The sequence below is a fragment of the Pseudomonas sp. JC1203 genome (assembly GCF_056175065.1).
Genome location: NZ_JBWCAM010000003.1, coordinates 226,022 through 280,879, shown reverse-complemented (window position 1 = coordinate 280,879; position 54,858 = coordinate 226,022). Strand labels below are relative to the sequence as shown.

At 66.3% G+C, this 54,858-nt stretch carries 54 protein-coding genes (1 of these 54 running past the window's edge); 24 read left to right on the top strand and 30 right to left on the bottom strand.

The window, feature by feature from the left end:
- The 14 genes from AC0SZ7_RS06665 to AC0SZ7_RS06600 all read right to left on the bottom strand — a co-directional run.
- Positions 1-876, bottom strand: the 5' portion of a protein-coding gene (locus AC0SZ7_RS06665) for a spermidine synthase (protein WP_475503636.1). It extends 1,623 nt beyond the left edge of the window; only the first 876 of its 2,499 coding nucleotides appear in the window; the start codon lies at positions 874-876; the stop codon falls past the left edge of the window.
- Positions 877-942: 66 nt separating this feature from the next.
- Positions 943-2,532, bottom strand: coding sequence for an arylsulfatase (locus tag AC0SZ7_RS06660; protein ID WP_475503635.1), 1,590 nt, complete (start codon positions 2,530-2,532; stop codon positions 943-945).
- 54 nt (positions 2,533-2,586) lie between these two features.
- Positions 2,587-3,591 carry an HAD family hydrolase gene (locus AC0SZ7_RS06655; protein WP_475503634.1) on the bottom strand — a complete coding sequence of 335 codons (1,005 nt, stop codon included), beginning with the start codon at positions 3,589-3,591 and terminating at the stop codon, positions 2,587-2,589.
- Positions 3,588-4,625 (bottom strand): hypothetical protein, encoded by a 1,038-nt coding sequence (locus AC0SZ7_RS06650; protein WP_475503633.1) that lies wholly within the window; start codon positions 4,623-4,625, stop codon positions 3,588-3,590. The genes AC0SZ7_RS06655 and AC0SZ7_RS06650 overlap by 4 nt, the downstream gene beginning before the upstream one ends.
- Positions 4,622-6,193 carry a VWA domain-containing protein gene (locus AC0SZ7_RS06645; protein ID WP_475503632.1) on the bottom strand — a complete coding sequence of 524 codons (1,572 nt, stop codon included), beginning with the start codon at positions 6,191-6,193 and terminating at the stop codon, positions 4,622-4,624. Before AC0SZ7_RS06645 ends, AC0SZ7_RS06650 begins: the two co-directional genes overlap by 4 nt.
- Positions 6,178-7,170: a vWA domain-containing protein gene (locus tag AC0SZ7_RS06640; protein WP_475503631.1), complete on the bottom strand. Its 993-nt coding sequence runs from the start codon at positions 7,168-7,170 to the stop codon at positions 6,178-6,180. The genes AC0SZ7_RS06645 and AC0SZ7_RS06640 overlap by 16 nt, the downstream gene beginning before the upstream one ends.
- On the bottom strand, positions 7,157-7,615 hold the full coding sequence (locus AC0SZ7_RS06635) for a DUF4381 domain-containing protein (RefSeq protein ID WP_475503630.1): 459 nt from the start codon (positions 7,613-7,615) through the stop codon (positions 7,157-7,159). Before AC0SZ7_RS06635 ends, AC0SZ7_RS06640 begins: the two co-directional genes overlap by 14 nt.
- Positions 7,616-8,373: 758 nt before the next feature.
- Positions 8,374-9,312 carry a DUF58 domain-containing protein gene (locus AC0SZ7_RS06630; RefSeq protein WP_475503629.1) on the bottom strand — a complete coding sequence of 313 codons (939 nt, stop codon included), beginning with the start codon at positions 9,310-9,312 and terminating at the stop codon, positions 8,374-8,376.
- A gap of 10 nt (positions 9,313-9,322) precedes the next feature.
- Positions 9,323-10,291, bottom strand: a complete 969-nt coding sequence (locus AC0SZ7_RS06625; RefSeq protein ID WP_475503628.1) for an AAA family ATPase — start codon at positions 10,289-10,291, stop codon at positions 9,323-9,325.
- 4 nt (positions 10,292-10,295) lie between these two features.
- The gene (locus AC0SZ7_RS06620) at positions 10,296-10,832 is read right to left on the bottom strand and encodes a hypothetical protein (RefSeq protein WP_475503627.1); all 537 of its coding nucleotides are present in this window, start codon (positions 10,830-10,832) and stop codon (positions 10,296-10,298) included.
- Entirely contained in the window at positions 10,829-11,590 is a 762-nt protein-coding gene (locus AC0SZ7_RS06615) for a DUF2092 domain-containing protein (RefSeq protein WP_475503626.1), read from the bottom strand. The genes AC0SZ7_RS06620 and AC0SZ7_RS06615 overlap by 4 nt, the downstream gene beginning before the upstream one ends.
- 13 nt (positions 11,591-11,603) lie before the next feature.
- Positions 11,604-12,500 (bottom strand): transporter, encoded by an 897-nt coding sequence (locus AC0SZ7_RS06610; RefSeq protein ID WP_475503625.1) that lies wholly within the window; start codon positions 12,498-12,500, stop codon positions 11,604-11,606.
- A 40-nt stretch (positions 12,501-12,540) separates the two neighbouring features.
- Positions 12,541-13,332 (bottom strand): hypothetical protein, encoded by a 792-nt coding sequence (locus tag AC0SZ7_RS06605; protein WP_475503624.1) that lies wholly within the window; start codon positions 13,330-13,332, stop codon positions 12,541-12,543.
- Between the two features lie 280 nt (positions 13,333-13,612).
- Positions 13,613-15,355 carry a cytochrome c biogenesis protein DipZ gene (locus tag AC0SZ7_RS06600; protein ID WP_475503623.1) on the bottom strand — a complete coding sequence of 581 codons (1,743 nt, stop codon included), beginning with the start codon at positions 15,353-15,355 and terminating at the stop codon, positions 13,613-13,615.
- A 166-nt stretch (positions 15,356-15,521) separates the two neighbouring features.
- On the opposite strand from AC0SZ7_RS06600, the gene AC0SZ7_RS06595 reads away from it, so the two are divergent.
- Positions 15,522-16,181: a M24 family metallopeptidase gene (locus tag AC0SZ7_RS06595; protein WP_475503622.1), complete on the top strand. Its 660-nt coding sequence runs from the start codon at positions 15,522-15,524 to the stop codon at positions 16,179-16,181.
- Between the two features lie 72 nt (positions 16,182-16,253).
- The gene (locus AC0SZ7_RS06590; RefSeq protein ID WP_475503621.1) at positions 16,254-16,682 is read left to right on the top strand and encodes a TOBE domain-containing protein; all 429 of its coding nucleotides are present in this window, start codon (positions 16,254-16,256) and stop codon (positions 16,680-16,682) included.
- On the opposite strand, the gene AC0SZ7_RS06585 is transcribed toward AC0SZ7_RS06590, so the two are convergent.
- Entirely contained in the window at positions 16,683-17,600 is a 918-nt protein-coding gene (locus AC0SZ7_RS06585; protein WP_475503620.1) for a bestrophin family protein, read from the bottom strand. It lies immediately after the preceding gene.
- A 131-nt stretch (positions 17,601-17,731) separates the two neighbouring features.
- Here AC0SZ7_RS06585 and AC0SZ7_RS06580 point away from each other — a divergent pair, with 131 nt between their 5' ends.
- From AC0SZ7_RS06580 to AC0SZ7_RS06545, 8 genes are all read left to right on the top strand, one after another.
- Positions 17,732-17,998 carry a hypothetical protein gene (locus tag AC0SZ7_RS06580; RefSeq protein ID WP_475503619.1) on the top strand — a complete coding sequence of 89 codons (267 nt, stop codon included), beginning with the start codon at positions 17,732-17,734 and terminating at the stop codon, positions 17,996-17,998.
- 435 nt (positions 17,999-18,433) lie between these two features.
- Entirely contained in the window at positions 18,434-19,681 is a 1,248-nt protein-coding gene (locus tag AC0SZ7_RS06575) for a SpoIIE family protein phosphatase (RefSeq protein WP_475503618.1), read from the top strand.
- Positions 19,674-20,240: a SiaB family protein kinase gene (locus tag AC0SZ7_RS06570; RefSeq protein ID WP_416424832.1), complete on the top strand. Its 567-nt coding sequence runs from the start codon at positions 19,674-19,676 to the stop codon at positions 20,238-20,240. The genes AC0SZ7_RS06575 and AC0SZ7_RS06570 overlap by 8 nt, the downstream gene beginning before the upstream one ends.
- A gap of 17 nt (positions 20,241-20,257) precedes the next feature.
- Positions 20,258-20,644: a DUF1987 domain-containing protein gene (locus tag AC0SZ7_RS06565; protein WP_475503617.1), complete on the top strand. Its 387-nt coding sequence runs from the start codon at positions 20,258-20,260 to the stop codon at positions 20,642-20,644.
- Positions 20,645-20,658: 14 nt separating this feature from the next.
- Positions 20,659-21,384, top strand: coding sequence for a GGDEF domain-containing protein (locus AC0SZ7_RS06560; protein ID WP_475503616.1), 726 nt, complete (start codon positions 20,659-20,661; stop codon positions 21,382-21,384).
- Between the two features lie 135 nt (positions 21,385-21,519).
- Positions 21,520-21,942, top strand: a complete 423-nt coding sequence (locus tag AC0SZ7_RS06555; RefSeq protein ID WP_475503615.1) for a PA0061/PA0062 family lipoprotein — start codon at positions 21,520-21,522, stop codon at positions 21,940-21,942.
- 286 nt (positions 21,943-22,228) lie between these two features.
- Positions 22,229-23,326, top strand: coding sequence for a carboxynorspermidine decarboxylase (locus AC0SZ7_RS06550; protein WP_475503614.1), 1,098 nt, complete (start codon positions 22,229-22,231; stop codon positions 23,324-23,326).
- 28 nt (positions 23,327-23,354) lie between these two features.
- The gene (locus AC0SZ7_RS06545) at positions 23,355-24,599 is read left to right on the top strand and encodes a saccharopine dehydrogenase family protein (protein ID WP_475503613.1); all 1,245 of its coding nucleotides are present in this window, start codon (positions 23,355-23,357) and stop codon (positions 24,597-24,599) included.
- A gap of 66 nt (positions 24,600-24,665) precedes the next feature.
- Here the strand turns inward: AC0SZ7_RS06545 and AC0SZ7_RS06540 are convergent, their stop codons facing one another.
- The 4 genes from AC0SZ7_RS06540 to AC0SZ7_RS06525 are packed head-to-tail and all read right to left on the bottom strand — an operon-like array spanning position 24,666 to position 30,489.
- The gene (locus AC0SZ7_RS06540) at positions 24,666-25,703 is read right to left on the bottom strand and encodes an HlyD family secretion protein (RefSeq protein ID WP_475503612.1); all 1,038 of its coding nucleotides are present in this window, start codon (positions 25,701-25,703) and stop codon (positions 24,666-24,668) included.
- The gene (locus AC0SZ7_RS06535) at positions 25,703-27,769 is read right to left on the bottom strand and encodes a TolC family protein (RefSeq protein ID WP_475503611.1); all 2,067 of its coding nucleotides are present in this window, start codon (positions 27,767-27,769) and stop codon (positions 25,703-25,705) included. The genes AC0SZ7_RS06540 and AC0SZ7_RS06535 overlap by 1 nt, the downstream gene beginning before the upstream one ends.
- Before the next feature lie 15 nt (positions 27,770-27,784).
- A complete protein-coding gene (locus tag AC0SZ7_RS06530; protein ID WP_475503610.1) occupies positions 27,785-29,113 on the bottom strand; it encodes a glycosyltransferase family 2 protein in 1,329 nt (442 codons plus the stop codon).
- Entirely contained in the window at positions 29,113-30,489 is a 1,377-nt protein-coding gene (locus AC0SZ7_RS06525; protein WP_475503609.1) for a TackOD1 domain-containing metal-binding protein, read from the bottom strand. The genes AC0SZ7_RS06530 and AC0SZ7_RS06525 overlap by 1 nt, the downstream gene beginning before the upstream one ends.
- A 238-nt stretch (positions 30,490-30,727) precedes the next feature.
- On the opposite strand from AC0SZ7_RS06525, the gene AC0SZ7_RS06520 reads away from it, so the two are divergent.
- From AC0SZ7_RS06520 to fabV, 3 genes are all read left to right on the top strand, one after another.
- The gene (locus AC0SZ7_RS06520) at positions 30,728-31,819 is read left to right on the top strand and encodes a phytoene/squalene synthase family protein (protein ID WP_475503608.1); all 1,092 of its coding nucleotides are present in this window, start codon (positions 30,728-30,730) and stop codon (positions 31,817-31,819) included.
- Complete coding sequence (locus AC0SZ7_RS06515) at positions 31,816-32,565, top strand: phosphorylase family protein (RefSeq protein ID WP_475503607.1); 750 nt, start codon at positions 31,816-31,818, stop codon at positions 32,563-32,565. The genes AC0SZ7_RS06520 and AC0SZ7_RS06515 overlap by 4 nt, the downstream gene beginning before the upstream one ends.
- A 152-nt stretch (positions 32,566-32,717) precedes the next feature.
- Entirely contained in the window at positions 32,718-33,914 is a 1,197-nt protein-coding gene (fabV, locus tag AC0SZ7_RS06510) for an enoyl-ACP reductase FabV (RefSeq protein ID WP_475503606.1), read from the top strand.
- 61 nt (positions 33,915-33,975) lie between these two features.
- Here fabV and AC0SZ7_RS06505 read toward each other — a convergent pair whose 3' ends face one another.
- The 4 genes from AC0SZ7_RS06505 to AC0SZ7_RS06490 all read right to left on the bottom strand — a co-directional run bounded on the left by AC0SZ7_RS06505 (position 33,976) and on the right by AC0SZ7_RS06490 (position 38,763).
- The gene (locus AC0SZ7_RS06505) at positions 33,976-35,595 is read right to left on the bottom strand and encodes an ArnT family glycosyltransferase (RefSeq protein ID WP_475503605.1); all 1,620 of its coding nucleotides are present in this window, start codon (positions 35,593-35,595) and stop codon (positions 33,976-33,978) included.
- Positions 35,596-35,705: 110 nt separating this feature from the next.
- Entirely contained in the window at positions 35,706-36,290 is a 585-nt protein-coding gene (locus AC0SZ7_RS06500; RefSeq protein WP_475503604.1) for a plasmid pRiA4b ORF-3 family protein, read from the bottom strand.
- 64 nt (positions 36,291-36,354) lie between these two features.
- On the bottom strand, positions 36,355-37,728 hold the full coding sequence (locus AC0SZ7_RS06495) for a DHA2 family efflux MFS transporter permease subunit (RefSeq protein ID WP_475503603.1): 1,374 nt from the start codon (positions 37,726-37,728) through the stop codon (positions 36,355-36,357).
- A 225-nt stretch (positions 37,729-37,953) separates the two neighbouring features.
- Entirely contained in the window at positions 37,954-38,763 is an 810-nt protein-coding gene (locus tag AC0SZ7_RS06490) for a gamma-glutamyl-gamma-aminobutyrate hydrolase family protein (protein WP_475503602.1), read from the bottom strand.
- 960 nt (positions 38,764-39,723) lie between these two features.
- On the opposite strand from AC0SZ7_RS06490, the gene AC0SZ7_RS06485 reads away from it, so the two are divergent.
- From AC0SZ7_RS06485 to AC0SZ7_RS06470, 4 genes are all read left to right on the top strand, one after another.
- The gene (locus tag AC0SZ7_RS06485) at positions 39,724-40,941 is read left to right on the top strand and encodes a sugar transporter (protein ID WP_475503601.1); all 1,218 of its coding nucleotides are present in this window, start codon (positions 39,724-39,726) and stop codon (positions 40,939-40,941) included.
- 69 nt (positions 40,942-41,010) lie between these two features.
- Positions 41,011-41,379 carry an SMI1/KNR4 family protein gene (locus AC0SZ7_RS06480; RefSeq protein ID WP_475503600.1) on the top strand — a complete coding sequence of 123 codons (369 nt, stop codon included), beginning with the start codon at positions 41,011-41,013 and terminating at the stop codon, positions 41,377-41,379.
- A 92-nt stretch (positions 41,380-41,471) separates the two neighbouring features.
- Complete coding sequence (locus tag AC0SZ7_RS06475) at positions 41,472-41,864, top strand: tautomerase family protein (protein ID WP_475503599.1); 393 nt, start codon at positions 41,472-41,474, stop codon at positions 41,862-41,864.
- 27 nt (positions 41,865-41,891) lie between these two features.
- Positions 41,892-43,184 carry an MFS transporter gene (locus tag AC0SZ7_RS06470; protein WP_475503598.1) on the top strand — a complete coding sequence of 431 codons (1,293 nt, stop codon included), beginning with the start codon at positions 41,892-41,894 and terminating at the stop codon, positions 43,182-43,184.
- Positions 43,185-43,274: 90 nt separating this feature from the next.
- Here the strand turns inward: AC0SZ7_RS06470 and AC0SZ7_RS06465 are convergent, their stop codons facing one another.
- Both AC0SZ7_RS06465 and AC0SZ7_RS06460 read right to left on the bottom strand, forming a co-directional pair.
- On the bottom strand, positions 43,275-44,252 hold the full coding sequence (locus tag AC0SZ7_RS06465) for a zinc-binding dehydrogenase (RefSeq protein WP_475503597.1): 978 nt from the start codon (positions 44,250-44,252) through the stop codon (positions 43,275-43,277).
- Positions 44,221-44,892 (bottom strand): TetR/AcrR family transcriptional regulator, encoded by a 672-nt coding sequence (locus tag AC0SZ7_RS06460; protein WP_475503596.1) that lies wholly within the window; start codon positions 44,890-44,892, stop codon positions 44,221-44,223. Before AC0SZ7_RS06460 ends, AC0SZ7_RS06465 begins: the two co-directional genes overlap by 32 nt.
- A gap of 174 nt (positions 44,893-45,066) precedes the next feature.
- Here AC0SZ7_RS06460 and AC0SZ7_RS06455 point away from each other — a divergent pair, with 174 nt between their 5' ends.
- The 3 genes from AC0SZ7_RS06455 (at position 45,067) to AC0SZ7_RS06445 (ending at position 46,903) form a co-directional block, all read left to right on the top strand.
- A complete protein-coding gene (locus AC0SZ7_RS06455; protein WP_475503595.1) occupies positions 45,067-45,567 on the top strand; it encodes a signal peptidase II in 501 nt (166 codons plus the stop codon).
- 36 nt (positions 45,568-45,603) lie between these two features.
- Positions 45,604-45,882 (top strand): chorismate mutase, encoded by a 279-nt coding sequence (locus AC0SZ7_RS06450; RefSeq protein WP_475503594.1) that lies wholly within the window; start codon positions 45,604-45,606, stop codon positions 45,880-45,882.
- A 235-nt stretch (positions 45,883-46,117) separates the two neighbouring features.
- On the top strand, positions 46,118-46,903 hold the full coding sequence (locus AC0SZ7_RS06445; RefSeq protein WP_475503593.1) for a sulfite exporter TauE/SafE family protein: 786 nt from the start codon (positions 46,118-46,120) through the stop codon (positions 46,901-46,903).
- Positions 46,904-46,933: 30 nt separating this feature from the next.
- On the opposite strand, the gene AC0SZ7_RS06440 is transcribed toward AC0SZ7_RS06445, so the two are convergent.
- Positions 46,934-47,509, bottom strand: a complete 576-nt coding sequence (locus AC0SZ7_RS06440; protein WP_475503592.1) for a nuclear transport factor 2 family protein — start codon at positions 47,507-47,509, stop codon at positions 46,934-46,936.
- A 111-nt stretch (positions 47,510-47,620) separates the two neighbouring features.
- Here AC0SZ7_RS06440 and AC0SZ7_RS06435 point away from each other — a divergent pair, with 111 nt between their 5' ends.
- Positions 47,621-48,502, top strand: coding sequence for a LysR substrate-binding domain-containing protein (locus AC0SZ7_RS06435; protein WP_475503591.1), 882 nt, complete (start codon positions 47,621-47,623; stop codon positions 48,500-48,502).
- On the opposite strand, the gene AC0SZ7_RS06430 is transcribed toward AC0SZ7_RS06435, so the two are convergent.
- Positions 48,493-49,218, bottom strand: coding sequence for an MBL fold metallo-hydrolase (locus tag AC0SZ7_RS06430; protein ID WP_475503590.1), 726 nt, complete (start codon positions 49,216-49,218; stop codon positions 48,493-48,495). The genes AC0SZ7_RS06435 and AC0SZ7_RS06430 overlap by 10 nt on opposite strands.
- A gap of 72 nt (positions 49,219-49,290) precedes the next feature.
- On the opposite strand from AC0SZ7_RS06430, the gene AC0SZ7_RS06425 reads away from it, so the two are divergent.
- Positions 49,291-50,181, top strand: a complete 891-nt coding sequence (locus tag AC0SZ7_RS06425) for a bestrophin family protein (protein ID WP_475503589.1) — start codon at positions 49,291-49,293, stop codon at positions 50,179-50,181.
- Between the two features lie 18 nt (positions 50,182-50,199).
- Here AC0SZ7_RS06425 and AC0SZ7_RS06420 read toward each other — a convergent pair whose 3' ends face one another.
- The 3 genes from AC0SZ7_RS06420 to AC0SZ7_RS06410 form a co-directional block, all read right to left on the bottom strand.
- The gene (locus tag AC0SZ7_RS06420) at positions 50,200-50,976 is read right to left on the bottom strand and encodes a transporter substrate-binding domain-containing protein (RefSeq protein WP_475503588.1); all 777 of its coding nucleotides are present in this window, start codon (positions 50,974-50,976) and stop codon (positions 50,200-50,202) included.
- A gap of 52 nt (positions 50,977-51,028) precedes the next feature.
- Positions 51,029-52,393, bottom strand: a complete 1,365-nt coding sequence (locus AC0SZ7_RS06415) for a carbohydrate porin (RefSeq protein ID WP_475503587.1) — start codon at positions 52,391-52,393, stop codon at positions 51,029-51,031.
- Between the two features lie 73 nt (positions 52,394-52,466).
- Positions 52,467-53,249 (bottom strand): nuclear transport factor 2 family protein, encoded by a 783-nt coding sequence (locus AC0SZ7_RS06410; protein ID WP_475503586.1) that lies wholly within the window; start codon positions 53,247-53,249, stop codon positions 52,467-52,469.
- Between the two features lie 229 nt (positions 53,250-53,478).
- Between AC0SZ7_RS06410 and AC0SZ7_RS06405 the strand changes: the two genes are divergently transcribed.
- Both AC0SZ7_RS06405 and folE2 read left to right on the top strand, forming a co-directional pair.
- Entirely contained in the window at positions 53,479-53,694 is a 216-nt protein-coding gene (locus tag AC0SZ7_RS06405; RefSeq protein ID WP_475503585.1) for a hypothetical protein, read from the top strand.
- A gap of 120 nt (positions 53,695-53,814) precedes the next feature.
- Entirely contained in the window at positions 53,815-54,717 is a 903-nt protein-coding gene (folE2, locus tag AC0SZ7_RS06400; RefSeq protein ID WP_475503584.1) for a GTP cyclohydrolase FolE2, read from the top strand.
- Positions 54,718-54,858: the final 141 nt, after the last annotated feature.

The following is a 54,858-nucleotide window of genomic DNA, read 5'->3' as shown; positions in this document are numbered from 1 at the left end:
GGGGTCGCGCACGCGGGCGGCGCGGCGGGCCAGCAGGGCGCTGCCCAGCGCCAGGCCCACCAGGTAGGTGCTCAGCACCACGGCGAAGGCGAAGGTGCGGGTGCTCATGAACGGCACGATGGCCTGGGTCCAGATCACCTCGTAGCCCAGCGCCACGCCGCCCGCCAACGCGTACAGCACCAGCGGCAGGCGCACACCGGCGGCCGCAGCCTTCACCGGCGCGGCGGCTGGCAAGCTGCGCAGCAGGCCCAGGGCGCCCAGCGCCGCCAGCAGGTTGAGGGCGGCGGCCACGGCGGCACTGCCGCGCAGGCCCAGCGCCGGGATCAGCACGAAGGCGCTGGCCAGGGTGCCGACAATGGCCCCGCAGGTGTTGCTGGCGTACAGCCGCGCGCCGTGGCTGGCGGCCTGTTCGGCGGCCGGCGCCAGGGCGCGGATCAGCACCGGCAGGGTGCCGCCCATCAACGTCGCGGGCAGCATCACCAGCGCGAAGGGCAACACCCAGGCCAGCAACCCGACCTTGGCCTGCCACGCCACGAACCAGCCGGCGGCTGGCGGCAGCAGCCACGTGGTGGCGACGCCCAGCAGCGCCACCAGTGCTTCCAGCAGCGCATACAGCAGCACCGGCCGGGACACCCGGTCGGCGTGGCGGCCGAAGGCATGACTGCCCAGGCCCAGCCCGGCGAAAAACGCACTGATGCCGGTGGTGATGGCGTAGACCTCCACGCCCACCACCAGCGATAACTGTTTGACCCACAGCACCTGGTAAATCAATGCGGCGGCGCCCGACAGCAGCAGCGCCAGGCTGGCGCACACCACGCGGTTCAGCGGCACCACGGCCACGGGGGCATGGGCAAGGGACGATGTTTTCAAAGGCATGGCTCTTGTCCGGGGCAAACCCATCGGCGCCGGGCGGGGGGGGCCGCGCGCCCCCCCCGCCGCCGATCACTGCTTGGATTGCGCTTTCATTTTCTCTTCGATCTTGGCGTCCACCTGCTTGCGCACCTGGTCGATGCTGAAGCTGGCCGGGTGTTGGCTAGGGGGGTAGTCAACGAACGTCTGCAGGAACATCGACGCTTTCATGGTGGCGATAGCCGTCAGGTAAACGTTCTTCGCCAGCCAGTCGTTGTACTGGTCGGACACCACGTCCGCGCGCTCATAGGGGTCCATGCGCAGGTTGAAGATCTTCGGCACCCGCAGGCACACGAAGGGGTCTTGCCAGACGTCGAAGCCACCGGGTTTGCGCTGTTCGCAGAACACCGCCTTCCAGTCGCCGAACCGCATGGCCACCAGGTCGCCGTCGTCGTTGAAGTAATAGAACTCGTCGCGCGCGCCCTTGGGTTGCTGGCCTTCCAGGTAGGGCAGCTGGTTGTAGCCGTCCAGGTGCACCTTGAAGCTTTTGCCGCCGGTGCTGGGCGACCAGCCCTTGAGCAGCTTGTTCTTCACGTCGCCATCGCCGGCGGCCGCCAGCAGCGTGGGGAACCAGTCCATGCCCGAGAACATTTCGTTGGACACCGTGGCCGGCTTGATCTTGCCCGGCCAGCGGATCATCGCCGGCACCCGGAACGCACCCTCCCAGTTGGAGTCCTTCTCGCTGCGGAACGGCGTGGTGGCGGCGTCCGGCCAGGAGAACTGGTTGGGGCCGTTGTCGGTGGTGTAGACGACAATGGTGTTGTCGGCGATTTTCAGCTCGTCCAAGGTCTGCAGCAGCTTGCCCACGTCGCCGTCGTGCTCCAGCATGCCGTCGGCGTACTCGTTGCCGGGCATGCCGCTCTGGCCTTTCATGGAGTCGCGCACGTGGGTGAACACGTGCATGCGCGTGGTGTTCATCCACACGAAGAACGGCTTGTCGGCCTGCACCTGTTTCTTGATGAACTCCTGGGCGCCGGCGGTGGTTTCGTCGTCGATGGTTTCCATGCGCTTGACGTTCAGCGCGCCGGTGTCCTCGATCTTGCCGTCGGCATAGGCGTGGATCACCCCGCGCGGGCTGAAGTTCTTCACGTAGGGGTCGTTGGGGTCCTTGGGCCAGTAGGGGCGCTCGGGTTCTTCCTCGGCGTTGAGGTGGTACAGGTTGCCGAAGAACTCGTCGAAACCGTGCTTGGTGGGCAGGTATTCGTCCTTGTCGCCCAGGTGGTTCTTGCCGAACTGGCCAGTGGCGTAGCCCAGCGATTTCAGGGCCTGGGCGATGGTGATGTCGCGGTCCTGCAGGCCCACCGGCGCCCCCGGCGCGCCGACCTTGGACAGGCCGGTGCGCAGCGGCGTCTGCCCGGTAATGAAACTGGAGCGCCCGGCGGTGCAGCTGTTTTCGGCGTAGTAGTCGGTGAACAGCATGCCTTCGTGGGCGATGCGGTCGATGTTTGGCGTGGTGTAGCCCACCACGCCCTGGCCGTAGGCGCTGATGTTGGTCTGGCCGATGTCGTCACCGAAGATCACCAGTATGTTGGGCTTGTCGGCCGCCCCGGCCCCATTGGCCAAGCCGAACATTGACGCCGCCACGAGGGCGAGTTGGGGTAACCATGTGCGCATGCGAGTCATCTGACTTGCCTCCCTGTTGCGATGGTGCCGCTCGATGGCGACGTTGTGTGTGCATCACTGCTGATTCGTCGTGGGGTGCTCGAAGGGGTAGATGCGGTTCCAGTCGGCGGCCATGTCCACCACCGTCCACTGCTGCCGCGTGGCTTCATCCAGGGCCTTGTCGAGGCGCCCAACGCTGGACTGGCGGTCGTAGGCCCATTCGCGCGCAGCGTCGGTGTGGTGCACTAGGCCCATGAAGCGCTTGCCGGGGCCGGCGGCGGTCCACTGCAGCATCTGCAGGTCGCCGTCGGAGTTGCCGAATGCCAGCAGCGGGCGCCGACCGATGGTGCTGGCGATGCTTTCCGGTTTGCCGGGGCCGTCGTCGTTGTGCGCCAGTTTCGGCGTGCGCAGAATCGACGGCGGCGGGCCGGGTTGCCAGGCCGTGACGAAGGTGGTGCCGATCACCTGTTCGGGCGGGATGCCGTAGACCTGCTCGGCGAAGGCGCGCATGAAGGTCACCTCGCCGCCGGAGACGATGTAGGTCTTGAAGTCTTCGCGGCGCAGGTAGTCGAGCAGCTCCAGCATGGGCTGGTAGATCATCTCGGTGTAGGGCTTGCCGGTGCGCGGGTGGCGGGCGCTGGCCAGCCAGGCGCGGGCGTTGGCCATGAAGGTTTCGTCGCTGATGCCCGTGTGGGTGGCGCCGACTATTTTCAGCAGGCCGTCCATGCCGGCGGCGCCCAGGGCCTTGTGGTCGTTTTCCAGCACCGCCTTGAACGGCTGCGTGGTTTTCCATGTAGGGTGTTGCGGCGCCAGGCGCTTGACCTCGTCGAAGGCGAAGAGAATCTGGAAATAGGCTGGCTGCTCACTCCACAGGGTGCCGTCGTTGTCGAACACGGCAATGCGCGCGGCGGGGGCCACGTAGTCGGGTGAGCCCTGGGCGGTGACGGCCTCGACGAACTGTTCGATAGCGGCCTTGGCCGGGCCTTCGCGCCACGACGGCAGTGGGTCGGCGGCCAGCACGGTGAGCGAACAAAGCAGGCCCAGCAGGCCGGCCAGCGGGCGGGTGAGGGTGTGGCTCATGGGCAGTCCTTGTCGAGGCGGGGGTTGAGGGGCCGCAATTGGCGGGGTGCGAGGAAACGGCGCACGGCGTGGTAGCCGCGCAGCAGGCATTGGCGGTAATGCGCCAGGTGGGGCCATGCGCCATAGGCGAATGCTGCCAGCAGCACGCAAGCGCCAAGTACCCCAGGCCAGTACCGCGCCAGGTGCAGGCGTTGGAAGCTGCGGTCAAGGGCGAACACCGGTGTCACGGTGGCTGCAGGTTGCGCGGTGAAGGCCACCGCGGGCAGGCGGGCGACCGCCGCTTGCTGGCTGGCGGCATCCCACCAGTGCAGTTCGATGGCCGGCAGTTGCAGCGCCCCAGCCTGGTCGATGCGGTAGCGGGCGCTGTCGATGCGCTGGCCGCCGCGCAGGTGGCCATGGCCGTCGTCCAGCGGCAGTACCTGCGGCGTGATCAAGTAACGGTTGAGGCCTGGCACCTCGGCCAGTGCCGGCGTTGGCAGCGACAGGCTCAAGGCGCCGTCGGCCTGCAGCACCAGGGTGCGGGTCACGCTGTCGCCCACCCTGGGCGGGGTGTGGCTGTAACGCAGTTGCTGGCTGAAACTCAGCGCCTGGGCCACCAGCAACGGTTGGCCGGGCACGGCGCCGACGGGCAGGTGAATGTCCAGCTGCAGCGGCGGGCTGCGGGCGCTCAGCGGTGCAGCGGACTGGCCGGGTGTGGCCCGCACGGTCAGCGCCGGGATGCTCAGGCGCTGCGCCACCTGCGGGGTGATGCGCCAGGTGTAGCGCATGCCGTACAGGGTTTGGTCGCCCTCTTTCAACGTCAGGTGTTGGGCCTGGTCGTCGGGCGGCAGCACCAGCGCACCGGGCAAGTCCAGGGTCGGCAGCTGCGGCGCGCGGGTGAACCAGGTGTCGGTGAGCACGTCCAGTTGCAGTTCCACGGTTTGGCCCACCACTGCGCTGTCGGCCGGCAGCAGTTGCGCGCGGGCTTCCAGCCGTGGCGCGGCGTCGGCCAGGGGCGCCAGCAGGGTGAGGGCCAGCCAGCACAGGGCCTTCATGGCGCGCTGGCCTGGTCTTGCAGGCTGAACTTCTGTTGCAGGAAGCGCGCCGGCGAGGTGGTCAGGTTCTCCAGCCACTGGGCGTCGGAGGCGGCCTGCTGGGTGCGCACGGCCTGGCCTTTGCCCTGGTCGTGGCGGTTGTCGAACTGCACGGCGTCGGGCTTGACCTCCGGGGCGTTCTGCTGGGCTGAATCGGTGTCTTTTTGCAGCGCCAGGGCCAAGGCCAGGTTGGCCTCGGCCTGGGGGAAGCCGGGGCGCAGTTTAAGCGCCTGCTGGTAGGCGGCGATGGCCGCGCCGAAGCGGTAGCGGCGGGTGTGGATGTTGCCCAGGTAGAACCACGCCTCGGCGGTGTTCAGCCGCGCGAAGCTGGCCAGGGCCAGGTCGTAGTCCACCGCGCGGTAGGCGGCGATGCCTTTCCAGTACGGGTCGCTGAAGTGTCCGGCGGCGGCCGGGTAATGGCCGTGGTCGAAGGCCCAGCGGCCCTGCTGGTCGGGCGTCATGAAGGCGTCGGCGAGGCTGCCGGCATGGGCATTGAGTGGCGCCAGGCCCAGCGCCAGCAGCAGGCCGGCCAGCCAGTTCAGGCTCCAGCCCTTGCGCACGGCCAGGAAGGCCAGCACCAGCAGCGGCCAGCACAGCCAGTAGCCGGCGTCTTTCCAGTACAGCGGTTGGCCGGGGGCGTTTGCAGCCTCGAAGTGCTGGCGCGCGTGGCCTTCGATCCAGGCCAGGTTGCTGTCATCCAGGGCCAGGCTGCCCAATGGTGCGTCCAGGGCCTTGGCCAGCCGTTCAAGGCCCGGCTTGTCGAAGGCGCCCAGTTGCGGCCGGCCGTTGGCATCGGTGCGCGGCTGGCCATCGGCGCCGCGGATGATGCCGCCGTCGGTGCTGCCCACGGCCAGTATCAGCACTTGTAGCGGCGTGCCGCCCAGGGCCTTGGGCAAGGCGTCGAGCTGGCTGCTGTCGGCACCATCGGTGATCAGCACCAGGGTGGCGGGGCTGTGTTCGGCCTCGGTCAGCTGGCGCGCCTGGGCCAGCAGCGTCAGCACGTTCTTGCCGGGGCGGGCGATCAGTTCGGTGCCCAGCGCCTGTATGAAGGTGTTCAGCAGCGCCGGGTCGTCGGTGGGCGGCAGCACCAGGTGGGCGCTGCCGGCATAGGCCAGCAACCCGGTGCGCGCGCCGGGGCGGCGTTGAATCAGGTTGACCATCTGCTGCTTGGCGGCTTCCAGGCGGCTGGGGGCAATGTCGCTGGCGTCCATGGACGGCGATAGGTCGAAGGCCAGCAGCAACACCGCGCGGTTGTCGACGAACCCCGGGCGGTCCTGCTCCCAGGTCGGCCCGGCCATGGCCACGGCGCCCAGCACCAGCAGGGCGGCGGCCAGGTGCACGGGGCGCAGGCGCTGGCGGTCGTGGCCGTTGACCACCAGGTGTGGCAGCAGGTGCACGGCGATGTTGCCGCGCAGCTGGCGTTGCAGGTCGTGCTGGTGGCGCCATACCAGCGGCAGGGCCAGGCCTGGCGCCGTCAGCAATAGCCAGGCCGGACGCAGCAGGTGCAGGGCGCTCAGGTCGAGGTCCATGGCGCACCTCCGCTGAAGCGGCTGCGCAGCAGCGCGGCGGCCTGGTACAGGGCCAACAGCAGCAGGGCGGCACCCAGCGGCCATTGGAACAGCTGGCGCTTGGGCTGGTGGCTGAAGGTGTCGACCTGGTGTGGGGTGATCGCGTCCAGAGTGGCGTAGACCTGGGCCAGGGCATCGCGGTCGGTGGCCTGGAAGAAGCGCCCGCCAGTGGTGCTGCTGATCTGCTGCAGGGCTTGCAGGTCGACCTTGGCTTCGCCCTCGGCGTCGGGGTCGCCGATGCCGATAGTATGGATGACCACGCCTTGGGCCGCAGCCATCTGCGCCGCATGGGCGGGCGGGATGGCGCTGCTGGTGTCGTTGCCATCGGTGAGCAGGATCAGCACTTTTTGCGGCTCATGGGCCTGTTGCAGCAGCTTGAGGGCCAGGCCGATGGCATCGCCGATGGCGGTGTTGGGCCCGGCCATGCCGATGCCGGTCTGTTCCAGCAGCAGCGCCAGGCTGGCGTGGTCCAGGGTCAGTGGCGCCTGGGGGTAGGCGGCGCTGCCAAACACGATCAGGCCCAGGCGGTCGTCCTGGCGCTTTTCGATGAAGCCTTGCACCACCTGTTTGACGGCGCTGAGGCGGTCGTTGGGCGTGCCGTCGGCGCCCTTGAAGTCGCGGGTTTGCATGGACTGCGAGAGGTCGATGGCCAGCATCAGGTCCCGCACGGGCTGGTGATGCACCAGCGGCTTTTCAACTTGCACCGGGCGCGCCACCGCCAGCACCAGCAGCGCCCACACCAGCAGGTTCAGGCCCAGCTGCCAGCGGTTGGCGCGGCTGCCGGGGGCGCCGGGGCGCTGGCCGATGGCGCGGCTCATGGCGGCAAAGAACGGCACGCGCACGGCGCTGCGGGCCTCGTGGTAGGCGGGCAGGTAGCGGTAGCCCAGCCACACGGCGGGCAGCAGCAACAACAGCCAGGGGGCATCAAGCTGCCACATGGTGGGCCACCCAGGTGCGACTGTGGTGAAGCAGTTGTTCAAGGGTTATGACGCTGGGCAGCGGGCCGTAGGCGAGTTGCGCCAGTTGCTGGCTGAAGTCGGCAGGCAGCGGTTGCGGGCTGTGGGCCTGGAGAAAATCCTGCCAGGCCTGGCCGTGCAGGGCGGCCACGGCGGGGTTGCCGGGCATGGACAGCGCCACGCGCTTGAGCAGTGCGGGCAGCTCGCGCAGCGCCTCGCCGGGTGGCAGTTGCGCCAGGCGGCGCAGGGCCTGGCGGCGGTAGCGGTTCTGCTGGTAGCGCCATAGGCGCAGGGCGGCCCAGCTGAGCAGGCCGATAAAGATTAATACGCCCAGCACGGCCCAGCCCCAGGTGTGCGGGGTGTAGGGGATGGGCGGCGGCAATGGGATTTCGGCGAGTTGGTCGGGGCTCGGGGCGGCAAGCGCCACCCCAGGAAACGCCACCACCGCCACAAGCCCCCCACCACCAACCCGTAGCAGCTGCCGCCAGGCGGCGTCCGGGCGCGGCGCGGTGTGTGTGGAGATGCGCGGGGCCTGTGACGCGGCCTTGCGGCCGCTGCTACAGGAGGTGTTTGCGGGGTTGCGTAGCAGCTGCCGCCAGGCGGCGTCCGGGCGCGGCGCGGTGTGTCTGGAAGTGCGCGGGGCCGGTGACGCGGCCTTGCGGCCGCTGCTACGGGGGGTGTTTGCGGGCTTGCGTAGCAGCTGCCGCCAGGCTGCGTCCGGGCGCGGCGCGGTGTGTGTGGAAGTGCGCGGGGCCGGTGACGCGGCCTTGCGGCCGCTGCTACAGGAGGTGTTTGCGGGCTTGCGTAGCAGCTGCCGCCAGGCTGCGTCCGGGCGCGGCGCGGTGTGCCTGGAAGTGCGCGGGGCCGGTGACGCGGCCTTGCGGCCGCTGCTACGGGGGGTGTTTGCGGGGTTGCGTAGCAGCTGCCGCCAGGCTGCGTCCGGCCACGGCGCGGTGTGTGTGGAAGCGCGCGGGGCCGGTGACGCGGCCTTGCGGCCGCTGCTACGGGGGGCGTTTGTGGGGTTGCATAGCAGCTGCCGCCAGGCGGCGTCTGGGCGCGGCGCGGTGTGTGTGGAAGTGCGCGGGGCCTGTGACGCGGCCTTGCGGCCGCTGCTACAGGAGGTGTTTGCGGGGTTGCGTAGCAGCTGCCGCCAGGCGGCGTCCGGGCGCGGCGCGTGTGCTGAGCTCATGGCCGCTGCCGTCCCAGCTCTGCGCGCAGCTGTTCCAGCGCCGGCAAGGCGGTGCTGAACATCAGCAGCGGTACCTGGCTGCGGCGCAGCAGTTGGGCGACGTGTTGCAGGCGGCCGCTGAGGAAGTCGCCCAAGGGCTTGCGGATGTGCTGGCGCTCTACCGCCAGCTCGACCTGCAGTTGCCCTTGGGTGACCAGCAGCCGGCCTTTGCTGGGCAGGTTCAGCGCGAGCGGGTCGTAGACCTGCAGCGCCAGCACGTCGTTGTGGGCGCTGAGCTGGCGCAGCAACGCCAGGGTGCGGGGGCCGGCGCCGGCGAAGTCGCTGATCAGGCAAACAAGGTGGTCATGGCCGGCCAGCGCCACGCAGCGTTGCAGCACGGCGTCCAGCTGTTCGCCGTCGCCATCGGGCTGGCTGGCGGACAAGGCCTGGTTGTGGGCTACCACCCGCGCACACAGGGCCTGCACCCGTGCCCGGCTGCGCAGCGGCACGACGCTGTCGATGCGCTGGTCGTTGAACACCAGGCCGCCGACCCGGTCGCCGCTGGTGAAAGCCACCCAGGCGGCCAACGCCGCCAGCTCCGCCGCCAGCGCCGATTTGAAGCTGCGCTGCGAGCCGAAGAACATCGACATGCGCTGGTCCACCACGATCAGCGCCGGGCGGTCGCGCTCTTCGGTGAAGCTGCGCACCACGGCCTTGCCGGTGCGCAGCGAGGCACGCCAGTCCAGGTGGCGGAGGTCGTCGCCAGGTTGGTAGCGGCGCAGCTCGTCGAAATCCAGCCCGCGGCCGCGCAGGCGCGAGCCGTGGTTGCCGGCCAACAGACTGTTGCGCGGCTGGCGGGCGAGAAAGCTCAGGCCACGGGCCGCCGGCTCAAGGTTCATCAACTGCGAAAGCGACACATAGACCAGGCCGTCGGCGGCCTGCACTGGGGCTTGCATGGCGCGCTCCTCAGGCCGGGATGGCCACCTTGTCCAGCAGCCGCTCCAGCACCGCGTCGGCGCCAATGCCGTCGGCCACCGCGTCGTAGCTCAGTTGCAGGCGGTGACGCAGCACCGGCCGCAGCACGGCGCGCACGTTGTCCGGGGTGACGAAGGCCTGGCCCTGCAGCCAGGCGTCGGCACGCGCGCAGCGGTCCAGGCCGATGCCGCCGCGCGGGCTGGCGCCGACGCTGATCCAGCGTGCCAGGTCGGCGTCGTAGCCGTCGGGGTGGCGGGTGGCGTTGATCAGGTCGATGACGTAGCGGTCGATGGCCGGTGCCACGGCGATGGCGGCCACCTGCTGGCGGGCAGCGAAAATCGCCTGCTGGCCCAGCTTGAACGGCGTGGCTGCCTCGCTGGCCTGCTCCTCGCCGCGCAGCAGCCGCAGCACCTGGCCTTCGTCCTCGGGGCTTGGGTAGTCGAGCAGTACCTTCATCAGGAACCGGTCCATCTGCGCCTCGGGCAGCGGGTAGGTGCCCTCCTGCTCGATCGGGTTTTGCGTGGCGATGACCATGAACAACGCCGGCAGTGGGTGGCTCTTGCCAGCCACGGTGATTTGCCGCTCCTCCATGGCTTCCAGCAGCGCCGCCTGCACCTTGGCCGGGGCGCGGTTGATCTCATCCGCCAGGATCAGGTTGCCGAACAGCGGCCCGGGCTGGAACACGATCTGGTTCTGCCCGCCCGCCTGGTGCAGCACCTCGGCGCCGGTGACGTCCGAGGGCAAGAGGTCGGGGGTGAACTGGATGCGGCTCATGCCCGCGTCCAGGTGCCGCGCCAGGGCTTTCACCGTACGGGTCTTGGCCAGGCCTGGCAGGCTCTCCAGCAGCAGGTGGCCGTTGGCAAGCAACCCCAGCAGAATCTGTCGGATCACCGCGTCCTGGCCCAGCACGCCTTCGGCGACGCTGGCGTGCAGGGCCTTGATGTCATCGAGTGTGCTCATGCGGTCACCATGGCGAGTGCACGACAATGAATTGCACGCTGCTGCCCACGTACTGCGGCTGGTACCAGGTAGGCCCGCAGTGCTGGTAGGCGACGCCGTTGGCGACCACCGAGACGCAGTCGGCCGGTACCGCAGTGACCCGCGTGCCAATAGCGATGGCCGCGGCGGTGGTGCCGGCTACCACGGCGGCAGCTGCCCAGGGGTGGTACCAGTCGTCGCCATGGGGCGGCGGTGGCGGTGGCGGTGGGCCAGGCGGTGGCCCCGGGTGCGGCCCGGGCGGCGGGCCAGGATGCGGCGCAGGCCCTGGCGGCGGCCCCGGGTGGGGCGCAGGCATGGGGTGCGGTGGCGGCGCCGGGTGTGGCTGGGGCGCCGGCATCGGGTGCGGCGCAGGCCCGGGTGGGGCGCCGTGGAAGTTGCCGCCACGGGGCATCACGAAGCTGCGGCCACCGCCACCACCGCGCATTTGCCAGGCGTTGGCGGCCAACGGGTCGAGCAGGCTGGCGATCAAGGTGGCGGTCAGCAGCAGGCGTGGCGCGTTCATGGCTGCACCCCCGGCGCTGGCGGCGGCGCCAGGCGTGCGAGCGGCACCTGCAGGGCCTTGGCGGGCGGCACGAAGGTGAACGCGCCGGGCGCCGGCACGCTGTCCAGTTCCCAGCTGAAGTTGACGCTGTGGCGCGGCCGCTGGGCAATGTCGCGGCGGCTGATCACCAGCCTGCACGGCAGCGGTGCCGGGCCCTTGCGCACCCACAGCTGCCAGTCGACGTCGGGTTGGCGGTAGGCGTAGTGGGTGCAGGTGCGGCCGTCCAACTGCTCGTCACCGATCAGCAGCGCTTCGCTGATGCCGACCTCGTCGGCCGTGGTGCTGCCCCAGCGGAACAGGTCGGCCAGGGGCAGTTCGATACCGTAACGGCTGGCGATGTCGTCCAGCAGCGCATCGATGGTCGCAGGCGCCGGGCCGTTGGTGTAGTAGCCGTAGTGGCCGTCGTAAAGCGCGAACTGCTTGCCGTCGTAGAAGAACTGCCGCGCCGAGGTGGCCTGGGCAACGCTGATCAGCAGCTTGTCGGGTTGCACCACCTGCACGTCGGTGTGGTGATGAAATTCGACCACCTGGTCGGTGTCCAGGGTCTGGTCGGTCTCGCTGTCGGCGCTCAGGGTGAAATGGGGGAGCGCGTGCAGGTATTTGCCCATGGCCGGCAGAATGGCCAGGGCCTGCGGGTCGCGCTCGGCGGCCTGGCTACCGGCGGCCAGGCACAGGCCCAGCAGGGCGCCGGCGAGAAGGGTGGGGCGGAATCTGTGCATGCTCGGCTCCCGGTTACCAGACGTACTGCAGGCGCAGCGTCCAGGTGTTCACATCGGGTGAGCCCTGGCGTTCGGACACCGTGTCGGAATAGGCGATCAGGCCGCCGAATTGCGGGCTCAGCATGAAGCCCAGGCTGGCACCGGCCAGGGCGTTTTCCTGTTTGTTGTCTTGCCAGTCGCCGTTGATGCGGGTCTCGCCGCCGCGGTTGTAGGTACCGTCCAGCGACACCCACAGGGCGCGGTTGATGGTGTAGCTGTAGTGGCCTTCCAGGGTGTAGAGGGGCTTCTGTTCCAGCTTGTTGTCGCCGAGGTAGTCGTTGTTGTGGCGGTAGAACGAGGCGTAGGTGTTGAGCTCCAGCCAGGTCGGGCCGATGGGCGTGCCGAAGGCCAGCTCGGGCTTGACCACCCAGCGGTTGGCGCCGATGTTGATGACCCGGTCCTTGTCGTAGTCGCCGGTGGGCAGGGTCAGGTACACCGCGCCCGACAGGAAGGTTTCCGGGGTCCAGCTGGCGAACTGTTCGGCGGTGAGCGCCGGGCCGCCGAAGAAGTTGCCGGCGAACACCAGGGTGGTGTCACCCAGGCCGCCGTTGTGGTTGGTGCCGCTGAAGAATTCGGCGTTGTCGAACGAGGCGCTGAGGTCGGCGTAGGGTTGCAGCACCTGCACGGCGGCATTGCGGCCGCCCAGGTCGAAGGAGCGGGCGTAGCGGAAAATGTACACGTCGGCGTTCAGCGACAGGCCGTCCAGCGGCAGCGAGGTGTCGATGGGCGTGTTGCTGTCCACCAGGTTGTAGTAGCCGAACACCATGTTCAGGTTGATGGGGGTGTTCTGCCAGTCGCGGGCGTTGTCGGCCTGGGCCAGCAGCGGTACCAGCGACAGGGTCAGGGCGCTGAGGGGGTAACGGTAGCCCATGGTCGACATGCTCCTTCATATGCCAGAAAGCGGTTGGCGGTCAGTTGCCCAGCGTGACGTTGAGGCCGGCGAACAGGGTGAACTGCGGCACGCCTTCACCTTGGTGCTGCACCGTCCACTGCGGCTCGACGAATGCATTGAAAATGCTGCTGCCCACCTTCCAGGCCTTGCCAGCGCCCAGCCCGATGGGGACGTAGTGGCTGTGGTTGGCCAGGTCGTAGGTCCAGGTGCCGGTAGAGCGCAAATACCAGCCGCGCGGCAGGTTGTGGATGATGAACGGCTGGAAGGTGGCGGTTTCCACATGGGTGCGGTCGTTGTCGCCAGCGAACGAGCTCTGGTACTGCACCAGGGCGCCGAGCAATCCGCGCGGCGAGGCATCGATGGCCACGGCGGCAAGGCCGGCCTGCCATTTGCCGGTGCCCAGTTCGTCATGGGCGGCGGTGGGCGCGGTGATCTGCGGGCCGATGCCCAGCTGCACGCCTTCGGTCTTCAGCAGGAAAATATCGAACAGGTTGAGGTCGCCGATGCCGGTGCTGTAGCCACCGCTGGGGTCGGGGCGGGTGCTGACCGGCAACGTGGCGCGCAATAATTGCGGGGTACCGATAAAGTTGCCGGGGGCAACTGGTAAAGTGCCGCGTAGTAGCGCATCGTTGGTGTGCTGGTCAGTGCTAAATAGTGTCGGCGTGTAATAGTCCTGAATATTTACGCCGGGCGCCAGGCTCAGGGGGTTGTTGCTCTTGTTGGCCGTGTCGGCATTGTCGGCGAAGGCACTTTGGCCGCCGCACAACAACCAGCTGCAGGCAACTGCAACGCAAGTTGCGCCTCTTTCCATGACAGGCTCCGGGCCAGTGTTTTCGGGCTGGCGGTCCACAGCTTGAGGCGCCGCGACTAGACACTAGCAGGAACTTGTTGGCTTGCAAGGAAGGGGTGTGAAAGAGAGGCTTTATCAAGACGAATTAAGCAGAAAGTGGCACTTATGCGGTGTTGCTTAGTGCGTAAGGAAATTATTGTTAGTTCGTAATGTGATCAGGTTTATTCATTGCTGCCCAACTCCTTAGTTACCTATCTATTGGCGTAGGAGTTGGGCGGCTAAAAAAGCTGGCTAAGTGCCTTCAGCCAAAGGTGAAGGCATACGCTGAAACACCCGGGTCAAGAAACTCGATGCTGAAGGTGTGCTGGCTGATGTCCCCCGGCTGGCGCACCAGTTGGTACAGGCGCTGTTCGGTGACCTGGCCGCTGCCGTCCGGCGCCACGTCGGTGCCGTGGGCGTCGCCCGGGGCCTTGCCGTCGATCAGCACCTTGAAGCGCACCGGCTGGCCACCTGCGGCTGGGCCCAGTACCAGGTGCAGGTCGCGGGCCTGGAAGCGGTAGGCGATGCGGCCGTTAGCCTGGCTGAGGGTGGCCTGTTCGGCGCCGATTTTCCATTGGCCTTCCACGCCCCACTGGTTCAACTGTGGCTGCGCCGGCAGTTGGTAATGGGCGTCCTTGTCGGCGGCCAGGGCCGGGGTGGAGGCGAAGTTTTCCGAGCGGCGGTAGCCCACGTAGGTTTCCGGCGAACGCATGTCCTGGTTGTCGGCAGCCTGTTGCACGCCCTGGGCGTCGATGTTCACCAGGTCGCTGTTGAACTGGCTGTGGCCGGCTTCGCGCAGCAGTTGCTGGATAACGCGTTCGGACTGGTCGTATTCGCCTTCGCCGAAGTGGTGGAAGCGGATCTTGCCCTGGGCGTCGACGAAGTAGTGTGCGGGCCAGTATTCGTTGTCGAAGGCGCGCCATATCTTGTAGTCATTGTCGATGGCCACCGGGTAGGTGATGCCCAGCTTTTTCATGGCCGCGGTGACGTTGCCCACGTCACGTTCGAAGGCGAATTCGGGCGCGTGCACGCCGATCACCACCAAGCCTTGGTCATGGTACTTGGCGGCCCAGGCCTTGAGGTAGGGCAGGGTGCGCAGGCAGTTGATGCAGGAGTAGGTCCAGAAGTCCACCAGCACCACTTTGCCTTTCAGCGCCTCGGCGGTCAGCGGTGGCGAGTTGAGCCACTGCACGGCACCGTCCAGCGCCGGCAGGTCGCCTTCCACGGGCAGCGGCTGGGTGGCGCTGACGGTGACAGCGGCGGCCTGCCCGGGGCGGTTTTTCTCGCCCAGCACGCGGTCTACCAGGTGCTGCTCCAGGCCGCCGGTGCTGGCGGTGGACAACTGCGCCAGCACGCCGGTGTCCAGGCCCAGGGCAATGGCGGCCACACCGGCCAGCATCAAGGCGCCCAGGCCGCGGCGAATCCACTCGCCCACGCCCAGCGCGCGCTTCATGGCGGCGAACAGCTTGCCGCCCACCAGCAGCGCGGCGGCCAGCGACGTGGCAGCCCCGGCGGCGTAGGCCAGCAGCAACAGCGTGGTGCCGACGCTGGCGCCTTGCAGGGCGGCGCCGGTCAGCACCAGGCCGAGGATGGGGCCGGCGCAAGGCGCCCACAGCAGGCCGGTGGCCACGCCGATCAGGAACGAGGCGCCGGGGCGCGGCTGGCCAGTGGTGCCAGCGGCTTCGGACAGCCGGCTGCCGGCAGCCACCAGCGGCCGGGTGAGGCGCTCGGCCAGCTGCGGCAGCAGCAGGGTCAGGCCGAACAGCGCGACGAACACCAAGGCCAACCAGCGACCATACTGGTTCAGCTGCACCACCCAGGCACCGCCCACGGCGGCCAGCGATGCCACCAGGGCGAAGGTCACGGCCATGCCGGCCAGCAGCGGCAGGCCGCTCTTGACGAAGGGCTGGCCGGTGCGGGCGAACACGAAGGGCAGCACCGGCAGGATGCAGGGGCTGACGATGGTCAGCACGCCCCCCAGGTAGACGATCAGTAGTAGCAGCATGAACTTGTCCTTTTCAGGCGTGGTGAATGGCGTTGTGGGAATGCTATCCATCCCGCGCTCGTGGAATCCTCACGGGTAGTTAAACAATTTGTGATATCTGGCGCGAGGGGCTTCGCTATATAGTTGGCTGTATAGCGCTACCAGAACGATAAAAGGAGTCACCGTGATGAATGCTTTTTCCAAGGAGGCGGTCGGTCCGTCCTACAGCCTGGCGGCCATGCAGCACGCCCAGGGCATGACCTGGCAGGCCATCGAGCTGCTGTCCCGGCGCATCAAGCCGGGCATGCTTGAGTCCCAGGCCCGCGAGCTGGGCAAGCAGGTGCTGCAGGAGCTGGACATGCAGCGCATCTGGCACCCGCTGCTGGTGCGCTTTGGCGCCAACACCCTGAAGACCTTCAAGCAGCGCTCCGAAGGCGACCCGGTGCTGGGCGAGGACGACATCTATTTCATCGACATGGGCGCCGTGTGGCAGGGCCATGAAGGCGACGCCGGCGCCACCTTCACCACCGGCAGCGATCCGCAGAAAATCGCCTGCGCTGCCGCCGCCAAGACCCTGTTCGACCGCGTCGAAGCCTTCTGGCGCGCCGAGCACGTCACCGGCCAGGCGCTGTACGACTACGCCGACGCCCAGGCGCGGGAGATGGGCTGGGCGCTGAACCTGAACATCAAGGGCCACCGCGTCAGCGACTTCCCCCACGCCATCTACCGCGGCGGCGACCTGGGCGATTTCGAGCAGGCGCCCAATGCCGGGCTGTGGATTCTGGAGATCCAGCTGGCGCACCCGACCCTGCCGTACGGCGCCTTCTACGAAGACCTGCTGGTGTAGCGCTATGGTTGTAAGCACATAGCGCCAATACCGATGATGGCGCCTCGATTGCCACTCACAGGGAAGCACCGCATGAAAGTCAGCGCACGCAATGTATTCAAGGGTACCGTCAGCCAGGTCACCGAAGGCGCAGTGAATGCCGAAGTGGCCTTGACCCTGGCCGGCGGCGAGGCGCTGGTGGCGGTGGTGACCCTGGCCAGCGTCAAGAGCCTGGGCCTTGCCGTGGGCAAGGAAGCGGTGGCGCTGGTCAAGGCACCCTGGGTGGTGCTGGTGACCGACGCCGGCGGCTATCGCTTCTCGGCGCGCAACAGCCTGCAGGGGCAGGTGGTGCGCGTCGGTGACGGCGCGGTCAACGCCGAGGTGGTGCTGCGCCTGGCAGGTGGCACCGAGGTCTTCTCCATCGTCACTCGCGAAGCCGTGCAGGAGCTGGGCCTGGCGCCGGGCGTGACGGCCACGGCGGTGATCAAGGCGTCGCACATCATCCTCGGCGTCGCCGGCTGACTACATCAGCACGCCGTCTTCGGGTTCTTCGGGCTGGGCGGCGGGCACTTCCAGCAGTTCCTGCACGGCAATCTCGATGTGCCGGCACATGGCGTTCAGCGGCAGGTCGTTGGGCTGCAGGTCGAACGGGTCGGCGATCTGGTCGCCCAGGGCGTCCAGGCCGAAGAAGGTGTAGGCCAGGATGCACACCGCCACCGGGGTGAACCAGCCGATGCTGTCGATCAGGCAAAACGGCAGCAGGAAGCAGTAGATGTGCACGGTGCGGTGCAGCAGCAGGATGTAGGGGTAGGGGATGGGCGTGTTCTTGATGCGCTCGCAACCGCCCAGCACGTAGGACAGCCGCGTCAGCTGCTGGTCGATATTCACTTGCACCTGCTCGCCGGCGCCGGCCTGGCGCGCGGCTTCCTGGTAGCGTTTGCCCAGCAGGCCCAGCAACGCGCTGGGCGGGTTCTGGTGGCCCAGCACCACATGGCGGGCGTGTTCATCCAGGCGCTCCAGGGTCTGCGGCGCCACTGCTTCACGGCGCAGGAAATGCTTGAGCACGTAGGCGAAGCCCACCAGGGTGTAGCCCAGCTGTTCGCGCTGGGCCGCCGCCAGGTTGGGCAGCAGGCTCAGGGTCTGGCGCGTGAGGTTGCGGCTGACAATTAACAACTCCCCCCACAAGGTCCGCGCTTCCCAGAAACGCTGGTAGGCCACGGTGTTGCGAAAGCCCAGGAAAATAGCCAGGGTCAGGCCCCACAGCGTGAACGGCGTGGCGGTAAGCACCACCTTGAAGTGGAACAGGGTGCCGTGAATGGCTACCACTGCCGAGCTGATCAGCACCGTGAACAGCACCTTGCGCCAGATGGCCGGGATGATCGAACCCTTCAGCGAAAACAGCAGCGTCAGGGCGGAGGGGTTGTGGGGGCGGATGATCATGCGCGCATCGGGCTCCTGCAGGGCGGGAAAGGGGATTTGCCGTGGGCAGTCAAAGCGCTATATCATTTTCTATATAGCGGATGGCCCGCTGGTGCATCCTACCCGTTCATTTTGGCCGCTGGAACGCTGCAATGCGCGAAAGAATCTATCCCTACACGGCCTGGCTGCTGACCCGCAGCTTCCAGCCCCTGGAAATCGAGCTGATCGGCCCCGGCTACGCGGCCAGCGGCTACGACCGTACCGAGTCGGGGCGCAACTACCACGTGGACGAGTTGTACCCCAGCAAGTCGGCGGCCATTGCCTGCGGCGAAGACCGCCTGGCCGAGCTTGAAGCCGATATCGCCAAGCGCCAGGCCAGCCTGGACAAGCGCCGGGATGCGCTGTACCGGCACAAGTAGGCGCGGGGTCTACGCATTCGCGTAGCAGCAACTGTCTTGAAATGGTGTCGTCTGCATCGCGACTAAACATGGGGTATCCGCGTAGCAGCTGCCGAAGGCTGCGTCCGGCGGCGGTGCTGCGTGGCTCCGGGACGCGGCCTGGGGCCGCTGCTACAGATTCGTGTAGCAGCAACTGTCTTGAAATGGCGTCGTCTGCATCGCGACTAAAGTCGGCTCCTACGCCGTACGTGGTAGGAGCCGGCCTTGGCCGCGATGCGGTCCATGGGGTGTCCGCATTCGCGTAGCGGCTGCCGCAGGCTGCGTCCTGGGACTGACATGCGTGGGGGGAGGACGCAGCCTGCGGCAGCTGCTACGGGGGGAGATATGTGGGGTTGTAATATCACTTTAACATTGTATGGCTAGCATCGCGCCTTCACTTAGGGTCGGCCATACACCATGCACGCAGAAACCTTCCCCTTCATGCGTCCGAAACTTCCCCGCGATCACCGCTGCGCCGGTGACCTGTGCAAGGAAGTGCCCGCTATTGAATCCAGCGCCACCAACGCGCTGGTCATGGATATTTTCACCTCGCAGAAAGAGATGACCTGCCTGGCGGTGGTGGAGGGGCGGCGGCCCATTGGCTTGATCAACCGCAATATCTTCCTGTCGCAGATGAGCCGGCCATTCCACCGCGAGCTGTACGACAAGAAAAGCTGCATTGCCTTCATGGACAAGGAACCGCTGATTGTCGATGCGCAGATGAGCATCGAGGCGCTGACCTTCAAGACCGTGGAATATGGTGAGAAGGCGTTGTCCGACGGTTTCATCGTCACCCGTGGCGGCGACTTCGCCGGCCTGGGCAACGGCCTGCAGTTGATGGGCGTGGTGGCCGCCATGCAGGCGGAAAAGAACCGGCAGATGATGCAGAGCATCGAGTACGCCAGCGTAATCCAGCGCGCCATGCTGCGCGCCTCGCGCGATGCGCTGAAGTCGATGCTCGACGACGCCGCGCTGCTGTGGGAACCACGCGACGTGGTGGGCGGCGACTTCTACCATTTTGGCGCGTACGACGACGGCTGGTTCGGCGCCATCGCCGACTGCACCGGCCACGGCGTGCCTGGCGCGTTCATGACGTTGATTGCCTCCTCCTCGCTGACCCGCGCGCTGGCCCAATGCGGCCCGCGTGACCCGGCGCGATTGCTGTCGGCGGTAAACCGCAGCGTCAAGGAGCTGCTGGGGCAGGTGGAGGGCGGCCACGAGCACCCCGAGTCCGACGACGGCCTGGACGCCGCGTTCTTCTGGTTCGACAGCGCCCGCCAGGTACTCAGCTTTGCCGGCGCGCGCCTGGGGTTGTCGGTGCTGCACCCCGGCGCCGCCCAGGTCGAGACCCTGGCCGGCCAGCGCATGGGCGTTGGCTACGTGGCCAGCGAACTGGATTACGAATGGCGCTGCGAGGAAGTGCCAATGCAGCCGGGCAGCCTGATATTCATCGCCACCGACGGTCTGACCGACCAGATCGGCGGCCCGAAACGAATTGCGTTTGGAAAGCGCAAGGCATTCGACACGCTCCTGGCGCACCGCCAGGCGCCGGCGGCTGCCATCTGCAATGAATTGCAACGTGCACTGGCGGGTTGGCAGGGAACGCAAACACGACGTGACGACCTCACCCTATTCTGCGCCCGGCTCAGGAACGACCATGGCTAACCCACACACCACACAGGACTGTACCTTTTTTGACCTTGCCCAGCAGCGCAACGTGATTTTCTATCACATGGGCTACTTCAGCCACAGCATCATCACCACCATGGCCGAGGTGATGAAGCTGCAACTGGAGGTAGCCGGCGTCAGCGGGCCCACGCGGCGCAAGCTGTTCTCGTCGTTCGTGGAGCAGTCACAGAACATCATCCACTATTCCTCCGACTGCCTGCGCACGCCGGTGGCCGAAGACGCCTCGGTGCGCCAGGGGGCGGTGTGCATCAGCGCCGAGGGTGACCGTTACCTGATGCAATGCGCCAACCCCATTGCCACCGACGACGTCGAGCGCCTGCGCGAAAAGCTGCTGGCGCTATGCAAGATGTCCATCGATGAAATCAAGCAGGCCTACAAGGTGGTGCTGCGCGCCGAAACCCCCGAGGACAGCAAGGGCGCCGGCCTGGGTTTCCTGACCATGGCCCGCGACGCCAGCGCGCCGCTGGAATTCAGCTTCCATCCGCGTGCGGACGAACCGGGCACCTCGCTGTTCTGCCTCAAAGCCACGATCTGAGTAGAGACACACTGAAAATGGATAATTTCTACGTTGAAGCCAGTGCCACCTCGCCGGAAGTCGACTTCCGTTTCGACCAGCACCTGCTGACCCTCAAGGGCGAGTCCTACCCGGAAAACGCCGCGGCCTTCTACGCCCCCGTGGTGCAGCAGTTGCGCGGCTACCTGGACGGCTGCAGTGGCGAGTGCATCACCGCCAACATCGCCCTGGCCTACTTCAACAGCTCCAGCACGAAGATGCTCTTCAGTATTTTCGATGCGCTGGACCAGGCCGCCCAGGCGGGCAACGAAGTCATCGTCAACTGGTACCACGACGAAGAGGACGAGACGATTTTCGAATTCGGCGAAGAGCTGCAGGCGGACTTCACCGCCATCCAGTTCAACGACCAGCCCGTGGCCAGTTGATGAGGAGTTCCGTGATGCCGGTAGCGTTGACCGAAGGGGTGCCCGACCTGTTCAAGAGCGAGTTCGACGCCCTGCAACACGCACGCGACGTGCTGGCCTTGCCCCAGGCCGACGCCGACCTGTACCGCCAGTCGCTGGTGGACATGACCCTGCATTTCGAGCGGCTGATACGCGAGACGCGCCGCTTGATCGGCCGCAGCGACCGCGCCGAGCGCGAGATGAACACGCTGAACGCGCAGCTGCAGATACTGGCGCGGCAGCTGGAACACCGCGCCACCCACGATGCCCTGACCGGGGTGCTGAACCGTGGGGCGATCATCGAGCAGACCACCAGTACCCTGTCGCGGGTTGGCGTGGCGATGATCGTGCTGGACATCGACCATTTCAAGAAGGTCAATGACGAGTACGGTCACCCCGCCGGCGACGGCGTTATCCAGGGCATCGTCGGCTGCCTGCGGCAGATCGTCGGCGAGCGCGGGTTGATTGGCCGGGTGGGTGGCGAGGAGTTCACCGTGCTGCTGCCCGGCGGCAACCTCGATGACGGCCTGGGCGCCGCCGAAGCCATGCGCGCGGCCATCGCCAACCACGTATTCATGCACCCGGTGAACCGCCCGGTCACCGCCAGCTTCGGCGTCAGCGCGCACCCCGCAGGCACCGGCTTCGACCTGGCCTACGGCAGCGCCGACGCTGCGCTGTACCGCGCCAAGCGCGCGGGGCGCAACCGGGTGGAAGGCGCGTAGCCGGTTTTCCTATCAGCGGCCTGAAATTCGTTTCATGGGGATTCATTGGGCAGGGCAGGGGCGCTCGGCGAAGATTGGCCCATCGCCGGCAACCGCCGGGCAACGCTCAAACGACCCGCTTTGGGAGGATCCCCCATGAACCTGAAAGCACTGACGCTACTCCCTGTCCTGGGCCTTGCCGCCTTGCTCTCGGCCTGTGCCGGCACGCTGCCCAAGCCTGACCCGCACGACGCCTGGGTTGGCCTGCAGGAAGAAGCGCGCGACAACATGCTGGCCGAGCAACTGGACGGCCACCCGCTGAAGGACGGCCGCTACTTCCAGGTGGCCCCCGGCAAGCACAGCATGCAGGTGGTGGTGTATGCCGCCAGCAGCGTGTACGTGGACGACAAGACCTGCCACGGCACCCTGGCCTATGCGCATTTCAAGCCTGACGAGCACTACCAGCTGCGCGAGACCAGCACCGGCATGAGCATGGGCCTGGCGCTGGGCGTGGACCTGGTGAACGACCGTGGCCGCACCGTGGCGCACACCGACCAGTTCACCTGCGCTGCTGGCTGATTCTGCCCCGTGTAGCAGCGGGGGGGGGGGGGGGGGGGGGGGCGGGGCCCCCCCCCCCGCCCCGCCCCCGCCCGGCCGGCCCCCGCCCGCGCCCCCCCCCCCCGCGGCGCCGGGCCCCCCGCTGCTACGGTTGATTTACCCCCCGTCCGAAACCCCGGTTTTTCGCTGCCAACCTGCCAATGTGAAACATTGACGCAGCAAAATGCGCAATCTGCCCTTTCCCCCCGCCCTGAGAGAAGGCACAATTCGCGTCCATTTTTTGGCTGGCCTTGCCGGAGGCTTCGACATGATCCAGACCCCGTATTACCTCATCGACAAAACCAAGCTCTTGGCCAACATGCAGAAGATCGCCTACGTGCGCGAACACTCTGGCGCCAAGGCCCTGCTGGCACTCAAGTGCTTCGCCACCTGGTCGGTGTTCGACCTGATGCAGCAGTACATGGACGGCACCACCTCGTCCTCGCTGTACGAGCTCAAGCTCGGCCGCCAGAAGTTCGCCGGCGAGACCCACGCCTACAGCGTGGCCTGGGCCGATGACGAAATCGGCGAGATGCTGGAGAACTGCGACAAGATCATCTTCAACTCCATTGGCCAGCTGCAACGCTTCGCGCAAGCAAGCGAAGGCAAGGTCCGCGGCCTGCGCGTGAACCCGCAGGTGAGCAGCTCCGACTACCTGCTGGCCGACCCGGCGCGCCCGTTCAGCCGCCTGGGCGAGTGGGACCCGGTGAAGGTCGAAGGCGTGATCGAGCAGATCTCCGGCTTCATGTTCCACAACAACTGCGAGAACGGCGACTTCGGCCTGTTCGACCAGATGCTGTGCACCATCGAGGAACGCTTCGGCCACCTGCTGCACAAGGTCGAGTGGGTAAGCCTGGGCGGCGGTATCCATTTCACCGGCGAAGGCTATGCTCTGGATGAGTTCTGCGCGCGCCTGAAGGCGTTCTCGCAGAAATACGGCGTGCAGGTGTACCTGGAGCCGGGCGAAGCCGCCATCACTCAAAGCGCCTCGCTGGAAGTGACCGTGCTCGACACCCTGTACAACGGCAAGCACCTGGCCGTGGTCGACAGCTCCATCGAAGCACACATGCTCGACCTGCTGATCTACCGCCTGAACGCCAAGCTGGCGCCAAGCGCGGGCGACCACACCTACATGGTGTGCGGCAAATCGTGCCTGGCCGGCGACATTTTCGGCGAATACCAATTCGACCGTCCTTTGGCCATTGGTGACCGCCTGTCGTTCGTCGACGCCGCGGGTTACACCATGGTCAAGAAAAACTGGTTCAACGGCCTGAAAATGCCGTCCATCGTAGTGAAACAACTCGACGGTACTGTCGAAGTGGTTCGTGAATTTGGTTTTGACGATTACCTGTCCAGCCTTTCGTAAGCTGGCGGATTGAGGAGAAGTAAAGAAATTGAAGAAGAACGTTCTTATCATTGGTGCAGGAGGTGTCGCCAAGGTGGTGGCCCACAAGTGCGCGCAGCACAACGACGAACTCGGTCGTATTGCCATCGCGTCGCGTAACATCTCCAAATGCCAGGCCATCATCGACAGCGTCAAGGCCAAGGGCAGCCTCAAACAGCCCGCTGACATCAAGGCATTCGCATTGAATGCACTGGATGTAGAAGCAACCAAGGCGTTGATCCGCGAGACCGAATCGCAGATCGTCATCAACGTCGGCTCCGCGTTCCTGAACATGTCGGTGCTGCGCGCCTGCATCGATACCGGTGTTGCGTACCTGGACACCGCCATTCACGAAGAACCGGGCAAAATCTGCGAAACGCCACCTTGGTACGGCAACTACGAGTGGAAACACCTCGAGGAATGCCAGCAGAAGAACATTACCGCCATTTTGGGCGTGGGCTTCGACCCGGGCGTTGTGAACGCCTATGCCGCCCTGGCGAAACAACAGCATTTCGACCGCATTGATTCGATCGACATTCTCGACGTCAATGCCGGTTCCCACGGCAAATACTTTGCCACCAACTTCGACCCGGAAATCAATTTCCGCGAGTTTACCGGGCAAGTATGGAGCTGGCAGAACAGCCAGTGGACCAGCAACACCATGTTCGAGGTCAAGCGCACCGACGACCTGCCGGTAGTGGGTTCGCAGAACCTGTACCTCACCGGTCACGACGAAGTGCACTCGATTTCGAAGAACCTTGACGTGCCTAACGTGCGGTTCTGGATGAGCTTCGGCGAGCACTACATCAATGTGTTCACCGTGCTGAAAAACCTGGGCCTGCTGTCCGAACAGCCGGTCAAGACCGCCGAAGGCCTGGAAGTGGTGCCATTGAAAGTGGTCAAGGCCGTGCTGCCCGACCCGTCGTCGCTGGCACCGGGCTACACCGGCAAGACCTGCATCGGCGACCTGGTGAAAGGCACCAAGGATGGCCAGCCGCACGAGCTGTTCATCTACAACGTGGCCGACCACGAAGAAGCCTACGCCGAGACCGACAGCCAGGGCATCTCCTACACTGCCGGCGTGCCACCCGTGGCCGCAGCCTTGCTGGTAGCCCGTGGCGAGTGGGACGTGCAGCGCATGGCCAACGTCGAGGAGCTGCCAGCCGAGCCGTTCCTGAAGGCGCTGGACGTGATGGGCCTGCCGACCCGCATCAAGGATGACAAGGGCGACCGCCCTTGGGATCAGCCCGCCTGATTTCCTGATGTGTTGGTAAAACCGTAGCCGCTGCCCCTTGGGCAGCGGCTATTTCGTTTCAGGGCCTTACAGGCTTACCCCCAACAGCGTGAAATGCTGATGCGGGAAACGCACCTGCACCGGCAACGAATCAATCCGCCATTCGCTGGGTAACGGCTGGTCGAAACGCGCCGGCACCATCAAGCCGCGCGTGGGGCTGCTGAACGGCTTGCGCAAGTCGCTGGGCAGCGGGTTGGCGCTTTCCGCCGGGTTGATCACCACCGCACCTACCCATTGGCCATTGGGCAACTTCACGTCCAGCGGCGATCCGGGTGTGGAGTGCGCCACGTCCTTGGGGTCCAGGTACACCCACAGCTGCGCAGGGCCTTCGCGCTCCAGGCGCATCAACAACGTGCCCGGCCCGACGTTTTCCCCCGGTGCGCTGATCACCTCGGCGACGCGCCCGCTTGCGCTGGCCTTCATGTCCATTTGCGCCAACTGCCCGGACAGCCACTGGCGTTCGCGCTGTTGTTGCTGATCGTAGCGTTGGCTCTCGATGCTGCTGGCACCGCCAAGGCTACGTTCGAAGGCCAGCAGTTCGGCTTCGCGGCTGTCCAGGGCGTTCTGGGCATCGAGCAGTTCGCCACGGGTGGCTGCGCCTTGCTGCACCAGGCGGCGGGTGTCGTTGACCCGGGCCATGGCGCGGTTGACCAGGCTTTGCAGCACCGCGCGGTTGCGGCTGCCCAGGTCGGCCGGTGCGCTTGCGGCCGGGGCGGCGTCGCCTTGCAGCAAGCTCAGGCGCAGGCGCCATTCGGGGTTGTCCAGGTCCACCAGGGTACTGCCGGCCTGCACGTGGTCGCCGGGCTGCACGTGAATGGCGCGCACCTGGCCCGGTTGCATGGCGCGCACATCCAGGGTCGGCAGGCGCACCAGCGCCGGCGCCTCGATGCGCACCAGGTCCAGGCCGTAGCGGCCCACCAGCCACAGCGCCGGCAGCAGGATCAGGAACAAAATCAGGTACCAGCGCAAGCGGAACGCCAGGCGTTTGCCCGGTGCGTACAGCACTTGCATGCCGTTGTCCTGGGTGGGGTGTTTTTCCTTGGGGCTATTGAAACGTACTTTCATCAGGGTCTCGGGAAGTCAGTCCAGGATTGCCAGTCGATGCCCGTCAGGCCCGCCGGTTCTAGGGTGGTGCGCCAGGCATCGGCCTGGCTGCGCAGTTGCGCGGCGCTGCTGCCATGCAAGCTCAGGCTGGCGGGCTGGTCGGCCTCCACGCTCTGGGCCAGGCGAAAATGCAGGGCCGGCCATTGGCGGGCGATGGCCAGGGCCTTGGCGCTGCTGGCCTGGGGGTTGCGGTTGAAGATCATCAGGCTGACCTGGCCGATGCCCATGCCTTGCAGCTGGCACGGTACGCAGGGATGGCCGGGCGTTTGCGCCGCGAACCAGCGTGGGTGGCTGGAGATGTTCAGCGGCCAGGGGCTGGCCTGGCGGGCGGCGGCCAGGGTGGCCAGCCAGTCGGTCAGGCGCTGGTCCGGCACCGGCCAGCCCAGTTGCTCCACTTCAAGGTCCAGGTGCAGGCCGTCGAAAGGCAAGGCACGCAGTCGCTCAATCAAACTGATCAGCCCGGTGCGACCTTCGGGGGTGATCCAGGCCGGATCGCCCAGCAGCAGGTTCACCTGCAAACTTTGTGCGTGGGCGCTGCGCAGCAGGTCAGCGAGCGCCGCTTGGGTACGCGCTGGCTGGGCCAGTTGTGTGCGGTCCAGGCCCAGGTCGATCTGGCCGATGCCTGCTTGCTGCAGCTCGCGCAATTGCGTGGCCTGTTGGGCGGGGTCGAGCAACGCTGCGCTGTGCCAGACGTAGGTGCCTTGGCGCCAGTGGGTTGCGGTGGCCTGGCCTTGCCACTGCAACACGCCTTGGCCCAGCAACGCTTCGAACGCAGGGCTTTCATCACCGAACAACCGCAACGCCGCCTCCTGCAACCAGGCCGCATGCCAGGCAGCAATCTGCGCGAAGCCTGCGTTGTAGCGGTCCACCTGGGCCTGCAACAGCCGCAGGCTGGCTTCACCGGCATCCAGGCTGGTGCGCTGGCGGCGCTCGGTGATGATCTGCTCCACGGCCTTGCGCCGTTCACTGCGCCAGGCGTACTCGTCGGTGCTGCGCCGTTGCTGTTGCAGCACCTTGCCCAGTTCGCGCAGCAATGCGCCGCGCTCGCTTTCCTGGGCCTGCACGGCAGCCTGGTAGCGCGCCTCGCCCTCGCGGCCACGGGCCGAACCGTAGTCCAGCAGGTCGACGGGGGCGGAGAAGGTCAGGCCCACGCTCAGGCCATTGCCGCTGTCATCGGCGCCGCTGCGTTGCTCCACGCTCTGGCTGACGTTGAAGTACGACTCGATGGCGCTGTACCACGGCCGCTTGCGGGTCTGTTCGGCGCTGGCCAGGTCTGCATTGCGCCGGGCCATGCGCGGGCTGTTTTCCAGTTGCGCCTGCCAGGCGGCCAAGGGCTGCGGGTGCCTGGCCAGCGCCGTGGCCAGCGGCGTGTCGCTGGCCTGCACCTGTACGCCCAGGCTTTGCAGGCTGGCGCGCACGTCTTCCAGCAGGTCAGCCTGGCTGTCGCAGCGGCGGCTCACGGCGCGCCATTGGCTGTGCATCAACTGCGCATCCGAGGGCAGTATCCAGTGGCCATCCAGGCGCGTGCGCAGTTGCTGTTCGGCAGCGCTGGCGGCCTCCTGCACGCCTTGGCACAGCTGGCTTTCCTGGCTGGCGCGCCACCAGTCGGCGTAGGCGCTGCGCACGGCCAGGCGCTGGCGCGCGCGTTGGTAGCCCTGTTCGATTTCGCCCAGGCGCGCGTCGTGCTCGCTGGCCTGCACCGCGTCCATGCGCCGGCGCAGGCTGCCCAGCAGCGGGTAGCGCAGGCCGATGGCAAGGTCGCGGCCGTAGTAGTTGTCGGTCAGGTCCTGGGTCACCAGTTCGTGGTAGTGGCCAACGTTGGCATTGCCGTACATTTCCCAACCGGCTTCGCTGTCGCGCTGGTCACGGGCGGCGTAGCGCGCTTGCAACTGGGCGTTGGCTGCGGTCACGCCGCTGCCGTCGCCGGCCTGTTGCAGCGCCTGTTCAAGCGTCAGGGGGCTGGCGAGGGCCAGCAGCGGGGGGCACAGCAACAGCGGCAGTAACGTTAAAGCGATTTTTGAACGCATGAATTTCACTAAGCCTTAGAACCGATTGGCCCGTTTGAGTACCCACCAGGGCGCCATGCTCGATTCCTCGTGCCCGCGCCGCAGGGTTTCATTGAGAATGGCGACCACGCTCCAGCAGCGCAGGGCGTACATCGCCAGGGGGTAGAAGGGCAGCACCACGATCAGCGCCAGGTCCTGGCGCGGCCGCTCGCTGACCATCAGCATCAGGCCCAGGTACAACAGGCTGCTCATGGCCAGGTACAGCGCGTAGATCAGCAGTGAATAGAACACGAACGCGGTAAACGGCAGGATGATCACCGCCACCAGGCTGTAGCCCAGGATGATGAAGGGCAGCACCAACTGGAAGAACAGCCCGCTGAGCATCAGCATCAAAAAGTTCGGCCAGCCCAGCAGCCGTGGCGTGAACGCGTGGCGGTGCTTGCGCAGGTAGACGAAGAACAGGTCGCCGTCCCAGCGCAGGCGCTGGTCAAGGAAGCTGCGCAGGGTGGCCGGCGCGTCCGTGTGGCCGATACCCTGGGGCTCGAACGGGATGCGCAGGCGGTAGCGCCGGAAGTAGCTCTTGATGCGCAGGGTCAAGTCCAGGTCCTCGGCGGTGTGCGTGTCCCATCCGCCGATCTGCTGCAGGAAGCTGCGGCGAAAGGCGCCAAAGGCACCGGACACGTTGTTCACCAGGTTCCACTCGGCCAGGCCGATCTTGCACATGTGGATGGACAGCAGGTATTCCAGCGCCTGGATGCGCGCAACCCAAGACTGCCGGGCATTGCGCACCCGCAGGCTGCCCGCCACCGCGGGCACCTTGGGGTCGACGAAGTGGCGCACCATGCGCACCACCATGTCGTTGTCGAACGAGGTGTCGCCGTCGACGTTGATCAGGATCTCGCCAGTGCTGAAGGCCAGCCCCGTATTCAGCGACGACACCCGCCCACCGCGTTGCCATTTAGCGATGGGCCGCAGCACGCGGTTGGCCGGCAGGCGCTGGCTGGCCTTGAAGCGCCGCACCACCTCGGTGGTCACTGCGTTGGCGCTGGCACCGTCGACGATGGGGATGATCTCGATGACGCCGGGGTAGGTCTGTTCGGCCAGGCTGCGCAGGGTCAGCTCGACGTCGCGGCCTTCGCTGTAGCAGGTGATGATGCACGACACCCGCGGGCACCAGGCAGTGTGCACGGGCACGGCGCTGCGCTGGCGCACGAACCAGCGCAGTGTGCCCAGCAGCACCAGGATATTGAGCGGCACCTCCAGCAGCAGGAAGTACGGGAACACCATCAGGAACAGCCGCCAGTGGCCCTCGGGGCCGTAGATCTCGGTCAGCCAGGCGTGGAAGTGCGCGAGCAGCACGTCCATCACAGCGCCCCCGCCAGCCGCGCCATCAGCAGTTCGGCGTCTTCCTTGTCGATGAGCTCGGCGGGGGCCACGCAGCCACTGGTGGTCAGCACGATGTCCTGCAGGTCCTGGCCGACGAACAGCTCGCTGATCTGGTTGAGGCGTTCGGTCACTTTCTGCAGGCCAGGCACGTCGGTGTACATCAACAGCAGCCACAGCTGTTCTTCGCTGGTGCGGGTGCAGCGGTCGGTGTCGCGGATCGCTACCTGGATGCGTTCGATCAGCGTGTCCAGCAGCGCATGGCCGCGTTGTGGGCCCAGGCGGTCGAGGGTGACGCCCAGGTTGCGGAAGCGCAGGCCCAGCAGGGCGAAGGTGGGGGCGCGGTGACGGGCGATCAGTTCCAGCTGCCAGTCGAGCAGGGTCTTGAAGGTGTTGACGCCGACCATGGCCAGGCCGCCGAAGTAGGTGTCGGTATCGCGCTCAAGACCCTGGCGCGCGGTGAGCAGGCCGGCCTCCGACAGCTGGTAGTCGCGTATCTCGCGCACCTGCAATTCATCGGGGGCGTGGTGCTGGCCGCAGTCCAGGCAGCGCGCCTGCACGTCGGCGTCGACGAAGAACGCCTGGCAGGCATTGCAACTGTAGTTTTCCAGCGGCCGGTCGTAGTCGGTGCCGATGTGGCGCAGCCGTGTCAGGCAGTTGGGGCACAGCAGCACGCCGTCCTTGAGGTAGTCGGCCTGGGCGCCTATGTGGCCGCAGGTGAAGCAGTGCAGGGACGGTTGGCGGACGATGTCCAGCGCAGTGCATTCCACGCATACGTCTACATAGTTGAGGTGGCCGCTGCCGCACTGGCGGCACAGGCGGATGCGGTCGACCAGGGCGTTGCTGTCCAGCAGGTTGCGCTGGGCCAGGCTTTGCACCAGGGCGTGGGCATTGACGTTGTCATCGCCCAGCACCTCCACCAGCGGGTAGCAGTAGTGGCTGGATGAGCGCGCCGCGCGCAAGGCTTTCACGCTGCCCGGCGCGCGCAGCCACAGGTACGCCAGTAACAGCGCCTGGGGGCCTTCGGGGGCGCGCCCGCGGTTGAAAACTGCCAGGCGCTCGCGCCATTGCGTCCAGGCGTGTTGCACCTGCCGGGCGCCTGCGGGCGGCGGCCCGTCACCCAGCGCGAGGGCCAGCGGCTCGGTGCTGCGGCAGTAGATCAGGCTGAGCTGGTACGCCGGGTGGCGACGCAGCGCCTGCAGCCAGGCAAGGTTCTCGGCGGGGCTGCCGGCGAGCACCAGCACGTCGAAGGGCGGCTGTTGCAGCAAGGTCGGCAGCTGGGTGAAATGGGCGGTGGAGGCGGGCGGCGCGGCATGGGCGGGGCCCAGTTCAGCGATGCGGACAGTCAACTCGGTCATCGGTACTTCCAATCGGGATTCGTTGGGTCCGACCGACGAGCGGTAACAAAAGTTCTACTTGTGCGGGTCTTTGTACAAGTTTTGTACCAGTGCTGCACCATGTCCTGCTCGCCTGGATGGCTGTGGCGGGGCGCATCCTTGTCATCCTTTTCTACTATGATGTGTGGACGCGACGGCGGCCTGTGGCGCCGAACCGTTCACCCCCTTTGACGACCGTGACAAAAGGAAAAGCCCTGGCATGCCCATGCACGACCCCCAGGCAGCCGCCGATGCGTACCAGGACGCAATCCTGCCCAAGGTGTCACGCACGTTTGCGCTGACCATTCCGCAGTTGCCGGCCAGCCTGCGCCGGGCTGTCACCAATGCCTATCTGTTATGCCGGGTGGCCGACACCATCGAGGATGAACCGCAGTTCTGCGCGCAGCAGAAGCACGATTTCGAGAACGCGTTCCTTGAGGTGGTGATGGGTAGCCGCGATGCCCAGGCGTTTGCCGCGCAGCTGGCAGCGCTGTTTTCCTCCCGCACCTCGGCTGCCGAGCGCGAGCTGGTGGCGCAGTTGCCACGGGTGCTGGAAGTTACCCAAAGCCTCGACGCCGTGCAGCGGCAAGCGATTTTCAAGTGCCTGGCGGTCATGTGCCATGGCATGCACGACTTCCAGCGCACGGTCGGTCGCCAGGGGCTGGGCAGCGTGGGTGAGCTGGACCGCTACTGCTATTGCGTGGCCGGGGTGGTGGGGGAGATGCTGACCGAGCTGTTGCTTGACCACGACCCGCAGTTGCTGGCCCGGCGTGACGAGCTGATGGCCCTGGCGGTGTCATTCGGCCAGGGCCTGCAGATGACCAATATCCTCAAGGACCAGTGGGAGGACCATGCGCAAGGGGTGTGCTGGTTGCCCCAGGATATCTTCGGCCGCTACCAGGTGCAGCTTCAAGCGCTGCAGCCCGGGGCGCGGCCAGGTGGCTATGGTGGCGCCATGGCCGAGTTGATCGGTTTGGCCCACGCACACCTGCGGCGGGCGCTGGAGTACGCGCTGCTGATCCCCAGGCGCCATGTCGGCTTCCGGCGCTTCTGCCTGTGGAGTATAGGCATGGCGCTGCTGACCCTGCGCAAGCTGCACGGCAACCTTGGGTTTTGCCGCGGTGCCGAGGTGAAAATCTCCCGAGGCGCCGTGGCGGCTACCCTGAGCCTCACGCGCCTGAGTGGCCATTCCAACGCCGGGCTGGGCTGGCTGTTCACGCTGGCAGCGCGTGGCCTGCCGCTGACGCCGTTGGCCGGCGAGTGGAATGCTGCGCCCTGGCCTGGGCACGGCCATGGCCGGGTCGCCCAGTGAAAACCAGTGCCGTGGGCATCGTCGTGGCGTTGCAGGCCGAGGCCCTGGCGTTGGCCGGGGCGCCGGTGCAACCCGGCCGGGTGTTCGAGTTGCCCGACGGTGGCCGCCTGTGGCTCGGCGGCCAGGGCCAGGCGGCGGCCGCGCAGGGCGCCCGGGCGCTGGCCAACAGTGGCGTGCAGGCGCTGGCCAGCTTCGGCGTGGCGGCGGCGCTGGAGCATTCGCTGCGCAGCGGTGTGCTGCTGTGCCCGCCGCACATTGTTGATGAGCAAGGGCACCTGTATGCCTGCGACCCGGCCTGGTGCGAGCGGCTGTGCCAGCGCCTGACGGCGGCGGGGGTGCCGGTGCGTTATGACCAGGCGCTGGCCAGCCTGGCGCTGGTGCTGGCCGATGAACCCGCCCGGCGCGCTGCCGGCCAGCTGTACGGCTGCGCGGCGGTAGACCTGGACAGCGCCGAGGTGGCCGCCGTGGCCCGTGAGTACGGCCTGCCATTCCTGACGCTGCGGGCCATTGTCGCCGAGTGCGACTACCGCCTGCCGCCCGCGCTGCACAGCGCCATTGACCGTGGCTGCCAGCCACGCCCGACGGCCCTGCTGCTGGCGCTGCTGCGCAGGCCCTGGTGGCTGGCGCGCCTGCCCGGGTTGTTCAGGCGCCGGCGCAAGGCCCTCAAGGCCTTGCGCATCGCCGCCAGCGCCGCGCCCTGCCTGGGGGCGGTGGCGGGGCAGGGGCAACGGCCGCGCGTGTCGTGAGGGCGCACGGGGCACAGTCAGGAAAATCCGTTTACAATGCGCCCACTTCAGATTTGTCGTGTTCGGCCGTGACGCGCAGCCGTTACGGGCGTCTATGAAACAGACACGGGTGCAACACTGGCCCACAGCACACCGCATAGGGAGCTCTATACATGATCATCAAACCACGCGTTCGCGGCTTCGTCTGCGTGACCACACATCCCACCGGCTGCGAAGCGAACGTCAAGGAACAGATCGACTACGTGAAGCAGCACGGCGCCATCAGCGATGGCCCGAAGAATGTGCTGGTGCTGGGTGCTTCCACCGGCTACGGCCTGGCCGCGCGCATCAGCGCCGCCTTCGGTTGCGGTGCCAACACCCTGGGCGTGTTCTTCGAGCGCGAAGGTGACGAGAAGAAAGCTGGCACCGCCGGCTGGTACAACACCGCAGCGTTCCACAAGTTCGCCGCCGCCGAAGGCCTGTACGCCAAGAGCATCAACGGCGACGCCTTCTCGGACGAGATCAAGCGCCAGACCATCGAAGCCATCAAGCAGGACCTGGGCAAGGTCGACCTGGTGGTCTACAGCCTGGCCGCCCCGCGCCGCCTGCACCCCAAGACCGGTGAACTGCTGAGCTCGACCCTCAAGCCACTGGGCAAATCGGTGACCCAGCGCGGCGTCAACACTGACAAGGGCACCGTCGAGGAAACCACCCTGGAACCGGCTTCCCAGGCCGAGATCGACGGCACTGTCGCGGTCATGGGTGGTGAAGACTGGCAGATGTGGATGGACGCGCTGCAGGAAGCCGGTGTACTGGCCGAAGGCGCCAAGACCACCGCGTTCACCTACCTGGGCGAGAAGCTGACCCACGACATCTACTGGAACGGTTCGATTGGCGAAGCCAAGAAAGACCTGGACAAGAAGGTCCTGAACATCCGCGAAAACCTGGCCCCACTGGGCGGCGACGCGCGCGTGTCGGTGCTCAAGGCCGTGGTTACCCAGGCAAGCTCGGCCATCCCGATCATGCCGCTGTACCTGTCGCTGCTGTTCAAGGTGATGAAAGAGCAGGGCACCCACGAAGGTTGCATCGAGCAGGTGTACGGCCTGTTCAAGGACAGCCTGTACAACGCCCAGCCTATCCTGGACGCCGACGGCCGCCTGCGCGCCGACTACAAGGAACTGGCCCCCGAAGTTCAGGCCAAGGTAGAAGCCCTGTGGAACGAGGTGACCACCGAGAACCTCAGCGACCTGACCGACTTCGCCGGTTACAAGCATGAGTTCCTGCGCTTGTTCGGCTTCGAGATCGCCGGTGTCGACTACGACGCCGACGTGAACCCGAAGGTCGATATTCCCAACCTGATCCAGGGTTGATGGAGTGAAAAAAACGGGGCGCTTTAAGCGCCCCGTTTTTTTATGCGGGAAGGATGTCTACTTACGGCACCTGGAACACCAGCAACGGATTGCCGTTGAGCTTGCCGCTGTACACAGGCTCAAGGCCCGGCACCAGGTTGCGCTCGCTGCGGGCCACGATCACCCAGGCCGGGTGCGGCAACTTGGCCGGCGCCACGGCGTCGACGAACAGCGGCGTCGGCACCTCGTCATGGTCCAGGTTCATCATGTAGCGCACCGCCCAGGTGTCGCGGCCCAGGTTGACGAACACCAGGGTGCCGGGGTTGGCCGCACGCAGGCCTTCCACGTGCTGCACGAACGCCTGGGTATCGAACTGGCGGTCCTGTTCGGGCTCGACCATCTTCACCAGCAGCCACCATTGTGCAGCCAGCGCCACCAGGCTCAGCAGCACCAGCCGCCGCGCGCGTTCGGCGCTGCTGCACCAGGCCCACAGCGCGGCAAACTGCAGCAGCACCAGGCCGCCCACCAGCAGGAACAGCGACACGTCCGGCCAGTAGCCATGCTTGCGCCACAGGTGGTGGCAGACGAATACGATGATGATGCCCAGTGCGGGCAGCACCGCCACCAACCACTGGTAGGCACGGCCCACCTTCGCCAGCCAGCCCCGGGCGTTGAGCAGGCCATAGGCGGCCACGGCGGCGAACAGCGGCACCATCGGCAGCACGTAGTAGGCGCGCTTGAAGTGCGGCACCGACAGGCCCAGCAGAATCATCAGGCCGCAGGCGCCCAGGCGGATCGCCAATTGCACGTCGGCGTCCTGGCCGCGAGTGCTCCAGCGCTGGCGCAGGGCAATCAGCGTGGCCAGGGCCAGCGGCACCACCGGGAAGTAGCGGTACAGGCTGAGCTGCAAGTAGAAGAAGAATGGCTTGCCGCTCTCGTCCAGGCGGCCGCCCACCTGCATGTTGCGCACGTCCTGGGCGAAGCTGTCGCCGCCGGCAATGCGCGCCAGTTCCATCAGCAGCCACCAGCCGCCGGCCAGCAATAGCACGCCGACCACGCCGTAGGCGAGCACGCGCTTGATACGCAACAGTGCCGCTTCGCGGCTGTGCGCCACCCCCAGCGCCCAGTAGGTGCAGGCTACGCCGCACACTTCCACCAGCCCCAGCGGCCCGCGAATGGCAAAGCCCAGGGCGAACAGCGGGAACACCGACCAGCGCAGCAGGCGCGAACCCAGCTGCTCGCTGCGGTGCAGCAGGTAGAAGCAGGCCAGGCACAGCAGCGAGCTCATCTGGTCCAGGCACACCGCGCGCGACTTCTCCAGCCATTGGGTGGTGAGTGCGGTCAGCAGCACCGCCAGCAGGGCCCAGGCACGGCTGGACGGCGCCAGCAGGCGGTACAGCAGCGCCAGCACCCCCGCCGAGGCGATGGCGGTGGGCAGCACGTTGGCCAGGTGGTTGGGCGCGCCGAACAGCCGTGCGCACAGGTAGCTCATGAAGGTGGCCGTGCCGGGGTAGTCGGCATAGGGCTGGCCGTAGGTGGTGGGAAACAGGCTGGGGCCGTGGCGGAACATTTCTTCGAGGAACAGCGCCCAGCGGCCGTCGAAGCCCTGGGGTTGCTGGTTCCAGATCCCCAGGCTGAACAGCGCCAGGGCGACGATGAAAATCAGTAGTGCATGCAGCCGAATGCGGTGGGCGTGATCCATCTTCAATCCATACGGTCGATCAAGTTCCGGCGATGCTAGCCACTTCCCTTTACGCAGTTGTGAAAGGAGTGTCGTCGGCGGGTGGTCGCTGCATGAAAGCGTTTTTCCGTTCAGCGTTCGTTCAAGTCGCCGCGGTCCCAGGTATGGCGCAGGCGCTTGAGGCGCCGGTTGACGCGCTCGATGTCCCAGGCGCTGGGGTCGAACGGTTGGCCGTGCCAGTCCAGCATGGTTTCGTGGTCGGGGTGCCGCGGGTCGGCCATGGCCTCGACGAACTGCTGGTAGCCGTGGGGGCCGCCGGCGTCTTCGGGCGGGCCGGCGTTGGCGCCGTCCAGGCAGCGCGGCAGCTCGGCCGGCGGGTTACTCGGCAGGTACGGCATGACGCTGATCTGGTGCTCCCATTCGTCACCCATGTCATACACGTAGCTGAAGGTGCTGGTGGTGCCCAAGGCCTGGGCCAGGGTAACGCCGGCTTCGTCTTTCAGCGGCGGGCCATCGGTGTCGGGCACGCCGTAGGTAGCGCCCTGCAGATGGAATTCATGCAGGTGCATGTCGTGCCAGCCCAGCACGGCCTGCAGCGCCTGGTGCAGGTGCGGCAGGGTGATGCCGGGCGGTACCAGCAGCTGGCGCCAGACCAGCGGTTCTATGCCGGCCAGTTCGATACGCAGCAACAGTGCGGGGGCGCGGGTCTTGGGCATGGGCGACGACCCTCGGGGGCGTAGGCGGGTCCCATGAGTCTATGCAATAAACACGACGGGGCGGTTACCGCGACGGTGCCAGCTGTCGCTCGGTTTCCAGCGCGCGGAAAATCAGCCCGGAGGCCAGGGTGAACAACCCCGTGACGATGAACGCCCAGCGGTAGGCCATGGCCGCCTCGCCAGCGCTGGCCGACAGCAGGTTGACCACGCCACCGCCAATGATCACCCCCAGGCCGATGGCCAGGATCTGCACCATCGAGAACAGGCTGTTGCCGCTGCCGGCGTCGCGCGCGCCCAGGCCCTTGAGGGTGACGCTGTTCATGGCGGCGAATTGCATGGAGTTGCTGGCGCCGAAAATCGCGATCTGGAGAATTTCCAGCGCCAGTGGCCAGCCCGGTGAAATCAGCCCGAACGAGGCGATGCTGGCGCCCACCAGCACGGTGTTCACCAATAGGAAGCGGTTGTAGCCGAAATGCTGCACCAGCGGCACCACGTAGCGCTTGGAGAGAATGCCGCCCACCGCTGCCGGCAGCAGCATCAGCCCCGAATGCAGTGGCGAGTAGCCCAGTTGCAATTGCATCAGCAGCGGAAGCAGGAAGGGCACGGCGCCGGAGCCAATGCGGCACAGCAGGTTGCCGACCAGGCCGACGCTGAAATTGCGCTGGCCGAACAGCGCCAGCGAGAACAGCGGATTCTGCCGCCTGCGGGCGTGGGGGATATAGCACAGCGCCGCAGCCAGGGCGACGCCGAACAGCGCGGCGCTGAGCAAGCCCTGGTGGCGGTCGCCGGGCACGTCCAGGGCCAGCGAGAACGCCGCCATGCACAGTGACAGCAGGCCGCAGCCGACGAAGTCGAAGGGCGGCGGCTGGGTCAGGGCGTCATCGGTGAGGAAGCGCCGCACCGCCACCATGCCCAGCACGCCGATGGGAATATTGATCAGGAAAATCCAGTTCCAGGCCAGGCTCTGGGAGATCCAGCCGCCCAGCACCGGGCCGATCAACGGGCCCACCTGGCCGGCCACCGAGACCATCGCCAGGGCGGCGATGTATTGCTCGCCGGTGACGCTGCGCAGCACCGCCAGGCGGCCGATGGGCAGCAGCATGGAGCCGCCGATGCCTTGCACCACGCGGGCGGTGACCAGTTCGGGGAGGCTTTGCGAGGCGGCGCACAGCACCGAGCCGATGACGAATAGCAGGATGGCCAAAAAGTAGATGCGCCGCGTGCCGAAGCGGTCGGCCAGCCAGCCGGAAGCGGGGGTGAGCATGGCCATGGTCAGTGAATACGCCACCACCACCGGCAGCATGTCCAGCGGCTGTTCACCCAGGGCGCTGGCCATGGAGGGCAGGGCGGTATTGACGATGGTGGTGTCGAGCGTCTGCATGAAGAAACCCGAGGCCACGATCCACAGTAGCGCGGTGTTTCTTGATGAACCAGGCATGTCGAGCTCCACGTCGCGAATGCAGGTGAATGTACCGGGCGGGGAGGGGCTGCGTCAAAGTGCCGCAGATGAAAAAAGCCCGACGCAGAGGCCGGGCGAGGAGGAAAACGGTATTGCGTGAAGCCCCGCAGGGGCGGGTTTGGCCGCGATGGCGACGTGTCTGGTACACCGCGGCGCTTGCATCGCGGCCAAGGCCGGCTCCTGCGGGGGCTGTGTTGCCCTTGATCAGGCCGCGCTGCCGTAGGCGCCGGCCTTCTTCTGCACCTGGCGGCGGCATGCCTGGCCGAAGGCTTCGAAGATTTTCACCGAATCGGGGTTCTTCGCGGCCTGCCACTCGGGGTGCCATTGCACCGCGAACAGGAACGACGACAGGCTTGGGCCGTGAATGGCTTCCACCAGGCCGTCCTCGGCACGGGCGATGGCTTCCAGGCCCTTGCCCAGGGTTTTCAGGCCCTGGCCATGCAGCGAGTTGACGCGGATCGAGTCTGTGCCCAGCAGCGAGTGCAGCCAGCTGTTGGCGGTGATCTGCACGCTGTGCGCCGGGGCGTACTGCACGTCTACCGGGTCTTCGCTGTTTTCGCGGTGGTCGTTGAAGCCGGGTTCGGCGTAGACCTTCTGGTACATGTCGCCGCCCAGCGCCACGTTGATCTCCTGCATGCCGCGGCAAATGCCGAAGATCGGCAAGCCACGGGCCAGGGCGGCACGCACCAGCGGCAGGTCGAACAGGTCGCGGTCGCGGTCCTGGGCCTTGCCTGGGGTCTGGTTGTCCTGGCCGTACAGCGCCGGGTCGATGTTGCTGCCGGCGCCGGTCAGGTATACGCCATCGGCCATGTCCAGGTACTGCTCCAGGTCTTCGACGCCGCAGCAGGTGGGCACCAATACGGGTACGCAGCCGGCGTGGTCGACGATGGGGGCGATGTATTTGTGGGTCATGACCTGGTAGGCGTGGCCCTTGCGTTCCTGGGCGCCCATGGACATGAGGACGACGGGTTTGCGGAATTTTTGTTTGTTATTGCCAATGTTGCTGTTGGACATATATCACCTTGGGACAGGCACGGCCTATCGTTTTTGTGCAGGCGCGCCGCGGATGAAACAGGCGCTACCTGAGGCTCCGAGCACTGCCGGCTGTGCGACAAAATGTCCACGCCGGTCGGTAGCCTGGGTGATAGCCTGCCACAGCCGTTTATTATGTCAAACACTTCCCGGTGATTTGCGTCCAAAATATTTTTCGTTTCTTGCCGTTAAGGCCCTTGTTTTTCGGGTTTTCATCGGTTTTTGCATCATGTGTTTTAAATTCTGCATGCCCGAAATCGTTAAATGTGTTCAGGATAATGGAATAGCCGGCGCACAACCAATTTGATGCCTGCCACACAAGGCGGACACCGGAGATACCGCTGGAACGGCACGCTGGAAACAGACAGTGGGAGCGGGCTGTGCCCGCGAAGCGCCGCGCGGGCGGCGCGCGGTTTCATGAACGCCGTTGAAACATCGCCGGGCAGCTGTTTGCTCTGACGCGGTCCTGCATCGTGGCCTATACGCGCGTGGTGGTGGTTTTTTGCCGGCGCTTGACGCGCATGTCGATGGTTTTTCGGCGGCCTCGATGCGCATGCCGATGTTCATTCAGCGCCCATGACACCGCGCGCCGCCCACGCGGCGCTTCGCGGGCACGGCCCGCTCCTACTGTTTGTTTTCAGCGTGCCGTTCCAGTGGTAGCTCCCGGGGCCGCCTTGTTTGTTCGGCATGGGATTGGGGGTCGTTCGGTTTTTTGGGGAGGTTTTGAACACACTCAAGGCCCCCCAGTCGTCGCCCACCGCTCAACATCAAGCCTCTACCCGTTGTGAGCCCACCGCCCGAAGCGTAGAATCGCGCCCATCAGGCTTCACCCCCCAATACCCATAAGAATCTGACCTAGCGCTCTGCCCGGGCATTCATCACCCGGGCAGGGCGTTCGTGCGTGGATTTTTCGGGGTGGCAGGCCTTTATCCAGCGGAGGCAATGACGGCACCCATGAACACCACCGATACCCGCAACGGCAGCTGGCTGAGCGTGATCGCCCTGGCGCTGGCCGCCTTCATCTTCAACACCACGGAATTCGTCCCGGTGGGGCTGCTGAGCGCCATTGGCGGCAGCTTCCAGATGACCACGGCCCAGGTGGGCCTGATGTTGACGGTGTATGCCTGGGTGGTATCGCTGATGTCGCTGCCGATGATGCTGCTGACGCGCAACATCGAGCGGCGCAAACTGCTGATGTTCGTGTTCGTCATGTTCATCGCCAGCCACGTGCTGTCGGGCATGGCGCCCAGCTTTGCGGTGTTGCTGGTGAGCCGTATCGGCATTGCGGTGGCGCACGCGGTGTTCTGGTCGATCACCGCTTCCCTGGCGGTGCGCGTGGCACCGGCAGGCAAGCAGGTGCAGGCGCTGGGCCTGCTGGCCACCGGTACTTCGCTGGCGATGGTGCTGGGCATTCCGCTGGGCCGGGTGGTGGGCGAGTGGCTGGGCTGGCGCATGACGTTCATGGCCATTGCCGGCGTGTCAGCGGTGACCGTGCTGATCCTGGCGCGTTCGCTGCCTTTGCTGCCCAGCCAGAACTCCGGCTCGCTGCAGAGCCTGCCGATCATCTTCAAGCGCCCGGCGCTGATGTCGCTGTACCTGCTGACCGCCGTGGTAGTGACCGCGCAGTTCACCGCCTACAGCTACATTGAACCCTTCGCCCAGCTGGTGGCGCACCTGAGCGGCGAGATGACCACCGTGCTGTTGCTGCTGTTCGGCGGCGCCGGTGTGATTGGTTCGATTGTCTTCAGCCTGTTCAACAACCGCTTCCCGCGTGGCCTGCTGATCGCCGCCATCGCCGCCCTGGCCTTGTGCCTGGCGCTGTTGTTGCCGCTGGCCGGCCACGCCGCGGGCCTTGGCAGCATGAGCGTGGTGTGGGGCATGTCGATCATGTGCTTCGGCCTGATCCTGCAGGCCAAGGTGCTGTCGCTGGCGCCGGATGCCACCGACGTGGCCATGGCCCTGCATTCGGGCATCTATAACGTCGGTATCGGCGGCGGCGCGCTGCTGGGCAGCGTTGTCAGCAGCCACATGGGCGTGGCCAACGTTGGCGTGGTGGGCGGCGTGCTGGCGCTGGCCGGGCTGGTGTGGTGCGGCATCATCACCCACCGCTACGGCCTGCCCAAGGCCCCGGTGCCCGTGGGGCAAGCCCGCGAGGCCTGAGACGCGGCGGTTTCCCAAGGGAGTGGATCCGTGCTTAAGTGTCCTCATGTGCCATGAGGACAGCTGCCTATGCGTCACGACCCGTTCCGTATTCCTACCGATGCCGAGATAGACGCTGCCGAGCAGCGTCTGGGCATGGACTTCCCCCAGGCCTACCGGGCCTTCCTCAAGGGCGGCAGCGATGTCGCCAACGCCGCTTTTGAACCCGCCGTGGTATTGCCCGGCTCGGCTGAGCTGGACCTGATCGATATCGCCCACACCGCCTGGAAACACCAGGGTGTGCCCCGCGACCTGCTGCCCTTCATCGAGGCCGATGGCGACTATTTCTGCGTCAATGCCCGCGGGCAGGTGCTGTACTGGTCGCGGCAGGGGCCGCCGCAACCACGTTGGTCCAGCTTCAAGGTGTGGCATGAGCAGGTGTGCCTGACCGTCGACTGAGCGTGCTTGCAGGTTATTGCAACATGTTGTAAAACATTGCCTGTATAAAGGTTGTTCATCATCTATTTAACAATGACAAAAGGACCGCCGCCATGCCGCTCGTGCGCATAGATGTAGCCAAGGACACCTCCACCGACACTCTCAGGGCCATCAGCGACGTGGTCTACGAGGCCATGACCCGCACGGCCAATGTGCCGGCCCACGATAAATTCCAGATCTTCAACCGCCACGCCAGTGACGAGCTGGTCTACCCGGCCGAAGGCTACCTGGGCGTCAGCTACACGCCAGGCATCGTATTCATTCAGGTGACCTGGAACGCCGGGCGCAGCACCGAGGTGAAACGTGCCTTCTACCAGGCCGTGGCCAGCGGCATTCACGAGCGCACCGGCATCCGCAAGGAAGACGTGTGGATCAGCCTGGTGGAGGTCAATCGTGAAGACTGGTCCTTCGGCCAAGGCGAAATGCAGTACGTCCCGGCCCCTTGACGCCCCCGCCTCCCTGAAGGAACGATCATGCTTTCCACCTTTGTCGCCAGCCGCCTGGCCCCGCGCAACGTCCACTACGGCTGGGTAGTGGCCGCCGTGACCTTCCTGACCATGCTGGTGATGGCCGGGGCCATGGGCGCGCCGGGCGTGTTCATCGTGCCGTTGGAGCGCGAGTTCGGCTGGAGCAGTGCGCAGATCTCCTCGGCGCTGGCCGTGCGTTTCGCCCTGTTCGGGCTGATGGGGCCGTTCGCCGCGGCCTTCATGAACTACTTCGGCCTGCGCCGGGTAGTGCTGGTGGCCGTGGCGGTGGTGCTGTGCGGGCTGTTGGGGTCGATGTTCATGACGCAATTCTGGCAGCTGGTGCTGCTGTGGGGCGTGGTCATCGGCGTGGGCACCGGGCTGACCGCCATGGTGCTGGGCGCCACTGTGGCCACGCGCTGGTTCAGCCAGCGCCGCGGCCTGGTGGTGGGGTTGCTGTCGGCCAGTACCGCCACCGGGCAGTTGGTGTTCATGCCGTTGCTGGCCTCGCTTACCGAGCATCACGGCTGGCGCGTAGGGCTGTCGTTCATCTGTTGCGCCATGGCGGTGGCGGCCGTGGCCGTGGTGGCGCTGCTGCGTGACCGCCCGGCCGACATGGACCTGCCGCCCTACGGCGACAGCATCGTCGCGCCGGCACCTGCCGGGGCCGCGAGCCTGCTGGCGATGCTGGTCAGCCCCTGGCGCGTGCTGCGCGACGTCAGCGGCAGCTGGACGTTCTGGGTGCTGTTCCTGACCTTCTTCGTGTGTGGTGCCAGCACCAACGGCCTGGTGCAGACGCATTTCATCAGCCTGTGCGGTGACTACGGCCTGGTGGCCACCAGCGCGGCGGGCATTCTGGCGATGATGGGCATCTGCGACTTTTTCGGCACCGTGGGCTCGGGCTGGCTGTCCGACCGTTTCGACAACCGCTGGCTGCTGTTCTGGTACTACGGGCTGCGCGGGGTGGCACTGATGATGCTGCCGTTCAGCGACTTCACCGTGTGGGGGCTGTCGCTGTTCGCGGTGCTGTACGGCCTGGACTGGATCGCCACGGTGCCGCCCACAGTCAAGCTGGTGGCGCAGACCTTCGGCGCCGAGCGCGCCAACATTGTCTTCGGCTGGGTATTTGCCGGCCACCAGTTGGGGGCGGCATTCGCGGCGTACGGGGCAGGGTTGACGCGCACGCTGATGGCCAGCTACATCCCGGCGTTTTTCGTGGCCGGGATGTTGTGTGTGCTGGCGTCGCTGATTGCGTTGTCGATACCGGTGCTGCGCAAGCGCGCGGCGGCCCAAGGGACGTAGCAGCTGCCGCCAGGCTGCGTCCGGGTTCACCGCGGTGTGCCAGGAAAAGCGCGGTGCCCTGGACGCGGCCTGGGGCCGCTGCTACAGGTGTCAGGGGCGCAACAGGATCTTGCCCTTGCGCCCCGGCTGCAGGCTGGCGGCGGCGGCCTGCGCTACATCGGACAGGCTGTAGATGGCTTCCACCGGCAATTTCAGCTCGCCACTGGCCGCCAGGCGCAGCAGTTCGCCGATCAATCGGCGCTTCTCGTCCACCGACAGCTTCGCGCCCACGGTGCTGCCCCAGAAACCCTTGACCGTGGCTTGCTTGAAGATCAGGTCACCGGAAGAGATCTGCATGGGCTCGCCGGTCATGGAACCGAACGACACCAGCAGGCCGTTCTCTGCCAGTAGCCCCAGCAGGTCGCCCGCCGCGCTGCCGCCCACCGAGTCCACTGCCGCGCGGATGGGCGCGGTGCCGGCGATGGCGCGGACCTTGTCCTGCCAGCCGGCCTGGGCGGTGGACACGGCATTGGCGATGCCCAGCTCGTTCAGTTCGGCCACGCCAGCGTCGCGGCGCACCAGGTTGATGGTGTGCACGCCGCGCGCGGCCGCCAGCATGGCCAGGGTCTTGCCCACCGCGCCGTTGGCGGTGTTCTGCAGGATGAAATCACCCGCCTGCACCTCAAGGAACTCCAGCAGCATCAGCGCGCTCAGGGGCATGGCGATCAGTTGCGCGGCGGCTTCGTCGGCGATGGCCGGGGGCAGCGGTATCAGCAGCTTGGCCGGGGCCAGGAAATATTCCGCCCACGTGCCGTGCACGGCGGCCACGGCAAAGCGCTGCCCCAGGGCTACGCCTTCCACGCCTTCGCCCAGGGCGTCGATCACGCCTACCGCCTCACTACCGCCAATGGCCGGCAGTGTGGGCTTGTAGCCGTACTGGCCGCGGATGGTCCACAGGTCGTGGTTGTGAATCGGCGCCAGCAAAGTCTTGATTCGGACTTGGCCAGGGCCTGGCTCGGGCAGTGGGCTGTCGCCCAGGCAGAGGACTTCGGCGGGCTCACCAAAGGTGGGGTGCAGGGCACTGTGCATGTGACGCTCCTTGTTGTTCGATGGGTAGCGATGGGGAAGGGCGGTGCTGGCAGGCCAGCAGTGCGCCGGTGGCGGCAAGCGCCTGGTGCAAGGGAGTCTTGTCGCGGCCAAGCTTGGCCAGCAGCGCCGCCCCCAGCCACATCTGGTACAGCACCTCGGCCAGCGCCAGCGGCTCGGCGCCGGCCGGCAGCGAGGCGTCGGCGCGGCCTTCGCGGATCAGCGCGGCGAGGCGCGCCACCAGCGCGGCCACGCCGGCGTCCAGCACCTGGCGCATGTCTTCGGACAGGTCCGCCACCTCGGCGGCCAATTTCACCACCAGGCAGTCCTCGGCCCAGCCGTCTTCACCCGCCTCGGTGATCCACGCTTGCCAGTAGCGCATCAGCCGCTCGCGGCCACTGCTGCCGTCGGCTGCCAGCAGGGCGTTCAGGCGCTGGCCGTACTGCGCCACGTACTGCTGCAGTAGCGCGCAGCCGAACGCTTCCTTGGAGGGGAAGTAGTGGTAGAACGAGCCTTTGGGCACGCCGCAGGCCTTGAGTATTTCCAGCAACCCGACGCCTGTGAACCCCTTGCGCAGCACCAGCTGCTGGCCGGTGTCGAGGATGTGTTGGCGGGTAGCTTCGGCTTTCTTGGTCAATGTCATGGGGGGTATTATGCATGAAACAGACCGGTCGTCTAGCTATGGCCCCAGCTATGGCCCCGGCCATGGCGACATTGCGCCACGGCGCCGCAGGATGGACGCGCCGCCGCCCCTGCGCTATCGTCGCGCCCGCGCTGGGCCCGCTCGGGTGGCAGCTTTTCCTACAGGGAGTGGTGCATGCAAGGCAGTGTGAAGAACCGCGCGTGGGTGTTTTTAATCGGTGTGGCGTTCATCGTCGCCGATCAACTGGTCAAGTTGCTGGCCCTGGCATCCCTGCAAACCCAAAGCTTCAAATTCGGCAGCGACCCCGTCAACCTGGCGCTGGAGTTGAGTCTCAACCCGGGTGCGTTCCTCAGCGTCGGCGCCGGGCTGCCGCCGCTGGTCAAGCAACTGATCTTCATCATTGGCGTGGCCGCCGTGGTCGGCTGGGCGGGCTATTGGGCGCTGAAGCATTGGCCCACCGCCACCGGCAAGGCGCTGGCGGTTTACGCCATTGCCCTGGGCGGCGCCGGCAACCTGGTCGACCGCGTGTTTCGCGACGGCCACGTCGTGGACTACCTGATTGTCAACGTCGGGCCCGCCCATACCGGCGTGTTCAACCTCGCTGACATCGCTATTACCGCTGGCGCCCTGGCGCTGGCCTGGGACATGTTTGCCACGCCCAAGGCGCAGAAATAAACCTTGGCAGGGACGCCGCTGAACAGGATAAGAACCATGCAAGACAACAAACTGAACACCCTTCGCGCTGAAATCGACGCGCTGGATGAAGCGGTGATTCGCCTGCTGGGCCAGCGTTTCGTGGCCACCCAGCAGGTTGGTCAACTGAAAGCCAGCCAGCAACTCGATGCCGTGGACCCGGCCCGCGAAGCGCGTCAGGCCGAACGCTATGCGGCGCTGGCGGCGCAGCACGGTGTGAGCGAAGACGTGGTGCAGCGAGTGTTCCGCGTAGTGATCGACGAAGTGGTGCAAAACCACAAGGCGCTGCGTAAATAACACGCCTGAATCCGTCCCCCGATGCCTGTGTGGGAGCGGGTTCTACCCGCGAAAACAACACTGCGGTCTTGCTGATGCACCGCGGTGTGGCATTCGCGGGCAGAGCCCACTCCCACGCTCAGGGCCGCCGGTGCGGACAAAACTTGGTTATAACCATAGTCAATAACGTTCTAAACGTTAATAACGGAAGCAGCTATCCTGCCCGCCAGTTTTTGCGCGTGTTTAAGGCTCAGCAATGGATGTCGGTAATTTCGGTTTTGTAGTTGCAGGCCTTATCGTCGGCTTTGTAGTAGGTATGACCGGTGTCGGTGGCGGTTCGCTGATGACCCCGATTCTGTTGTGGTTCGGCATCAACCCGGCCACGGCCGTGGGCACTGACCTGCTGTACGCGGCCATCACCAAATCCGGTGGTGTGCTGGTGCACCGCAAGAACAAGAACATCGATTGGGGCGTGACGGGCTGGCTGACGCTGGGCAGCGTGCCGGCGGTGGCCCTGACGCTGTGGTTCCTGAAGAGCTTTGACACCAACCCCAAGGCGCTCAACGGCATGATCACCCAGGCCCTGGGTTACGTGTTGCTGCTGACCTCGGCGGCGGTGCTGTTCAAGCACAAGCTGCTGGCCTTCGCCCACCGCCGTGGCGGTGACAAGTCGCTGTTCACCGGCACCCGCTTGAACGTGCTGACGGTGATTACCGGCCTGGTGCTGGGCACCATGGTGGCCCTGACCTCCATCGGTGCTGGCGCGCTGGGCACTGTGGCGTTGTTCATCCTCTACCCGCTGTTGCCCACCCGCCGCCTGGTGGGCACCGAGATCGCCCACGCCGTGCCGCTGACGCTGGTGGCCGGCCTGGGCCACGCCAGCATGGGCAACATGAACTGGGAGCTGTTGGCCTTCCTGCTGATGGGCTCGCTGCCCGGCATCTACCTGGGCAGCCAGCTCACCGGCCGCGTTCCCGACGCGGTGCTGCGCCCGTGCCTGGCGTTCATGTTGCTGTCCATCGGTTTCAAGCTGGCCTTCTGATACGGCGGGCCACGGCCCGCCCGCTTTCTCTCACGCGTTCAGCCAGGCCTTGGCGTGTTCGCGCATCTGCCGCTCCAGGTCGCTGCCACGGGTGGCGAACACCCGACCGAGAGGGAACCCGGCCTTTTCCAGCAGGTAGGCCAGGCTGGCGTACTCGCGCGGATACTTGGCCACCACGGCGCTGTCGATCTCGACCGGGCCCAGGGGGAAGGTGAAGTAGCCCATGTCATAGATGGCCTGGCGCTTGAACAGCTTCCACTGGCCGTCGCGCTTTTCCACCAGGTCGTAGAAGCGTGCGTGGCTGGTGGCGCCCAGGTTCAGGCGGGTGTCTTCGCCGATGATCATCGAGTTGGTTTCGGCGATCGCCTTGTCGCCCTGGAAGGTCACCACCGGGTTGGCGATGAAGTGCTTGTTGCGCAGGGTCGAGGCGCCCATGCGAATGGAGCCGTCGACGAAATCGCTGGCCAGGCCTTCGAACCAGGTCACGGCCACGGTGCCGTCAGGGTGAAACAGCTTGCGCAGCTCATCCCAGTTGCCCAGGTCGCGGTGCATCCAGCCGGTGATCAGGTCGTTGATTTGCTGACGGTCTTCCAGGGTATGGCTCATGGTGTACTCCGGTGTAGTGACTGAGAGCTTCAGCTTCTGCCTGTTTGCGAGTAACCTCAAATAGATAGATCTGACAGATCTATCATTCACAATGATTGATCGGGGCTAACCATGGAACTGCGGCACCTGCGCTATTTTCTCGCCGTGGCTGAAGAAGGGCATTTCGGCCGTGCGGCCCAGCGCGTGCACATCGTGCAGTCGGCGTTGAGCATGCAGATTCGCGCGCTGGAGGAAGAGCTGGGTGGCCCGCTGTTCGTGCGCACCAGCCGCCAGGTGCGCCTGACCGAAGCGGGCGAGGCCTTTCGCGAGCAGGCGCGGCGAACCCTGGAACAGGCCGAGCATGCGCGGCTGACCGTGCAGCGCTCGCTGCGTGGCGAGACCGGGCGGGTGCGGGTGGGGTTTGCCGGCAACGCGGTGTTCAGCGGCAAGCTGATGAGCGACCTGCGGGCCTTCCGCGACGCCTACCCGGACGCCGAACTGGTGGTGGAGGAGGTGGCCCCGTCACGCCAGGGCGAGGCGCTGCTGGCCGGCCAGCTGGACATCGGCTACACCCCGGCGCAGGTGGTGGGCGAGGCAGTGCCGCTGCGCCTTGAGCCGGTAGGCCGCTGGCCGCTGCTGATGGCCATGGAGCGCAGCCATCGGCTGGCCACGGAGCCGCTGCTGACGGCGGCAATGCTGCGCGATGAGCCGATGATTCTGTACGCTGCCGACCCTCACGACCTCAGTTTGGAGAACAGCCTGCGCGAGGCGCTGGGCGGCAGCCTGAAGGTGGCCCACCGGGCCGCCAACAGCCTTACAGTGCTGGCCTTGGCGGCCGCCGGCCTGGGCCTGGCGCTGGTGCCCGAGCCGTTGGTGCAGGTGGCCCTGGCGCAACTGGTGTACAAGCCGCTGGCCATCGCCGGCATGCACACCGAGCTGAGCATGCTCAGCCGCCCTGATGAAACCAGCGGCGCGGTGAATGCCTACCTGGCCCTGGCGCGCGCTCAGGGGTGAGTGGCCAGCCAATCGCGAACCAGGCTGCGCAGGCGCTCCCCGGAAAAACTCGGGAAATGGCCGCCGTGCACGGTGCGCACCGGCAGGTCCAGCAGCCGCTCAAGGCTTGCGCGGTAGTGGTCGAGGTTGGAGTGGTAGGCGTCCTCGATCAGCGGCCCGTCGTAGATGATATCGCCGGAGAACAGCGTGCCGCTCGCGGCTTCCCACAGGCAGATGCCGCCCGGTGAATGGCCGGGGGTGTGCAGCACTTCCAGCACGCGGTCGCCGAGGTCCAGCACGTCGCCTTCGTCGATCAGGCGGGTGACCGGCGCCGCCTTCACCCGGTATTCCTCGTAGCACAGCGGGCAGCCGGGGTGGGCGTCGAACATCGGGTCGCCGATGCACAGATCGGCCAGGGTCAGGTCGTTGCGCGGGTTGGCCAGGATTTCGGCTTCGGCCGGGTGCGCCAGGCGTTCGCTGAACTCGTGGTGGCCGGCGATGTGGTCGAAGTGGCTATGGCTGGCCACTGCCAGCAGCGGCCGCTCGGTCAGCCAGGGCAATTGCTGGCGCAAGCTGACCACGCCTGAGCCGGTGTCCACCAGCGCGTCGCGGTCGCGGCCGCTGATGTGCCACAGGTTGCAACGGTAGAACGGCTTGATGAACGGCTCGTGAATCAGCTTCACGCCGTCGGCCAGCTGCCGAACTTCGAACCATTGTTCAGGGGTGACGATGCGCATGGGCGGGACCTTGCGGCGAACCTTCGCCGGGAATGGGCGTCCGAAGGTGTGGACTCTGGGAGGTTAACGCTTTTGAAAGACGCCATCATCAAGAAGTACCGCCTGATCATCAAGACCCTGGGCTACGTGGGCTGGGCGCTGTTCTGGCTGCTGATCTGGGACATCCTGGTGACCGTGGACTTCATGCTCTACCTCAACAGCAAGGTCACCCTGCCGCTGATGCCCCTGACCCTGCTGGGTTCGGCGCTGGTGGTGCTGATCAGCTTTCGCAACAGCAGCGCCTACAACCGCTGGTGGGAGGCGCGCACCCTGTGGGGCGGGCTGGTGAACAGTTCGCGCAGCTTCGCCCGCCAGGTGCTGACCCTGATCGATGACGAAAACGGCGACACCAACCCGGTCAAGGCCACGCTGCTGCGCCGCCATGTGGCGTACGTCAACAGCCTGGCCGCTGCGCTCAAGGGCAGCCAGTGCCCGCCGGAGCTGAAGGCCTTCGTGCGCGCCGACGAGTTCGAGCGCAGCGCCAGCTCCAACAACTTCGCCAACGACATCCTCAACGGCTCGGCCAACCTGCTCGCCCGCGAGTACAAGGCCGGGCGGCTGGACAGCATTCGCCTGGCGCGGCTGGAGTCGACCCTGGTGGACTTATCGAACAGCCAGGGCGGCCTGGAACGCATCGGCAACACGCCGTTGCCGTATCCTTACGTGTACTTCCCGCGGCTGTTCATCTCGGTGTTCTGCCTGATCGTGCCGGTGGGCCTGGTGGAGTCGCTGGAGTGGTACACGCCGCTGGCCTCGACGGTGGTGGGCTTCATGCTGCTGGCCATCGAGCGCATCGGCACCGACCTGCAAAGCCCGTTCAAGCCCAGCGAGCACCAGATCAAGATGGACGCCATCTGCGAGACCATCGAGAAGAACCTGGAGTCGATGCAGCGCCAGGCGCAGCATGCGGAGTTGATTGATTGAGCGCAGGCGTCCGTCGGATCACGGCACGGCTATCCACTGCGCCTGCGCCTGGCGGTACGCGCCCGTCGCCTTGGCCAGGTGCAGCCATTGGTCCACGTACAGCTTCCAGGTCAGGTCGCCCTGGGGCAGCAGGTAGGCTTTTTCACCGTATTGCATGTACTGCGCCGGGTTCACCGCGCACAGCCCCGGCTGCAGCTTCTGGTGGTACAGCGCCTCTGAGGCGTCGGTGATCATCACGTCGGCCTTGTGCTGGCGCAACTCCTCGAAGATGGTCACGTTGTCGTGCAGGCTCAGCTGCGCCTTGGGCAGGTAGGCGTGGACGAAGGCTTCGTTGGTGCCACCGGCCGGTTCTATCACGCGCACTTCGGGGCGGTTGATCTGGTCGATGCGCTGGTACTTGGCCTGGTCGTCGCAACGCACCAGCGGCACCTTGCCGTCCACGTCGAGGGTGCTGCTGAACCACGCCTGCTTCTGCCGTGCCAGGGTCACCGAGATGCCGCCCACGGCGATGTCGCACTGGCCGGCGAGAAAATCGGGCATCAGGGTTTTCCAGGTGGTGGGCACCCACTGCACCGTGGCGCCCAGGCTCTGGGCCAGGTTCTGCGCCAGGGTGATGTCGATGCCCTCGTAGCTGCCATCGGCCTTCTTGAAGGTGTAGGGCTTGTAGTCGCCGGTGGTGCAGACGTTCAACTGGCCGCGCTGCTGGATCTGTTCCAGGCGCGAGGGCGGGGTGTCGGCCAGGCTCAGCCCGGGGAGCAGGGCGGCCAGTAGAACGGGGGCGTGCAGACGCTTCATCGGTGGCTCTCTTGTTGTAGGCAGTGCGCCGATGAAATCACAGCCGCCAGGCTCAGTCCATGCGCGGCGCGGGCAACCCGGCCAGGGCACCGAGGTTGAAGGTCAGCACGGTGCCGAACACCCAGCCGTCATGGGAGGTTTGCGCGGTGTAGGGATCGAAGGCGGTGTTGGCGTTGAAACCGTACGCCAGGTATGGATCGACGCTAAGGTAGCGGCCCAGGTTGAGGTGGGCGAACAGCTCGACGAACTGGCTGTCGCGCCCGCCGCTGTAGCCGGTGCCGCCGCTGGCCAGGTTGGCGTCTTCCAGCAGCTTCTGCTTGCGCGCGCTGAGGCGGTTGTATTCCACCTTCACCCCCAGCACGTCGTCGTGGCGGCCGAGTGGGTTGAGCCAGGAGGCACCGGCGTAGGCATCGGCGCTGACGCCGCTGTTGATCCAGGTGGAGTTGTTGGCCCCGGCGCTGGCGAACAGGTACAGCGCCTGTTCGGCGTCGAAACGCTGCACCACCTTGCCGGCGCTGGCGATCAGGCCATTGGCGCCCTTGTGGCGCTGCGCCGCCTGGCTGCTGTCCAGCACCTGCGAGGTGCCGGCCACGGTGTAGTAAGGGTCGTCCTCGGGCGCATTGAGGTAATAACCGGTCAGCTCGGCGTGGGCCGGCAGTGCGCCCTGGCGGTCGGCGTAGCCCAGGGTCAGCAGCGAGGTGACGCCCGTGGCCTGGGTGGTGCGCCAGTTCCAGCCATCCAGGCCCCAGAGCCCTGTGTTGTACTCCCAGGCGCCGGCCTGCAGGTAGCCATGCTCGCTGAAACGGTACTTGGCGCGGGCGCTCCAGGTGGCGTAGGGCGGCGGCAGCACCAGCCAGGTGTACTGGGTGAGGCGGCTGAAGTTCTCCCACATCGAAAACTCGTCGATGAAGAACCACACCACGTTCTTGCGGCCCACTTCCAGGTCCAGGCGGTTGCCCAGCAGCCGCTGTTCGTAGGTGAACACCGGCACGTCGCGCTTGGGTGCGTTCTGCGGGATCTGCGCCAGCGGGTAGGCGCCCACGGTGCCGCCCACGGCGTTGTTGCTGCGGCCGTAGTTGCGCACGGTCTCGATGTGCAGGGCGCCACCGGGCATGTCCAGCAACTTGCTCAAATCCAGTTCCAGGCCCAGGGAGTAGGAGGAAATCAGCTCGGTCTTGCCGGTCTGCACGCCCAGGCTGTGGCTGGTGAACAGCGACTCCTGCAGCCTGGCGGTGGGGAAGATGCCGTGCTCGGCCAGCCAGCCCGGGTCGGCGCTGCCGGGCGTGGTGGCAGCTTGGGTCGGCAGGCTGATGTTCTGCAGCACGGTGCCGGCGGGTATGTCGGCGTCGGCGGCGAAGGCGTGGCTTTGAACGGCGAGCAGCAGGGCGCTGCCCGCGAGCGCAGGGACGCGGGGCATGGGCACACTCCGAATTGTTGTTGTGAGGGGAGCAGGGCGGTGGGCCCGGCCGGGTGCCGGGCCGCTGGTGGCCTCAGTAGGCGGTCTTGTCGTCGAAGCTCATGTACGGTGCGGGTGGTGCGGGCACCAGTTCCGTGGGCTTGTCGGCGCTGTACATCCAGTGGGTAGTGGCGGGGCGGTCGGGCTTGAAGGCGTCGGGCAGCGGCGGCATCTGGTGGTCGTTGGGCTGCTGCACCCAGCTCTTGTCATAGGGCGACAGGAACAGGCCGTAGACGTGCAGGTGCCAGATCTTCCATTCGCCGTCCTCCTTGATGAAGTCGGCGCCGTACTTGGCCCAGCCCCAATTGGCGGTGACCTTGTCGGTGCCGAAGAAGCCGGTTTCCACCCCGGGTGACACCCATACCGCCTTGGCGGTCTTGAGGTCGCCCGCCACCTCGATCACCGGGGTGCTGAGGGTGTGGATGTGCATCTGGCCCTTGCGCTGGTTCACCCCTTCGGTGTCGACGTGCATGCCGCTGTACAGGCGGTGGATGCTGTGGGCGCCCTCGTAAACGCCCCACATCATTTCCACGCGCACCCCGGGGGTGTCGAGGGCGAACAGCGACTCCGATTCGGTGTGCCGACCGGCGGTATGCAGGAACGAATAACGGCCCATCACGTTGCTGACGGCGGTTACCGCCTCGGCGCGTTCCAGGCGTTGTTCCACGTTCAGTTGCTGGTTGATTTTCGCGTCGCCGAACAGTGCCGGCACCGGGGCGCTGACGGCGGCGTACACCATGTGGCTGGCGCCAAAGGCCAGGGCCAGAGCGCTCAGGCCCTGGGTGAGGGAGGCGTTCATGCGCGGGAAACGTGGCATGGGCAAAGTCCTTGTATTGTCATTATTGGAGGCCCGGCCCCGCAGGTGCCGGGTGCATGCACGGTAAACCGGCGGGCGCCGGCGCCACCAACTCAATGTGCGCATGCCACGCATTGCCCGGGTAAATACGTGGGTGTTTGATACAGATCACTTGACTGCCTAAATGGCTGAAATCAAACCGAAACATTGTTGTCCTACAGTCCACGCCGAGATGAAGAGGACCAACGACGTGAACCGACCCGCAAGACACCTGCGCAAGACCCTGGACGCCGTGGCGGCCAACAACCAGTCGGCGGCGCTGGACGTGATGCGCGCCCTCGACCAGCTCGGCGATGAAGTGCTGCGCCAGCGCCTGCTGGGCGTGATCCACCGCTTGAACCAGGACGCCGAAGAGCTGCGCCTGGCCCGCGATGAAGTGCAGGGCACGCACGTCAAGCGCGCCTGACCCCCCGTATCCCCAATCCCCCGTAACAATTGCCCTGTGGGAGCGGCAAGCGTTACGGTGGTTTTGTGGTTGGCAATGTTATAATGTAACTATTATTGTCATTGTCACGGATACTTGCCGATGCCCGCCGTTCCTTTGCTTCCCGATGTTGCCCTTACCGACGCCCCTCCCGCCCATGGCCCTCTGGAATGGGTGGGCATGCAGCACATCGAGCTGCCCGTGCAAGTGGCCGAGCCAAGCTGCCTGGCCACGGTGGAGGCCCTGGCCGATGTGCAGGTGGATTTGCCCGATGCGGCCGTCAAGGGCATCCACATGTCGCGCCTGTACCGCCTGCTCGACCTGCTGGAAGGGCAAGCGCTGACGCCGGCCAGCCTGGCGCAGGTGCTGGCGCAGATGGTGGAAAGCCATGCCGACTGCCAGTCCCGGCATGCCCGGCTGCAACTCGCGTTCACGTTGCTGTGCCGGCGCCCGGCGTTGGTCAGCAGCGGGCTCAGCGGCTGGAAGGGCTACCCGGTGCGCCTGCGCGCGCACTGGCACGCCGGCGTGCTGCAACTGCGGGCGCGGGTCGAGGTGGGCTATTCGTCGACCTGCCCGTGCTCGGCCGCGCTGGCCCGGCAGGTAGTGGAGCAACGCTTCCTCGATCAGTTCGGCCGGCGCGATGGCCTTGACGCCGCGCAGGTGGCGGCCTGGCTGCGCGCCAACGCCAGCGCCGCCACGCCCCACAGCCAGCGCAGCGTGGCCGCTATTGAGGTGAGCATCGCCGGGCAAGCCGGTGCGCTGGGGTTGATGGCGCTGATCGACCAGGCCGAGACCGCCCTGGGCACCCCCCTGCAGACTGCCGTCAAGCGCGCCGACGAGCAGGCTTTCGCGCAGCTCAACGGTGAACACCTGATGTACGTCGAGGACGCCGCGCGCAAGCTCACCCAGGCGCTACAGGCCACGTATGACCAGGTGCAGGTGTTCGTCTCCCACCGCGAAAGCCTGCACCCCCACGATGCCGTGGCCTGGGCGGGCAGGCCCTGACCCCGCCGCCCCACGATCCCCGTAGCAGCACCTGTCTTGTGGGAGCTGGCTTGCCAGCGAGCTTTTATGGCCCCAACAGCTCGCCCAGTACGTAGCAGCTGCCGAAGGCTGCGTCCGGCGGCGGTCCTGCGTTGCTCCAGG

Coding starts and splice junctions, on each gene's coding strand:
- AC0SZ7_RS06660 (WP_475503635.1), bottom strand. CDS start 2,532: ATGACTCGCATGCGCACATGGTTACCCCAACTCGCCCTCGTGGCGGCG.
- AC0SZ7_RS06655 (WP_475503634.1), bottom strand. CDS start 3,591: ATGAGCCACACCCTCACCCGCCCGCTGGCCGGCCTGCTGGGCCTGCTT.
- AC0SZ7_RS06650 (WP_475503633.1), bottom strand. CDS start 4,625: ATGAAGGCCCTGTGCTGGCTGGCCCTCACCCTGCTGGCGCCCCTGGCC.
- AC0SZ7_RS06645 (WP_475503632.1), bottom strand. CDS start 6,193: ATGGACCTCGACCTGAGCGCCCTGCACCTGCTGCGTCCGGCCTGGCTA.
- AC0SZ7_RS06640 (WP_475503631.1), bottom strand. CDS start 7,170: ATGTGGCAGCTTGATGCCCCCTGGCTGTTGTTGCTGCTGCCCGCCGTG.
- AC0SZ7_RS06630 (WP_475503629.1), bottom strand. CDS start 9,312: ATGCAAGCCCCAGTGCAGGCCGCCGACGGCCTGGTCTATGTGTCGCTT.
- AC0SZ7_RS06625 (WP_475503628.1), bottom strand. CDS start 10,291: ATGAGCACACTCGATGACATCAAGGCCCTGCACGCCAGCGTCGCCGAA.
- AC0SZ7_RS06620 (WP_475503627.1), bottom strand. CDS start 10,832: ATGAACGCGCCACGCCTGCTGCTGACCGCCACCTTGATCGCCAGCCTG.
- AC0SZ7_RS06615 (WP_475503626.1), bottom strand. CDS start 11,590: ATGCACAGATTCCGCCCCACCCTTCTCGCCGGCGCCCTGCTGGGCCTG.
- AC0SZ7_RS06610 (WP_475503625.1), bottom strand. CDS start 12,500: ATGGGCTACCGTTACCCCCTCAGCGCCCTGACCCTGTCGCTGGTACCG.
- AC0SZ7_RS06605 (WP_475503624.1), bottom strand. CDS start 13,332: ATGGAAAGAGGCGCAACTTGCGTTGCAGTTGCCTGCAGCTGGTTGTTG.
- AC0SZ7_RS06600 (WP_475503623.1), bottom strand. CDS start 15,355: ATGCTGCTACTACTGATCGTCTACCTGGGGGGCGTGCTGACCATCGTC.
- AC0SZ7_RS06595 (WP_475503622.1), top strand. CDS start 15,522: ATGAATGCTTTTTCCAAGGAGGCGGTCGGTCCGTCCTACAGCCTGGCG.
- AC0SZ7_RS06590 (WP_475503621.1), top strand. CDS start 16,254: ATGAAAGTCAGCGCACGCAATGTATTCAAGGGTACCGTCAGCCAGGTC.
- AC0SZ7_RS06585 (WP_475503620.1), bottom strand. CDS start 17,600: ATGATCATCCGCCCCCACAACCCCTCCGCCCTGACGCTGCTGTTTTCG.
- AC0SZ7_RS06580 (WP_475503619.1), top strand. CDS start 17,732: ATGCGCGAAAGAATCTATCCCTACACGGCCTGGCTGCTGACCCGCAGC.
- AC0SZ7_RS06575 (WP_475503618.1), top strand. CDS start 18,434: ATGCACGCAGAAACCTTCCCCTTCATGCGTCCGAAACTTCCCCGCGAT.
- AC0SZ7_RS06570 (WP_416424832.1), top strand. CDS start 19,674: ATGGCTAACCCACACACCACACAGGACTGTACCTTTTTTGACCTTGCC.
- AC0SZ7_RS06565 (WP_475503617.1), top strand. CDS start 20,258: ATGGATAATTTCTACGTTGAAGCCAGTGCCACCTCGCCGGAAGTCGAC.
- AC0SZ7_RS06560 (WP_475503616.1), top strand. CDS start 20,659: ATGCCGGTAGCGTTGACCGAAGGGGTGCCCGACCTGTTCAAGAGCGAG.
- AC0SZ7_RS06555 (WP_475503615.1), top strand. CDS start 21,520: ATGAACCTGAAAGCACTGACGCTACTCCCTGTCCTGGGCCTTGCCGCC.
- AC0SZ7_RS06550 (WP_475503614.1), top strand. CDS start 22,229: ATGATCCAGACCCCGTATTACCTCATCGACAAAACCAAGCTCTTGGCC.
- AC0SZ7_RS06540 (WP_475503612.1), bottom strand. CDS start 25,703: ATGAAAGTACGTTTCAATAGCCCCAAGGAAAAACACCCCACCCAGGAC.
- AC0SZ7_RS06535 (WP_475503611.1), bottom strand. CDS start 27,769: ATGCGTTCAAAAATCGCTTTAACGTTACTGCCGCTGTTGCTGTGCCCC.
- AC0SZ7_RS06530 (WP_475503610.1), bottom strand. CDS start 29,113: ATGGACGTGCTGCTCGCGCACTTCCACGCCTGGCTGACCGAGATCTAC.
- AC0SZ7_RS06525 (WP_475503609.1), bottom strand. CDS start 30,489: ATGACCGAGTTGACTGTCCGCATCGCTGAACTGGGCCCCGCCCATGCC.
- AC0SZ7_RS06520 (WP_475503608.1), top strand. CDS start 30,728: ATGCCCATGCACGACCCCCAGGCAGCCGCCGATGCGTACCAGGACGCA.
- fabV (WP_475503606.1), top strand. CDS start 32,718: ATGATCATCAAACCACGCGTTCGCGGCTTCGTCTGCGTGACCACACAT.
- AC0SZ7_RS06505 (WP_475503605.1), bottom strand. CDS start 35,595: ATGGATCACGCCCACCGCATTCGGCTGCATGCACTACTGATTTTCATC.
- AC0SZ7_RS06500 (WP_475503604.1), bottom strand. CDS start 36,290: ATGCCCAAGACCCGCGCCCCCGCACTGTTGCTGCGTATCGAACTGGCC.
- AC0SZ7_RS06495 (WP_475503603.1), bottom strand. CDS start 37,728: ATGCCTGGTTCATCAAGAAACACCGCGCTACTGTGGATCGTGGCCTCG.
- AC0SZ7_RS06490 (WP_475503602.1), bottom strand. CDS start 38,763: ATGTCCAACAGCAACATTGGCAATAACAAACAAAAATTCCGCAAACCC.
- AC0SZ7_RS06485 (WP_475503601.1), top strand. CDS start 39,724: ATGACGGCACCCATGAACACCACCGATACCCGCAACGGCAGCTGGCTG.
- AC0SZ7_RS06480 (WP_475503600.1), top strand. CDS start 41,011: ATGCGTCACGACCCGTTCCGTATTCCTACCGATGCCGAGATAGACGCT.
- AC0SZ7_RS06475 (WP_475503599.1), top strand. CDS start 41,472: ATGCCGCTCGTGCGCATAGATGTAGCCAAGGACACCTCCACCGACACT.
- AC0SZ7_RS06470 (WP_475503598.1), top strand. CDS start 41,892: ATGCTTTCCACCTTTGTCGCCAGCCGCCTGGCCCCGCGCAACGTCCAC.
- AC0SZ7_RS06465 (WP_475503597.1), bottom strand. CDS start 44,252: ATGCACAGTGCCCTGCACCCCACCTTTGGTGAGCCCGCCGAAGTCCTC.
- AC0SZ7_RS06460 (WP_475503596.1), bottom strand. CDS start 44,892: ATGACATTGACCAAGAAAGCCGAAGCTACCCGCCAACACATCCTCGAC.
- AC0SZ7_RS06455 (WP_475503595.1), top strand. CDS start 45,067: ATGCAAGGCAGTGTGAAGAACCGCGCGTGGGTGTTTTTAATCGGTGTG.
- AC0SZ7_RS06450 (WP_475503594.1), top strand. CDS start 45,604: ATGCAAGACAACAAACTGAACACCCTTCGCGCTGAAATCGACGCGCTG.
- AC0SZ7_RS06445 (WP_475503593.1), top strand. CDS start 46,118: ATGGATGTCGGTAATTTCGGTTTTGTAGTTGCAGGCCTTATCGTCGGC.
- AC0SZ7_RS06440 (WP_475503592.1), bottom strand. CDS start 47,509: ATGAGCCATACCCTGGAAGACCGTCAGCAAATCAACGACCTGATCACC.
- AC0SZ7_RS06435 (WP_475503591.1), top strand. CDS start 47,621: ATGGAACTGCGGCACCTGCGCTATTTTCTCGCCGTGGCTGAAGAAGGG.
- AC0SZ7_RS06430 (WP_475503590.1), bottom strand. CDS start 49,218: ATGCGCATCGTCACCCCTGAACAATGGTTCGAAGTTCGGCAGCTGGCC.
- AC0SZ7_RS06420 (WP_475503588.1), bottom strand. CDS start 50,976: ATGAAGCGTCTGCACGCCCCCGTTCTACTGGCCGCCCTGCTCCCCGGG.
- AC0SZ7_RS06415 (WP_475503587.1), bottom strand. CDS start 52,393: ATGCCCCGCGTCCCTGCGCTCGCGGGCAGCGCCCTGCTGCTCGCCGTT.
- AC0SZ7_RS06410 (WP_475503586.1), bottom strand. CDS start 53,249: ATGCCACGTTTCCCGCGCATGAACGCCTCCCTCACCCAGGGCCTGAGC.
- folE2 (WP_475503584.1), top strand. CDS start 53,815: ATGCCCGCCGTTCCTTTGCTTCCCGATGTTGCCCTTACCGACGCCCCT.